The 41593-nt window shown below is 38.1% G+C and carries 42 protein-coding genes and 2 pseudogenes; 12 read left to right on the top strand and 32 right to left on the bottom strand.

From position 1 onward, the window contains the following. From FJR37_RS26830 to FJR37_RS05095, 7 genes and pseudogenes are all read right to left on the bottom strand, one after another. Window positions 1-224, bottom strand: a pseudogene (locus FJR37_RS26830) (hypothetical protein); the annotation flags it as partial. 21 nt (window positions 225-245) lie between these two features. Continuing rightward, a complete protein-coding gene (locus tag FJR37_RS26825) occupies window positions 246-437 on the bottom strand; it encodes a hypothetical protein (RefSeq protein ID WP_254434514.1) in 192 nt (63 codons plus the stop codon). 163 nt (window positions 438-600) lie between these two features. Then, window positions 601-1362 (bottom strand): Uma2 family endonuclease, encoded by a 762-nt coding sequence (locus FJR37_RS05115; RefSeq protein ID WP_168465478.1) that lies wholly within the window; start codon window positions 1360-1362, stop codon window positions 601-603. Between the two features lie 267 nt (window positions 1363-1629). Continuing rightward, a complete protein-coding gene (locus tag FJR37_RS05110; RefSeq protein ID WP_168465477.1) occupies window positions 1630-2442 on the bottom strand; it encodes a hypothetical protein in 813 nt (270 codons plus the stop codon). A gap of 155 nt (window positions 2443-2597) precedes the next feature. Next, a complete protein-coding gene (locus FJR37_RS05105; protein WP_168465476.1) occupies window positions 2598-3623 on the bottom strand; it encodes a hypothetical protein in 1026 nt (341 codons plus the stop codon). Window positions 3624-3723: 100 nt separating this feature from the next. Then, the gene (locus FJR37_RS05100) at window positions 3724-5025 is read right to left on the bottom strand and encodes a hypothetical protein (RefSeq protein WP_168465475.1); all 1302 of its coding nucleotides are present in this window, start codon (window positions 5023-5025) and stop codon (window positions 3724-3726) included. A 241-nt stretch (window positions 5026-5266) separates the two neighbouring features. Then, window positions 5267-7000 carry a hypothetical protein gene (locus FJR37_RS05095; protein ID WP_168465474.1) on the bottom strand — a complete coding sequence of 578 codons (1734 nt, stop codon included), beginning with the start codon at window positions 6998-7000 and terminating at the stop codon, window positions 5267-5269. Between the two features lie 414 nt (window positions 7001-7414). On the opposite strand from FJR37_RS05095, the pseudogene FJR37_RS05090 reads away from it, so the two are divergent. Then, window positions 7415-8623: pseudogene (locus tag FJR37_RS05090) on the top strand (IS4 family transposase). 246 nt (window positions 8624-8869) lie between these two features. Here FJR37_RS05090 and FJR37_RS05085 read toward each other — a convergent pair. From FJR37_RS05085 to FJR37_RS05070, 4 genes are read right to left on the bottom strand one after another with little or no spacing between them, the layout of a single operon-like run. Next, window positions 8870-9136 carry an NIL domain-containing protein gene (locus FJR37_RS05085; protein WP_168465473.1) on the bottom strand — a complete coding sequence of 89 codons (267 nt, stop codon included), beginning with the start codon at window positions 9134-9136 and terminating at the stop codon, window positions 8870-8872. 59 nt (window positions 9137-9195) lie between these two features. Beyond that, a complete protein-coding gene (cysW, locus tag FJR37_RS05080) occupies window positions 9196-10035 on the bottom strand; it encodes a sulfate ABC transporter permease subunit CysW (RefSeq protein WP_027402213.1) in 840 nt (279 codons plus the stop codon). Beyond that, a complete protein-coding gene (cysT, locus tag FJR37_RS05075; RefSeq protein WP_168465472.1) occupies window positions 10022-10891 on the bottom strand; it encodes a sulfate ABC transporter permease subunit CysT in 870 nt (289 codons plus the stop codon). The genes cysW and cysT overlap by 14 nt, the downstream gene beginning before the upstream one ends. 49 nt (window positions 10892-10940) lie before the next feature. After that, a complete protein-coding gene (locus FJR37_RS05070) occupies window positions 10941-12035 on the bottom strand; it encodes a sulfate ABC transporter substrate-binding protein (RefSeq protein WP_168465471.1) in 1095 nt (364 codons plus the stop codon). Between the two features lie 700 nt (window positions 12036-12735). Between FJR37_RS05070 and FJR37_RS05065 the strand changes: the two genes are divergently transcribed. Next, window positions 12736-13821: a sulfate ABC transporter substrate-binding protein gene (locus FJR37_RS05065; RefSeq protein ID WP_174763391.1), complete on the top strand. Its 1086-nt coding sequence runs from the start codon at window positions 12736-12738 to the stop codon at window positions 13819-13821. A gap of 299 nt (window positions 13822-14120) precedes the next feature. Here the strand turns inward: FJR37_RS05065 and FJR37_RS05060 are convergent, their stop codons facing one another. Continuing rightward, a complete protein-coding gene (locus tag FJR37_RS05060) occupies window positions 14121-14894 on the bottom strand; it encodes a class II glutamine amidotransferase (protein WP_053538527.1) in 774 nt (257 codons plus the stop codon). 423 nt (window positions 14895-15317) lie between these two features. Between FJR37_RS05060 and msrB the strand changes: the two genes are divergently transcribed. After that, on the top strand, window positions 15318-15812 hold the full coding sequence (gene msrB / locus FJR37_RS05055; RefSeq protein WP_053538526.1) for a peptide-methionine (R)-S-oxide reductase MsrB: 495 nt from the start codon (window positions 15318-15320) through the stop codon (window positions 15810-15812). Window positions 15813-15948: 136 nt separating this feature from the next. Beyond that, window positions 15949-16287, top strand: a complete 339-nt coding sequence (locus FJR37_RS05050) for a hypothetical protein (RefSeq protein WP_039200904.1) — start codon at window positions 15949-15951, stop codon at window positions 16285-16287. 291 nt (window positions 16288-16578) lie between these two features. Here FJR37_RS05050 and FJR37_RS05045 read toward each other — a convergent pair whose 3' ends face one another. From FJR37_RS05045 to FJR37_RS04995, 11 genes are all read right to left on the bottom strand, one after another. Continuing rightward, window positions 16579-17340 carry a phycobilisome rod-core linker polypeptide gene (locus FJR37_RS05045; RefSeq protein WP_027402206.1) on the bottom strand — a complete coding sequence of 254 codons (762 nt, stop codon included), beginning with the start codon at window positions 17338-17340 and terminating at the stop codon, window positions 16579-16581. A 173-nt stretch (window positions 17341-17513) separates the two neighbouring features. Continuing rightward, window positions 17514-18242 carry a phycobilisome rod-core linker polypeptide gene (locus tag FJR37_RS05040; RefSeq protein ID WP_027402205.1) on the bottom strand — a complete coding sequence of 243 codons (729 nt, stop codon included), beginning with the start codon at window positions 18240-18242 and terminating at the stop codon, window positions 17514-17516. A 140-nt stretch (window positions 18243-18382) separates the two neighbouring features. After that, window positions 18383-19126 (bottom strand): phycobilisome rod-core linker polypeptide, encoded by a 744-nt coding sequence (locus FJR37_RS05035; protein ID WP_039200907.1) that lies wholly within the window; start codon window positions 19124-19126, stop codon window positions 18383-18385. Window positions 19127-19381: 255 nt separating this feature from the next. After that, the gene (locus FJR37_RS05030) at window positions 19382-20218 is read right to left on the bottom strand and encodes a phycobilisome rod-core linker polypeptide (protein ID WP_039200908.1); all 837 of its coding nucleotides are present in this window, start codon (window positions 20216-20218) and stop codon (window positions 19382-19384) included. Window positions 20219-20255: 37 nt separating this feature from the next. Then, on the bottom strand, window positions 20256-20855 hold the full coding sequence (locus FJR37_RS05025) for a HEAT repeat domain-containing protein (RefSeq protein ID WP_039200909.1): 600 nt from the start codon (window positions 20853-20855) through the stop codon (window positions 20256-20258). Between the two features lie 215 nt (window positions 20856-21070). After that, window positions 21071-21901 carry a HEAT repeat domain-containing protein gene (locus FJR37_RS05020; protein ID WP_168465470.1) on the bottom strand — a complete coding sequence of 277 codons (831 nt, stop codon included), beginning with the start codon at window positions 21899-21901 and terminating at the stop codon, window positions 21071-21073. Window positions 21902-21916: 15 nt separating this feature from the next. Beyond that, window positions 21917-22156 carry a phycobilisome linker polypeptide gene (locus FJR37_RS05015; RefSeq protein ID WP_039200912.1) on the bottom strand — a complete coding sequence of 80 codons (240 nt, stop codon included), beginning with the start codon at window positions 22154-22156 and terminating at the stop codon, window positions 21917-21919. Window positions 22157-22205: 49 nt separating this feature from the next. Beyond that, entirely contained in the window at window positions 22206-23066 is an 861-nt protein-coding gene (locus FJR37_RS05010; protein ID WP_039200913.1) for a phycobilisome linker polypeptide, read from the bottom strand. 382 nt (window positions 23067-23448) lie between these two features. Continuing rightward, complete coding sequence (gene cpcA / locus FJR37_RS05005) at window positions 23449-23937, bottom strand: phycocyanin subunit alpha (RefSeq protein ID WP_027402198.1); 489 nt, start codon at window positions 23935-23937, stop codon at window positions 23449-23451. A 103-nt stretch (window positions 23938-24040) separates the two neighbouring features. After that, entirely contained in the window at window positions 24041-24562 is a 522-nt protein-coding gene (locus tag FJR37_RS05000; protein WP_027402197.1) for a phycocyanin subunit beta, read from the bottom strand. 619 nt (window positions 24563-25181) lie between these two features. Continuing rightward, window positions 25182-26117: an RluA family pseudouridine synthase gene (locus FJR37_RS04995; protein WP_039200914.1), complete on the bottom strand. Its 936-nt coding sequence runs from the start codon at window positions 26115-26117 to the stop codon at window positions 25182-25184. Between the two features lie 219 nt (window positions 26118-26336). Between FJR37_RS04995 and FJR37_RS04990 the strand changes: the two genes are divergently transcribed. The 3 genes from FJR37_RS04990 (at window position 26337) to FJR37_RS04980 (ending at window position 29200) form a co-directional block, all read left to right on the top strand. Continuing rightward, window positions 26337-27377: a response regulator gene (locus FJR37_RS04990; protein WP_039200918.1), complete on the top strand. Its 1041-nt coding sequence runs from the start codon at window positions 26337-26339 to the stop codon at window positions 27375-27377. Between the two features lie 240 nt (window positions 27378-27617). Further along, entirely contained in the window at window positions 27618-28244 is a 627-nt protein-coding gene (tmk, locus tag FJR37_RS04985) for a dTMP kinase (protein WP_039200915.1), read from the top strand. Between the two features lie 2 nt (window positions 28245-28246). Continuing rightward, entirely contained in the window at window positions 28247-29200 is a 954-nt protein-coding gene (locus FJR37_RS04980; protein ID WP_053538519.1) for a DNA polymerase III subunit delta', read from the top strand. A gap of 502 nt (window positions 29201-29702) precedes the next feature. Here FJR37_RS04980 and FJR37_RS04975 read toward each other — a convergent pair. Together FJR37_RS04975 and FJR37_RS04970 are read right to left on the bottom strand one after the other, a co-directional pair. Next, a complete protein-coding gene (locus FJR37_RS04975) occupies window positions 29703-30149 on the bottom strand; it encodes a VOC family protein (protein ID WP_053538518.1) in 447 nt (148 codons plus the stop codon). Window positions 30150-30167: 18 nt separating this feature from the next. Next, window positions 30168-30761 carry a Uma2 family endonuclease gene (locus tag FJR37_RS04970; RefSeq protein ID WP_039200917.1) on the bottom strand — a complete coding sequence of 198 codons (594 nt, stop codon included), beginning with the start codon at window positions 30759-30761 and terminating at the stop codon, window positions 30168-30170. A gap of 264 nt (window positions 30762-31025) precedes the next feature. On the opposite strand from FJR37_RS04970, the gene FJR37_RS04960 reads away from it, so the two are divergent. Next, entirely contained in the window at window positions 31026-32156 is a 1131-nt protein-coding gene (locus FJR37_RS04960; protein ID WP_039201079.1) for a DNA cytosine methyltransferase, read from the top strand. An 8-nt stretch (window positions 32157-32164) separates the two neighbouring features. Here the strand turns inward: FJR37_RS04960 and FJR37_RS04955 are convergent, their stop codons facing one another. From FJR37_RS04955 to FJR37_RS04935, 5 genes are all read right to left on the bottom strand, one after another. Beyond that, window positions 32165-32884 carry a hypothetical protein gene (locus tag FJR37_RS04955; RefSeq protein ID WP_027402190.1) on the bottom strand — a complete coding sequence of 240 codons (720 nt, stop codon included), beginning with the start codon at window positions 32882-32884 and terminating at the stop codon, window positions 32165-32167. Continuing rightward, window positions 32862-33113 carry a helix-turn-helix domain-containing protein gene (locus FJR37_RS04950; protein WP_027402189.1) on the bottom strand — a complete coding sequence of 84 codons (252 nt, stop codon included), beginning with the start codon at window positions 33111-33113 and terminating at the stop codon, window positions 32862-32864. Before FJR37_RS04950 ends, FJR37_RS04955 begins: the two co-directional genes overlap by 23 nt. Before the next feature lie 337 nt (window positions 33114-33450). Beyond that, the gene (locus FJR37_RS04945) at window positions 33451-34470 is read right to left on the bottom strand and encodes an aldo/keto reductase (protein ID WP_168465469.1); all 1020 of its coding nucleotides are present in this window, start codon (window positions 34468-34470) and stop codon (window positions 33451-33453) included. Window positions 34471-34483: 13 nt separating this feature from the next. Beyond that, the gene (gene petJ / locus FJR37_RS04940) at window positions 34484-34819 is read right to left on the bottom strand and encodes a cytochrome c6 PetJ (protein WP_168465468.1); all 336 of its coding nucleotides are present in this window, start codon (window positions 34817-34819) and stop codon (window positions 34484-34486) included. Further along, window positions 34816-35040 (bottom strand): hypothetical protein, encoded by a 225-nt coding sequence (locus FJR37_RS04935; protein WP_053538516.1) that lies wholly within the window; start codon window positions 35038-35040, stop codon window positions 34816-34818. The genes petJ and FJR37_RS04935 overlap by 4 nt, the downstream gene beginning before the upstream one ends. A gap of 305 nt (window positions 35041-35345) precedes the next feature. Here FJR37_RS04935 and FJR37_RS04930 point away from each other — a divergent pair, with 305 nt between their 5' ends. Next, complete coding sequence (locus FJR37_RS04930) at window positions 35346-36128, top strand: hypothetical protein (RefSeq protein ID WP_039201087.1); 783 nt, start codon at window positions 35346-35348, stop codon at window positions 36126-36128. A 71-nt stretch (window positions 36129-36199) separates the two neighbouring features. On the opposite strand, the gene FJR37_RS04925 is transcribed toward FJR37_RS04930, so the two are convergent. Beyond that, window positions 36200-36391, bottom strand: a complete 192-nt coding sequence (locus tag FJR37_RS04925) for a YqaE/Pmp3 family membrane protein (RefSeq protein WP_027402184.1) — start codon at window positions 36389-36391, stop codon at window positions 36200-36202. 31 nt (window positions 36392-36422) lie between these two features. Further along, complete coding sequence (locus FJR37_RS04920; RefSeq protein ID WP_039201081.1) at window positions 36423-36791, bottom strand: phage holin family protein; 369 nt, start codon at window positions 36789-36791, stop codon at window positions 36423-36425. Window positions 36792-37407: 616 nt separating this feature from the next. Between FJR37_RS04920 and FJR37_RS04915 the strand changes: the two genes are divergently transcribed. From FJR37_RS04915 to FJR37_RS04905, 3 genes are all read left to right on the top strand, one after another. Continuing rightward, window positions 37408-38418 carry a hypothetical protein gene (locus tag FJR37_RS04915; protein WP_053538514.1) on the top strand — a complete coding sequence of 337 codons (1011 nt, stop codon included), beginning with the start codon at window positions 37408-37410 and terminating at the stop codon, window positions 38416-38418. Window positions 38419-38437: 19 nt separating this feature from the next. Further along, window positions 38438-41179: a dynamin family protein gene (locus FJR37_RS04910; protein ID WP_168465467.1), complete on the top strand. Its 2742-nt coding sequence runs from the start codon at window positions 38438-38440 to the stop codon at window positions 41177-41179. 60 nt (window positions 41180-41239) lie between these two features. Then, on the top strand, window positions 41240-41593 hold a 354-nt coding region (locus FJR37_RS04905; RefSeq protein ID WP_168465466.1), incomplete at its 3' end, for an Rpn family recombination-promoting nuclease/putative transposase.

Genomic DNA, 41593 nt, shown 5'->3' with positions numbered 1-41593 from the left:
CTTAATTCAACTGCAAGTTGAGTAAATCCTCGTGTTAAATCTGCGTGTTTTGCCTCTATAACTAAAACCTGATGTTGAGATTGCAAGTAATAATCTAAATCACCTCGCAAAAATTGATTTATTTCAATGGGATATTCAATATTAATTTTAGATTCAGTAATATGTGCAACTTCTAAGAGAATTGGCGCAATTAAAACTTCTCTTCTTGCAGCTTCGCTTGTCAAACTAACTCTTTGAATTGCTTCTTATAATCGTTCTTTGAGATTAACTAATCGGGATATTTGATTATTATTTATTGGAAAATTAATTGTTCCTCTAGTTAAACTAACTCCTAGTTCTTGTAAAATATCCGCAGGTGCAAACCTTAACTCAAAATACTTACGAAATGTGTATGTTTCATCAGGTTTGAGAATTGGGGGACGATGTGATTTATTCATAAGGTTATAAATTATGCTGTCAGTTTTTTATCTTTTATATTTATTCAATACCTTGTCCATTTTTTGTAGGTCGGGTTAAGCAACAGCGCAACCCGACACATTTGTTGGGTTATGGCTATGGCTCCCACGTCGCCACGCAAGCTATCGCTACGGTGCTACGGTTTTACGGTTCTGGCTCAATTCCCAATTCCCGCAATTTAGCAGCTAGTCTTTCTGCTCTTTGATGTTCTCTATCTGCTCTTTGTCTTTCCTCCTCCGCTTTTTGGCGTTCTTGTTCTGCTTGTTCTGAACTCCATAGCAGTAAATTACCTGATTTATCCCACCAACGCAGCCAGTTCATGGTTTGTCCCAACCTTTCCCCAGACCAAATTCCCAGATATAATTCCAATTGTGGAATCCACACCCGTCCCTGGGTATCTACTGGATGTAAAATATATCTGCCATCTTGCAAATAACGGACTTCTAGACTAGGATCATAGGGGTCATAAGTCACATAAGTGGGTACTTGCAGAACTTGCTCGTAAAAATGGAGTTTACCATAGGGAGGGGTTGACCTAATGGATAGTTCTCCTCCCTCTGCTTCTGAGAGAAATTCCATCACAATTATGACTGCTGCACCATCTGTATTAGGGGTATAACTACGACGAATTACCCCCTCTGGTACGGAATGTACTTGAGGAACATAAAACCAGTCTGGAGCTTTGACGACAATTTTTTTATTAACTGTTGCTACCAGCCCCAAATTCGAGCCAATTAGCATTTCTGGCTGGATATATCCTGAAGCTCCCAAAGCATCGGTTAAAGCCGCTGCGAGGGCGGGCTGTTGAATATTTTCCACAGGATCATCTGGTAATATAAAATTAGCTGGTAGAGGTTCCCAGGTGATGGTTGTTTTAGCTTTGATGGACGGGGCTTTGAGTACCATTGTATTAACCCTCAACCAGAAATGTTTGTGCAAATTAATTAACAGTATATCAAGGGTTCAATACTATTGCCAAAACCCTGAAACCCTATTGATATCGTCACGATTTTATTGGGTTTCAGACATATTTAGGAAAATTGGCAATAGTGTTGAAGGGTTGAGACTTATTCTTTTGCCAAGTTAATTCACTTTTCCCTGTTCTGAAGATTAACCGCTCTATAAAACTTACCCAAAACTAAATGGTATAGCTAATTGAATCTTCTATATATTCTATATATCCTTAGTTAAATTTGCCACCATTTGATTGAGTTCGCTAATCTCATTTAAGATGTCAGGGTCACTAAAAGACTGAAGTACATCCGCATAATCTTTGACGTTACTGAATTTTTCTCTTGCTCCGTTGACTCGTTTTTCTAGGTTATCAGAAAACTTGGACAGTTTATTGGCTACTAATATTGCATTAGCAAGTCTATCCTTATCGCCCTCTAACTTTGTTTGATTCTCTTTTACAGTTCTCAGACTAGACTCAAGTTGATTCAATTCTTTCTGTATCAAGAATGCAGGATCAGACTCTGAAACCCCCTCTGAAACTCCAAGTACGAATGCAAGTGAACCTGGTTTATCAAGGTCAACCATGTTCCAAAACTGTTGCGGTAGTCCAAATTGTATCAATGCTTCCCGACGCTTGTCTCTAGCCTGCTTCTTGAGATATTCTTGCTTTGAATATACCTTGTTGATGTTATCAAGAAGATAGACATATTCTTTCTCGACTTCATTGCTTAATTTCTGAAAATCTGCGGTATTTTTCCCGGCATCGGTTTTAATTTTTTGTAATTTACTATCTATCTCTGCCAGTGTGGTTTTGCCGTTTTCATAAGACAGATTGGGAAGTTTTTTAATCGCTGTCAGTACGCCATCTAACTCTACCTTAGCGTTAGATACATAAGACTGCACTGTGCCATTATAGTTCAATGCCAATACTGGTGTTGGCAAAAAGAGCAGTGCAGAGAGAAGCAAAACTACTAATGTTTTCCACATAAACTTAGCTTTACTTAGTAGGCTTTTATTAGTAAATAATCTCATGTTTATACTCCAGTGTTTTTTAGTGTACATCACTAAAATGAGGAAATAGATAGTAACAAAAGACATTTATTGCTAACTATTTCCTCAGCTATATTGATCGGTAATTTTGTGAATCTTAGTCAGTATGCGCCGATTACTATTACTGAATTGTTTTTCTAACTGACATTAGAAAGTTCATCAGTTAATTTCGCCAACATTTCATCTAGTTCGCTGATCTCACCTAAGATATCGGAGTCGTTGAAAGAAGGAACTACATCCGCATAGGCTTTAACGATCCCAAGTTTTTCTTTTGCTAAGTCAATTTTCTTTTCAGATTTATTACAGAATGAAGACATTTTATTGGCTAGAACTACTGCCTCACCGATTTTCTTGTTATCATTCTCTAACTTTGTTTGATTTCTTTTTAATGTCTCGATACGGGACGGTATCGAAGCAAGATATCTTTTCTTGTTATCAAGTTCCTCTGATTTTGCACTAGCTTTATTCAACAGATCGCGATCGACGTATATTGTTCCTGTACCGTCCAAATTACCGATCAAATTTTGAAAAAACTGCTTGTCTGCTTGTGCTGCTTCTTCTTCTAACAGGGGTATTTCTGCTTCATACTCCTTCACTTGTTTTTTCAGAGTTTCTTGCTCCTGATACATATTGTTGATATCATTCAGGATTTTTTTAGATGCCTTCTCTTGTTCACTACTCCAAGTATCAAACTGTTTGGCACGGCTACTTGAATCGTTTTGAAGTTCCTGTAGTTGACTTTCTATCGCTGCCAGACTTTCTTGACCTTCTTTCTCAGGTAAACTGGAAAGTTTGCGAATTGAGTCAAGTATGCGATTGAAATCTACTTTAAGCTTAGATAGGTATGATTGTAGCTCTTTGTTATAGTCAAGAGATGGAGCTACATTTGCAGGGGGATTAACTGTGTTCCTAATATCATTAACGACATTAACAACTTGTTTTAAGTCAACTTTATTCAAGTCAATTTTATTCAAATCAACTTTCTGAAGTTCATTAACAGTTTGATTTAAGTCGCCTGACTTAATAGAATTTACAAAATTATTAAGATTAAAGGCTAAAGCAGGTGTGGGGTTAAACAACAGTACGGACAGAATCAAAACTACTATTGTTTTCCACATAGACTTAGCTTTACTTAGTAGGCTTTTATTAGTCAAAAATTTCATTGGCATCCTCCGGTATTTATAGTTATCCAGGAATTAATTTCGTTGTTTTTTAATTCACTAGGAATTTGTTCATCTATGTCCAATCGGCTTTTTGTCAACCTTAGCCCACCTGCTTGGCAGCTTCTAAAGCTTCTATTTGCATATTTACAGAACCAAACAGCTTTTTAGCTAACTCAGGTGTTAGTTTTTTGGCATTTTCGATTGAAGGTTGTGTCTGTATATTGGTTGCTACTTGATTTTCCATAGTTCTGGCTGCAACCAAACCTTCTTTAGATATTCCATAGATAGCCATCCATTGAGATAAGCTACGCAAGAACATATTAATAAATAGTTGACTGGAGTATCTTGCCATGTTTTTCTCTAAAGATAGGGTTGCTTGAGGTTGAAGATTTTTGAAATTTTTCAGGTTATTGCAGTACTTCTCCATAGAAGACCAAAAAACTGTTTCTTCCTTCAATGAAACCTCGATTGTAGAGAGTGCTTTATATACATTCTGGAAACTCTCAACAGATTTAGCAGCATCAGAAATACCACTGTCTAGACTAGAAATTCGTCCTGCATATCTGCTAATCTGTATGAGATTTTCAATTTTTTGTTGCTGAAGACGGTTCATTTGACGGGAAAATTGAGCATTTTCTTGGTCTCTAAGTTCATTTCTTGGGTCGTGTACTTGAACTCCGAAAAAGCCTAAAAAACCTGCGACAAAACCGCTAAATCCTCCTCCAGCAGACTGTTCTATTTTTGAGAGGGCATCGCAATGGTCTATCATCAGCTGATCAATATCTCGTAAAAGTTTCTCTTGATCTGTTTTCGCGTTTGTCCGAAGTGCATTAAATTCACTCAATTCTTTAGTTAGATTGGCTTTCTCAGAGTTACTAAGATTCCGTAAATTTAATGAATTTTTACTCACATCATAGGACTGAGTATAAAGGTTCTCAAAACTCTCGCCTAAATTTTTGGCATAAATACCCATTTGGTTTGCGATCTTTGCACAATAACCTAATTGAATGGCCGCTAAAGCCTCTTTACCAGCCAAGAGATATTTGTATATTTTGATTAGAGCGATCATAATTTCTTGGCACTGACTAATATAGATGTCAAATGTATTAACACATTGGCCAGAAATCTTATGGAGTGAAAATTGGATTCCAGCTACCCCGGATTGAATCTCTGTCCCAGCGGCGGCATTGAAGGCCAAAAACACTAAATCACCAGCATTTTCTAAGTTTCGCACTAAGGAGTCCATTGGTAAGACTCCAAGAATTTGCTTCCTAGAATCATGCACCAACTTACTATCAATGGTCTGAGGAATGATGATCTTTGTATTGTCCTGATTGGTTATATAAGGTTCTACCCAGATTCCCAGATTATCTTGTTTTAGTCTTGTGACAATATCGCTCATTTTAGCTACCTTATTGATGTATTGATGAAAATTTTGAGTTTGAGGTAGTAGTTGTCCTAATGCCAAGCATAGGTAACAAAAAGCAGGAAGAAAAAGCAGTAATAAATTTCCAAGAGAGAGCAGGTGTTGTGAGGCTTTAATTCACAACACCCATGAATATTTAAAATCTCAGTTGGATATCAGTTCACAAGTTCACAAGGGGCGCAGAGAGCGATAAATCCTGACACCAATATTTCAACCTTTACTGTCGAGGTACAGGTGTTGCTTGAACCTCTAAAAATTGGATTTCTGCACTAAGATTTGTCAGAATAGATTGAGCTAAGACAGGTGCAGCTTTTTGACCAGCTGCAATTGAAGGTGCTGATGCAATATTAGATCCAACTTTTTGAAACACTTCGTTGGATACCTTCAAATATTTAACAGATACGCTATTTAAGGCTACCCATCTACATAGTAGATCCAGGGCTGATCCCATGAAAGCTGGTTTAGAGTACGCGTTCCGCCGACTCTCTGGAGATTTGATTTTCATAGAACTTTGCAGGGCTTTTTGAGCCTGTGGAGACTGGAGTCTTTCACAGAAATTAGCCATTGAATCCCAAAATAATGCTGTCTCATTCAATGCAACGTGAGCCTGGGCGAGAGCGCGAACAGCACATTCCAGACTTTCAATAGCCATAGCTGTATTGTCAATGTCAATTTTGGTATTTGAGACTCGTACTGCATATTCTGCCAGTTTTGCCATAGTTTTACGGCTGTCTTCGGCAAGTTTATTCCGGGCATTGAACAAATTCATCTTATGTACTGATGCACGTTCTAGAGCAGACTGTGAGTTACTTGACATTTGTTTTAAGTCCTGTGACATCCGGTCGGCGGCCTGTTGCACAGCTTCGAGAGCTAGTTTTGCTTTTTCTAAGTCCCGTGCTAATTTCTCTCTTTCTTGAGTTTTTTGTTGCAGTTTTTGTTTTTCAGCTTCTTTTCCAGCCCCATCAGGCAGGTCTTTAATATTTTTGTTACACTCTGTAATTTCTTCCTCAACTTTAAGTTTTTGTTTCTGAACAGCAAGCTCCTCTTTCGTTGCTTTCTCTAATTCGCCGATAGATGATTCTACTTTATTTACTGTCTGGTTACTCGTTGAAGTTTGGGTATTACCTCCTGAAGTAGTTGCAGATCCTATAGCTCCAGCTAATCCCCCAGTCTTCACAGTAGCAAAAATTTGAACTGCTCCACCGACTGCTGCACCCAGACCTCCCATAATTGTAGAGGCGAGTCCGAGATCAAAAGCTCTTTGCGACTCTTTAGCCTCTATCTGTTTTGCTTCTTCGTATTCTTGATTTATTTTTTCTAGTGAATCTTTAATTTGTTCTTGAAGAGTATCAGCATTTTTTTGAAGTGCCGCTAGTTCAGCTAAACCTTGCTTTAACTTTTCCCGGTCTTCATTCTTAAGATTTCTTAGTTCTAGGGACTCATTATGCACAACCGTACAGTCCGCCATAATTTTCTTGAACCGATTTGCTAAGGCTCTCGCATCTGCGGCCATTTCTTTTGCCATCTCTCCACATTGTGAGATCATGTCTATAGCTGCTTCTTCTTCCAGTTGATACAAAAAGCTATAGGCCTGAAATATTAGATCTATGACATCATTGGACTTTGTTACAAAGCCTTGTACTGTAGTGATACAAACTGTACAAGCTTCATAGAATCCTCGCTGTAGGTCAGACATCTTGACCTGGATCTTTGGTACTCCTGACAGGGCATTGAATGCCAGGTACATCAAATCACCAGTATTTTTTAAGTTCAATACAACTTTTTCAATTGATAAAGTCTGCAAAATTTCTTTCTCGGACTGAACAACTAATACAGATGTATCGCTAGGTCTTGTCAAAAGTGAATAGGTTTCCTGTTTCCCATCCGTTTTGATTACTAATTCGAGTATGTCCTCGTTGGGGTTAACTTTAACAATTGATGTTTGGCTCATTTTACTTACCTGTGAACTAATTGATAGTACCAAATCAGGACTTACGCAACTGGCACATTAGTAGGGTGTGCCAGATATCAACAATCTGTTTATTTGCAGGATTTATACAGTCTGACGCACCCTACAATACAACAGATTTTTAGTGTGACACTTACGTAAGTGCTATTAAAAATTGAGAATATCATATTTGATAATTTAGTTAAATACTACAAACACTTATTTGATATAAAAAGTTATAAATGCAAATACTGAGTTTTCTTATACTAGTAATTTGCGTGTATTGGATAGTGCTATAGCTTAATATAAGCAATTTACCTTAACGGGTGACAAGGCGGTTGAAGATGAGATGTGGCAATAATTTGAGAAAATAAGGGAGTAAAAAAATAGGGGTAAGGAAGCCCCCAAGATAAAAAAATGTTACCAGAATCATATCAAACAATTTTCCGAAAGCATTTGAGTGAACAGCAGTATTTGACACTAGAAATATTGTTGTTATTGATACAGGCTCATCGCCAGATAAAACTGTCAAAATTGGCCAGCTTGTTTCCCCAACCAATTAAATATGAAAGCAGGAAACGTAATCTACAAAGATTTTTAGGAATAGGTAAACTCTGCGTAAAATTATTATGGTTTCCATTGATAAAATATTGGATTAGACAATCGTTAACACCAAAACAATTGAATCGAGAACAGCGGCGTTATTTTCAGAAAAAACAATATCAAAAATATGGTTATTGGATGGTGGCAATGTGGCAATGGATAGAACTCTTTTGGATTGGACGGAATATATTTATGGTGACATTGGTATAGGGTACTCATGCCCTCCCACTATATTGGGAAACATTAAATCATGTCGGAAATAGTAATTTACAAACACAGAAAAGATTGATCAAGACGGCAATAAAGTTGTTAAAAAAATGTCGAATTGTGGTGTTAGCAGACAGAGAATTTCATAGTCCAAAACTGGCTAAATGGCTTGATGAGCAAGGAGTTTACCTTGCTATAAGTCAGGAGAAAAACCTTTATTTTCAAGAAAAACCTGAACAAGAATATCAAGTGCTTAAAAACCAAGGATTTAAGCCAGGAATGTCGAAGTTTTATGAGAAAGTTAAATGTGGTAAAGGGGATGAATTAGGCTTATTTAATATTGCTGTTTATTGGAAGAGAAAATATCGTAACAAAAGACCAAAAGAACCTTGGTATATCTTGACAAATTTGCCAAATCTGAAACAAACTTTATGCCTCTATAGATGTCGATGGGGAATTGAACAATTCTTCAAAGATTGTAAAACTGGTGGTTATAACCTAGAGGATACTAAAGTAAATGAAACTCGTTTTTTAGCCTTAGTTTTATTGATTGTCATTGCTTATAGTTTAGCGACTATGCACGGTCAACGGATGAAAAAATTAGGTATAGAGACTTATGCTGGACGTATTCAACAACATCAGGACAAGTATCCACGTCAGAGTGATTTTAGCTTTTCTCTCTACGGACAACTATGGATTTATGGCATGGAATTATGGGCTGATTTAGCTCTAAACTTAATCAAGCTCAAGCCTCATAAGCACCTCTTTTTTCAACGTGGCTTTCAGGCTCTATCCCTTATGAAACAAGCTGTTTAGTCACCTTGTCACCCGTTAAGGCAATTTACAGAAAAAATCGGGTTCGCAAGGTATACAGGACTTACGCAACTAGCACATTGGTAAAGTACATCACAACGCAAAAATCTATCAAAGAAACGGATTTTTGATATCTGATGCACCCTACAATAGATTTTTTGTGTGACACTTGCGTAAGTCATAGTACAGAAACAACTCACCCACGCACTGGGGGTGTACTTCATTTAATTGAAATATGCTGTATAGTTTTCACCAATCACTAATACTATTTTCATCCCAAACTTGTAATTTCAATTCTTGCAAATAATTTAACCCATTTTGAATTTGTGTTTCTGTTCCTTGTATATCTAAGTCAAACCAACCATCACCTACAGCATTTTGTCCGAGAATTGCAGCTTTGATATTTACTGTTAAGCCAGATTCGGAAACTAGGCGAGAAATGACTGGTTCTTGATGATGATCTTGAGTGATTCTGACGCGAATTCGCTTGTTTATCAGGGTATTTTCACTGCTCATAACAACTCCTAAGATGTAATTTTATATCTGTCTAAAAATTACCCATTACCCATTACCCATTATTCAACTTCTTTAATTTGGGTTTTTCGTTCTAGGATTTCCTTGAGTATCAAGGTGATTACTGCGAGGAATGCTAACAATACAGCAGCAGAAAAAGCAGCTTCAGTTTCATATTGTTTGTAAGCATCTTCTACGAATAAGGGTAAACTCTGGGTTGTATTAGCAATGTTACCAGATACCACAGAAACTGCGCCAAATTCACCCATTGCTCTGGCATTTGTTAAGATTAAACCGTAGAGTAAACCCCAGCGAATACTCGGTAAAGTTACTCGCCAGAAAGTTTGCCAATCGTTTGCACCTAATGTTCTGGCGGCTTCTTCTTGATCTTTGCCAAATTCTTCTAAGATAGGAATTACTTCTCTGGCGACAAAAGGCATACTCACAAAGGCGGTAGCCATTACCATTCCTGGAAAAGCAAAGATAATTTGGATATTATGTGCTTGTAGCCAAGGACCAAACCAGCCCTGTCTGCCGTATAGTAGGACTATCATTAACCCGGCGACGACTGGGGAGATGGAAAAGGGTAAATCAATGATACTGAGAACTATAGCGCGTCCAGGGAATTTATGTCGAGCGATCGCCCAAGCCGCACATAAACCAAATACAGCATTCACAGGTATGGAAATCGCAGCTAGTAATAGAGTTAACCAAGCTGCATGGAGAAATTCCGGTTTTGCCAGGTTGGATAAAAATGGTCCAGATCCCTTTTTGAAAGCTTCAAAAAAAACATTAATAGCTGGAATATATTGAACCAGAAACAGGTAGGCGATCGCAATCCCAATTAAAACCGCCGGCACCCAACTTTGTTTTTTTTGTCTTTTAACTTTATCTATTGTCATATCTTCTCGCCCAAGCTTGTAAGAAATTAATTGCTAACAACATCACCAAAGAAATTCCTAATAAAACCACACCAATTACAGTTGCACCGGAATAGTCATATTGTTCCAACCGTTGGAAAATTAACACAGGTGCAATCAAATCTTTATATGGTGTATTAGAAGAAATAATTACTGTTGAACCATACTCTCCCACAGCGCGGGAAAAACCCAAAGCCACACCAGTTAAAATTGTCGGAAATAAAGGCGGTAAAATCACTTTCCAAAAAGTTTGCCATTCGGAAGCACCCAAACTCCAAGCAGCCTCTTCAATTTCCGATTCCATTTCTTGCAGTACCGGTTGGACAGTTCTCACCACAAAAGGTAAAGATATAAATATCATTGCTACCCCAACTCCCAACCGAGTAAAGGATACCTTAATCCCCATTGGTGCTAACAATGAACCCAGCCAACCATTATCACTATAAACTGTTGCCAGTGTTAAACCTGCTACTGATGTTGGCAAAGCAAATGGTAAATCTACAGTCGCATCAATAATCCGTTTCAAAGGAAAATCGTAACGCACCAATACCCAAGCAATCAAAGTTCCAAACACACCATTCAGCAAAGCTGCAAATAAAGATGTAACAAAAGTGACGTTATAAGTCGCCAACGCTAAATCATTAGTCGCAATTTCCCAAAACTTCTCTGGAGATTCCGTACTAGCCTTGAGAAACATGGCCATAATCGGAATAAATAACATTACAGTTAGATATCCTAAAGTAATCCGCCAGGTCCAAGGAAGATGAAGCAAATTATCTAGAAACACCTTCCAAATTGGAGGTTTAATGTTAGTTTGTACAAGAGAAGATACAGCCATAATTTAATCAGTTGTTAGTTGTTTTTTAGAAAATTCAGGGGCTTGTCAATTACCGCTTATTTTTAGCTTGAATTTGGTCAAAAATTGCCCCTTCAGCAAAGAACTTTTTCTGAACAGCATCCCAACCGCCTAATTCTTGAACTGTACCTAAAGTTTTGATTTGGGGATATTTGTCAGCAAACTCTTTACTCTTAGCTACTGTTTCATCAACAGGGCGAAATCCTACTTTCGCAAATTCCTGTTGCGCTTCTGGAGTGAATAAGTATTTAACAAAAGCTTCCGCCACCTCCCGATTACCATGTTTATCAACATTTTTATCAACAACAGCAATAGGATTATCAATTGAGATATTCACATCAGGAAGAATATAATTGGTTTTTTCACCCTTGTCTTTGGCCAAAACAATTTCATTTTCATAATTGATCAAAGCATCACCTTGGCCTTGTTTAAAAAATGCGTCTGTAGCTTCACGAGCATCTTTAGTTAATACAGGGACATTTTTATAAACCTTAGTCACAAACTCAATGGCTTTTGTTTCATCTCCACCAGTTTTAATGACCGAATTCCAAAGTGCGAGAAAATTCCACCGCGCTACCCCAGAAGTTTTGGGATCTGCGGTAATTAGTTTAACATTATCTTTCGCTAAATCAGCCCAATTCTTAATACCTTTAGGGTTGCCTTCACGAGTTACTAAAGCAGCGACAGATTTAGAAACAATAGCATTATTAGGAAATTTTTTCTCCCACCCAGCTTGAATTAATCCCGCCTTCTCAATTTTTTGCGTATCTAAAGCTAGTGCTAGGTGAACAACATCCGCTTCTAAACCATCAACTACAGCACGAGTTTGTGAACCAGACCCGCCATAGCTTTGTTTGAAAACTACAGTTTGGTTATGTTCCTTTTGCCATTTTTCCACAAATTTGGGAATAATGGCAGCGTGAGCAGCTTTAGTGACAGCAAAAGATACAAGGGTTAGTTCTACATTCTGGCTTTTAGCCGTATCATTACTGATGTTTGTCCCAGAACAAGCAGCAAGAGATACACTCAATACCGTTCCTACTAAAACAAGTGAGACAAAGCCTTTGAGAGAATTGGGGCTAAACCTCAGTTGTAATATTTTCCGTAATTGTTGCCACAAATTCATTATTTTTCCTCCTGTAAAACTACGGATAACTAATTTCTTAGCTTGCAATTATGCTTCAGCGCACAAGTACATAATTGTCAATGCCATTTCAATACCTTGTCCATTTTTTGTAGGTCGGGTTAAGCGACAGCGCAACCCGACGCATTTGTTGGGTTATGGCTATGGCTCCTACGTCGCCACGCAAGCTATCGCCACACTATGGCTAACGCCTCCCGTCAGGGATACGTGAACGTACCTCAATCCAACCTACAAATCAAGACTTTTTTCGATTTGGACAAGGTATTGCCATTTAAAACAGCATATTGACGATAGGGAATATGGTGATTTTACCAGTTTCAGGACAAATTACAACGCCTCTAATAAAGAAGTATCAATTTTCAATTGTATTTATAGAGGTTGCAAAATATAAATACTTACTTAAATAGTTATTTGTAATACATAAACTAAATCAAATACTTGCAGCAAAAATAGAATTTAGTTCATCAAAAAACTTACTATATAAGCTTTATAAGTAACAAATTACTAAAAAAATATTTGCAATATTAAATACATACAATACTCGATAGGAAAATAGTTGTTTTTAAGTGCAAAAACTATTGATTTTATTTATTACATCTGGTAAGCTCTTTTTCGATAGGTTAAATACTGTATCCTGACAAAGATACCGTAGATTATTTTTAAGCCAGTTTAAGGACATCCCATGACAGATAATTCTTCCAATACTAAAAAATTCGTGCCAACAACAAAGCCATTCTTTCCTACGCTGTTCTTAGCCACAAGTTTAAGTATAAGCACTATTTTACCTGTGTTTGCAGGTACAGCCCAGAAAACACAACTCATTAGTCAAAGTGGTAAAAAAGTTGAACTTACCTTAGTTACTTACGCAGTCACCAAGGCAGCTTACGCTAGAATCATTCCCGATTTTGTGGCAAAATGGAAAAGAGAAAAAGGTCAAGATGTTCTAATTCGGGAAAGCTATGGTGGTTCTGGCTCTCAAACCCGCGCTGTTATTGATGGTTTAGCCGCAGATGTGGTAGCCTTAGCATTGGCTGGAGACATTAAAAAAATTGAACAAGCTGGCTTGATTCAACCAGGTTGGGAAAAAGAATCTCCGAATAACGCAATTGTTACCCGTTCGGTAGTTGCACTGGAAACTCGGGCTGGTAATCCCAAAAATATCAAGAATTGGAGTGATTTAACGAAACCTGACGTTAAGATTGTTACCGCAAACCCCAAGACATCTGGTGGAGCTAAATGGAATTTTCTAGCTTTGTGGGGTGCTATAGTTAAAAATGGCGGAAATGATACCCAGGCGTTGAAATTCGTTACTAATGTGTTTAAGAATGTGGTTGTATTACCCAAAGATGCACGGGAGTCTAGTGATGCTTTTTACAAAAAAGGTCAGGGTGATGTATTACTAAACTATGAAAACGAAGTCATTTTAGCTGCACAACAGGGAAAAACAGATATTTCTTACATAGTTCCTCCAGTCAATATTTCTATAGAAGGACCTGTCGCAGTTGTGGATAAAAATGTTGATAAGCATGGAAATCGTGAAGTATCTGAAGCTTTTGTCAAGTTCCTTTTCACTCCAGCAGCACAACGTGAGTTTGCTAAAGTCGGTTTTCGTCCAGTTGATCCTACTGTGTCCAAAGAAGTAAAAAATAAATTCCCTTATATTGCCCGACTCTATACTGTAGCCGATATTGGAGGTTGGGGTGCTGTCCAGAAGAAATTCTTTGCTGATGGTGCGATTTTTGACAAAATCCAAGGTGGAAGACGATAAATATAGCAATTCTTGATTAAGTCTAAGGGACTTCCAATTCTGACAGCGGTTTTTCCCTCTTATGAGGTACATATTAGCCCCCTCATCGCTGGCGGGGGTGGGGTTTTTGTGCCTCATAACATCGGGAAGTGCTGTAAGTCGCGGTGAAGATAAAATTTTTTTAGGGATGCAGGATTTTATAGACCGTGACTTTAATGTATCATAAGTCAATGCCTTCGCTGAATTGAAACCAGCTTTGATTTTTTTTGGATTTAATGATGAATTTTGCTCTTTCTTATTAATAAAATAGTTGTCAAAAATCAGGCAAATTTTAGGGGTAATCCATCCTGAAATATTAATAACTCTCCCGGTGGGATTTGTGTCCAAACTTCGTTATCGGTTAGGGGTGTGGTAACAATGACAGCAACGCGATCGCTTGGTGTAGTCAATTCGCTAAAATCTACAGTCATTTCTTCATCAATTAAATGCGCCGCAGCAAAGGGTGCTTGTCTAATAATGTAGCAAAGTTTGGTTGAGCAATAGGTGAAAAAATGCTGACCATTTGATAACATATAGTTGAAAGATCCAAGAATTGCTATCTCTTTGGTGATTTTATGTAGTGTCTGGTAGAGTTCCTTTAATGATGGTTGTCCTTGGGGAAAATGCGATCGCAAAGTATTAAGAATTAGGCAAAATGCTTTTTCGCTGTCGGTAGCACCCACAGGTTGAAAAGCCCCATGATTTTCTGGGTTAAAATCTGGTAAATTACCATTATGAGCAAATACCCAATATCTACCCCAAAGTTCCCGACGGAAAGGATGACAGTTTTCTAAGGCTATTTTACCTTGAGTGGCTTTGCGGATATGAGCTATCACATGAGTAGAATGAATGGGGTACTGACGGATAAAATCGGCAATTGGTGACGCGATAGAAGCTTCAGCGTCTAAAAAAATCCGACATCCTTTACCTTCAAAAAAGGCAATTCCCCAACCATCACTATGTTCATCTGTTTTTCCTCCTCTGGCAGAAAAACCTTCAAAGGAAAAGCAAATGTCTGTGGGTACGTTGCAGTTCATTCCTAACAGTTGGCACATTAGTTTTGTCGTTGTAAAGATCAACTCCAGGGTAACTGATTAATTGTGATGGGATAGGTGCAATTTGTACATTTAATTAGCAAATATATGAGGCGTTGGTGAATTGGGGTATGAAAGTCGAAAATTCCATCTCTCAAACTCTTACTCTCTGCGCCTGGAGCATCTCTGCGTGTTCGCGCAGCGTGCCGTAGCATAATAAAATCATACTTTTACTCAGCAACACCATATATGAATACACCTCCTGCATAAACGCCGATAATCCGATAGAGATACCGTATATTTGAATTGATTATAGAATCATCACATATTCTTCTCAAGGGAGCAAGATGTTTTGAGGTGATTTTCATCAATTTCTCGTCAGAGAATTTATCAATCTTGTGGAGTTGTTTGGCTAAGGAAGAGAAAAATAGCAAATAATAGATTATGGACAAACGCAATTTTTTACAAATCAGTACCCTATTAGTCGGTACAGCCTTTTTTTCCCATTATATCAATTGGAGTTCAGAATCTATGGCACTTTCTAACACAGAGTTTGCAGTGACAAAAACAGAGGAAGAGTGGAAGAGTATCCTCACACCAGAACAGTTTCGGGTGTTGCGGAAACATGGTACAGAACCCTCCCATACCAGTCCCCTCGATAAGCAATATGAACCTGGTACTTATGTCTGCGCTGGGTGTGGACAGGCTTTGTTTACTGCTGATACTAAGTTTAATAGTGGTACTGGCTGGCCAAGCTTTTTTAAGCCCATAGAGGGGGCGATCGCTACTACTACAGATAGAACATTTTTCATGACCCGAACTGAAGTCCATTGTAGTAATTGTGGTGGACATTTAGGCCATGTTTTTAATGATGGACCCAAACCAACTGGTCTCCGTTACTGTATGAACGGTGTATCTTTACAGTTTACACCTGCGTAGATCACTAATACGGTTCACTTTTTAAACTCTCTCAAGGGGTGCAAACCCCTTGTTTTATTCTGTCAAAAGCAGGAAATTGGAATATAGCAGGTAGAGTTTAGATAAAATTGTCGAAAACAAGGATAAGGATTAGATAATGCAAGTTCTCAAAAGATCCATCAAACCAGAAAGTTATATATCGTTTCTCCACATTTACCAAACTACTTGGGGAACTGCTGGTGATATTTGTTTAGTTCGGGAATCTGTAGCTGAATCTAGTGCATCTAAGTTTGTGGGTCGCAGAATTAAATTAGCTCTCCCTAAAGGTATGGAACGTGATTACTTAGTGAATATTCCCATCATTAAAATTGCAGGTTACGTAGGTGAAGGGCATCCTAAAGATCCACAGTCTGAATGGGAAGCCTATGATGGTATAGATCCAGAAATAGCGATCGCCGTTTTGAAAATTTGGGGCTTTAAGTTAATTGAGTTATAAGAAATTTTACAAAACCATGAGCAACAGCACAAAAAATTAAGAGTGCGTCAAGAATTATCTTCCTAACGCACCCTATAAATTAAAAATTTTTCGGTAAACTTACAGCGATTTCCAATCATATAAGGTACATCCTAGCCCCTCATCGCACCCCTCTCAATCCCCCCGCTGCGGGGGGAAGAAAAGGATAAGCTTTTGATACTGGAGGGGGTTGGGGTTTACAAATCGCCCAAAAGCCTATACGGTCTTCGTTTTGACTTTTGACTTTTGACTTTTGACGAACGCCTAGCGGCGTTAGCGTTTGCCACGGTAAGGAACAGCATTCAGGTAATCAATATCAAAAGAAGATAGCTTTTGAGCATAGTTACCTTTACCAGATACAGAAGCCGCCATAGCTTCAAAGTTGCCGGGATCACCTGCTTTCAGACGCTTGGCTTTAGCTTTAGCAGTATAGAAATTCTCCAAAGTAAAGCGCCAGTCGGTTTTGACTGTACCGGCTGTTTCTTGGAAGTCCGCACCGTAACGAGGAGTTACCAAGTTAAAAGGACGATCTACAAACCGCTTGCGTTGGTAAGGTACGGTATTATCACCAAAGTTTTGGGTATACTCTTCGCTATCTAATAAAGCATCAACGAAACCGCCAAAGCCCTTGTTACAAATAACAATTGACCAAGCAATTTCTTCCTTTTTATTGTAAGCACAACGACCCAATAAGCGTTTGAGGGTGATGTCTACTAAACGGTAGTTGTTGTTAACAGAAACAACTAAACGATAGAAAGCTTCAGATTTAGCTAAACCGCGAATAAAATCACGAACTGACAAAGAACCGTTTTTGAGTTGAGATTCTAAAGTCCCTTGACGGTTAAACTTGAGAATTTCATGTTCACTGAAAACTTGGCGATAAGCAGCCCAAATGATGTTTGTCATGTCAGTGTAAGAACTAACATCTTCAATGCGATAGATATAAGGTGTATCTTCATTTTGGTCAGCAACACCAAAGCTGGCCACCCGGTGATTTTGACTACTTGGATTGTATTGAAGTAATGGCAATGCCATATTATTTTTCTCCTTTTATTATCAAATTAAACAAAGATAATGAATCAGGGAACAGGGAACAGGGAACAGGGAACAGGGAATATTTTTACCCTATTCCCGGTAAGTTTTGGGTCAGGTCTAAATCCCCTGTATTATTCCTTGTTTCCTCTCAATCTTATTTTCCCCTCAAAAGGCTAGTAGATATCACTAATTCCTAACCAATTGAGAATCAACAAGAAAGTAATGCCTGCGGTTATTACCAGTAATACAGCAGACAATGCCCCCAAATCAACATTTTGCCCAGAGCCTGGGTAGAAACCTCCACGCCATTGACGAATATACGGCCATTTTTGGACAATACCTGCCCGGTCACGATAATCAGCACCATAGCGGGGAGTAAAGCTGATTGGTCGGTCTGTGGTCATTCGTTTGCGTTGATAGGGTACGGTATACTCACCAAAGGCTTGTTCATACTCGCTACTATCAATCAGAATATCTACAAATTTTCCCCAACCTAAAGTAGCAATTTGAATTGACCAAGCAATTTTTTCTTGCTCATTATAGGGAGAGCGACCCAAAATTCTTTTCAGAACCATTTCTACCAACCGATAGTTGTTATTAGGTGTCACAACTAGCTGATAAAATCGCTCTGATTTCACTAAACCACGAATGAAGTCTTTAACCGTAATTGACCTATTTTTGAGTTGGGTTTCTAGGGTAATTTGACGGTTAAATTTGAGAATCTCCTGTTCGTTGAAGATTTGGCGATAAGCAGCCCAAATTAGTTGTTCAAGTTCGCCGGAAGAATTAGCATTTTCAATTCGGTAGATATAAGGATTGTCTTCGTTAATATCTGCCGTACCGAAGCTGTTTACTCTTTGGTTTTGAGTTGTAGGTTTGTATTTAAGTAAAGGAATTGCCATTTTAAAGAACCTGCCTTTTGGTAAAGTTGGCATCTTAAAATGTCGTAATACTTAGCGAAATAACTAAAATTAAAATCCTTAAAAAAATGCAAACTTTGTCACTTTTATCACCGAAATTTCCCAGCTAGTTAAAAAACTATTTAGCGCAGGGGAAAACTAGCACTAGGACTAATAGAAACAGGAATACCTGTTGATTTGGTGTCTCTGGTAGTGTTAGGAATTTGGATGTTGGCAGTGCTAACTGGTGTGTGAGGCACTGTTTTAATCTTAATGGAATTTGCCATATCCAAAAAGTTTTTGATGTCGCCCCATTTGTAACGAGCATCCTCGATTTGGTCGCGCCAGTAGTCGCTGTATCGTGGTGTTACTAAATTAAAAGGTCTATCTTTATAACGTCGTCTTTGGTAGGGAACGATATTTTCCCCAAAGTTGTTTTGATATTCTTCAGAATCTAGTAAAGCATCCACAAAACCGCCCCAACCTTTGGTAGCAATCACAATTGACCAAGCGATTTCTTCTTCTTTGTTATAAGGTGCGCGACCCAATAACCGTTTTAGTCCAATTTCTACTAATCTGTAGTTGGAGTTACTCTGAATTACCAAATTTTGGAAAGCTTCAGATTTTGCTAATCCCCGGATAAAATCGCGGACGGTAATGGCTTTGTTTTTGACTTGGGATTCTAAGTGAACTTGGCGGTAAAATTTGAGAATTACGTGTTCGCTAAAAAGTTGCCGATAAGCCGCCCAAATTAGTTCTTCTACTTCTCCACCAAAGCCGTAGTCTTCGATGCGGTAAATTTTGGGTGTATCTTCATTGGGAACTTCATAACCAGAAACACGCTGGTTTTGAGAACTGGGTTTGTATTCTAGTAAAGGTATTGTCATGTTTGTTAGTTGTTAGGGAACAGGGAACAGGGAACAGGGAACAGGGAACAGGGAACAGGGAACAGGGAACAGGGAACAGGGAACAGGGAATAAGTATTTTCGGCGTTGCTGAATTGAGGTATGAAATTGAAAAATCAAAAAAATGAAACTCTTACTCTCTGCGACTGGAGCGCCTCTGCGTGAAATAAAATCATACTCTTAATCAGCAACGCCGTATTTTCCAATTACCAATTACCAATTACCAATTACCAATGACTAATTTTTAGCATTAGCAGGGATGTAACGATAGGGTAAGGAAACTGCCACAGGTTTAATGCTGGGTTGTTCTTGGTTATCTCTACTAGTGTCAGGTATTGCGGTGTTACTAACGAAAGATTGGGCTGTCGCCAAACTGCGTTGGTAGTTGCATTCGTTGGTAATAATTGTTCCCGCCATAATGAAGAAGTTGGCGGGAATCGCCCGACGGATATCTGCTGTGGTCAGTTGTCCTGATGTGCGGATACTGTAGTAGGAACGACCAGCCAAGCCACGCAGGTTTTGAGTATCGCGCCAGTCAGCACCATAACGGGGGTTAGCTAGGTTAAAGGGGCGTGAGCCAAAGCGACGACGTTGGTAGGGGACAACATCATCACCAAAATTGTCTAAATACTCGTCTGATTCTAATAGAGCATCTATAAAACCGTGTAAACCTTTGGTAGCAATCACAATTGACCAAGCAATTTCTTCGTCTTTGTTGTAAGCAGCCCGACCTAAGAAACGTTTTAAAGTGATGTCAACTAAGCGATAGTTAGAATTTGTATCTGCTACTTGGGTATGGTAAACGTCTGATTTACCTAAACCTCGGATAAAATCACGGAGGGTAATCGCCCGATTTCGCAGTTGTGATTCTAAAGCGGTTTGCTTGTAGCTGGCTAAAATCAAATGTTCGCTGAAAATTTGGCGATATGCAGCCCAGATGATGCTATCAATATCTTGGTCTGAGGTAGCTCTATCTAAGCGATAAGTAGTTGGGGTGTCTTCGTTGGCAACTTCATAACCTTCTACTCGCTGGTTTTGCGACTTGGGCGCATATTCTAGTAGTGGTATTGACATCTTTACTTTTACCTTGTTATATGGTATATAAATCAGTTTACTGAGCCAAGGCTAACTGAACGCGAGCGCGAACGGCTTTTTCAGTATCGTTAGTCAGCATTAATTGAAATTTAGCCGAAATAGGTAATTGCACTATAGCTACTTTTGCTAAAGCTTGTAACCCAACAATAGCAGCATAACGAATTGACCAATCTGGATCTTCGCAAATCAACAGAAGTGTCTCTAGGGCGCGGTTAATGGCTATTTCAGCTTCAGTAGGTGCTAATTTCTGCCAATGTATGTTTCCTAATCCCTTCGCAGCAGCACGGCGGACACTAGGGGCAAAGTCAGTCAATGCAGTGGAGATGAGAATATCCAAAGCACGGGGATCTGCGATCGCAGCTATTGTACGAATCGAATAAGCCCGTGCGCCATAGTTATAATCATCAATTTGGTCTAGCAATTGTGGTACTGCTATTTCTCCCAACTCTGTCAACCCGGCTGCCGCCACTATGGCCGCTGCTGGATTGTTATAACCAAAGACGGCAATTAAGGTAGGAATTGACAATGGATCTTTGGCTGCTGCCAGATTTTTAACTGCTGTCACCATTTGCTCAGGTGTTTCTGCTACGGTGACAGCCCGAATTAGTTCATCCATTTTTCTGTTGTCAGTGGTCAGTGGTCAGTGGTCAGTGGTCAGTGGTCAGTGGTCAGTAGTTTTACAACTGACAATTGACAACTGACTACTAACTAAGTAGGTGAACACAATAAAACCAATCTGTGTAAAGAAAAGTAAAATCGCCCAAACCCTCTTCACTCTTGCCTCTTGCCTTTTGCCTCTTGCCATAAGGACGATTTTCAATGCTAACCTACTTATAAGAGTGAATCTATGAGATTCATGATTCGGATAGCTGGTGCGGATATATCAAAAGTATCAGACTGTTCTGGCAGTTGATACTCTAATAATCCTTTTAAAGCAATAAGTTTAAAGCTACTTTCCACTTGTGCAAGGGCGATCGCCTCTGCTGCGGACAAATACCCAATTGCTCCCAAATCCCCCAAGACAACGCGACGCATTTTCAAATCACCTGTTGCCAAAGTTTTCACTAATAACTCACCATAAATGGAGTCTTGTGTCAGTTGGTACATGGCTCTGGCGGCGGAGCATTGTAATCGAGGAACAGAATGGTTGAGAAAAGGCTGCACAAGGGAAATAGCCTCAGTTGCACCCATAGCTCCTAAGGCTTCTAATACTGCTGTATAGGGCTGGGCAAGGTGGGGAAAACCAGGTACTTGTACAGCTTGGTCAACTCCCCCATCGAGCAGTTTGATCAGTGCTGGTAATGCGGTTTTATCCTTAAGCATAGCTAAAGATTGGGCTGCTGCTTCGCGGACATAAAAATCACTACATTCTAAACACTTAATCAAACCTGGTACGGCTTTTAGGTTGCCCAATTTACCAAGCGCCCTCGCGGCATTACGCCGTAAGGGATAACCACCCAGTTCGGTTCTGTCAGATTCATCCTCTAACGCCTTGATCAGTGCGTCTATGGCTTCTGGCTGACTGACCCGGAACTTACCCAACCACCAAGCAGCATAATAGCGGAGACTTAAATCTGATGATTGCAGGTTAGCAATAGCTATCTCTGGTGTGAGATTTGGTGCATTCTTTACAGAATATGCTTCTCCACTGGTTTCTATCATTGCCAGGGCGTATGTTTATCCTGCTACTGTCAAAGTTTCAATTTTGACGATTCTGCCACCTAAACGGCTGATTCGTTGCATTTCCTCATTCATCCGGCTGTAGGGTACGGTAATAAACACGCTACCACTGCGGCGAATGTCAAATTTATTTTTGTCGCTTTCTTCGTTTTGCTTTAAGCCGACAACTTCGTAACGAAATACGCGGCTTGCAGATGAGGAAACGCTACTAGCGCCAAGTGTGGTTTGACCGAACATTACTTCTATATCTCCTATGATGAGTTTTGTCGGTGAACAGCGCCGGATCTTAGGTGGAAATTACGCTGACAATTTTGCCGCCAACTCGATGAATTTGCTGCATTTTGTCTAGGAGGCGCTCGTAAGGTACAATAAATACTGTGCTGCTACGGCGCACGCTGGGGTATCCTGGATTGCGGATGCCTGTAACTTCAACTCGGTAGGTACGATTTGATTCTCCTACGGCATTACCCAAGTTTTGCTTAGGAGCGTTATCCGCCGATACACGGAAACCCCAGTTTTCATTACTGCCAGATGGTCCAACAACTGATGAGGTCTGATTACTAGCTAATTCCCGCGCTAAACGAGATTTAGCACCTTCGACTTGAGCGGTATCGCTGTTGGCATAACCCCGGTATAAACGGAACATCCGAGTAAATCCGGCTGCACTTTGTCCTGTTTGAAAATCAAAACCGCGATAGTAGGGAACAACGCTTTCCCCAAAGCTATTTTGATATTCTTCAGAATCAATGTAGGAGTCAATTTCCGCGTCGTAACCTTGGTTAATATATAAGTCTAAGTGGTAAGTTACTTCGGACTCATTGTATGGTGCGCGACCCAACAAATGTTTGTAGTTGAGTTCAATTAACCGAGTTTGAAAACTGTTGTAGAAGAATTTAGCTTTGTAGAGTTCTGATTTAGCGATGCTGCGAACAAACTCACGGACGCTCAAGTTGCCATCGCGTAGCAATGATTCTGCGCTGATTAAGCGATCTGATGCCAATATATAGTCATTTCCTAAGACTTGCCGATAAACGGCACGAATTACCAATTCGACTTCTTCTCGGCTGGCGTTGGGGCGCAGTTCAACTCTGCGTGCGTCGCTAAAAGGCTCTGTCCCCAGTCTGGATGCTGCTGTTGTAATTGCCATATTTTTCCCCTTTATTGTGCCGAATTTTGGCTGAATAAAGCTTGGTCAGTTGTCAGTGGTCAGTGGTCAGTGGTCAGTGGTCAGTGGTCAGTGGTCAGTAGGATTTACCTCTTACCTCTTGCCTCTTGCCTTTTGCCTCTTGCCTCTTGCCTTTTGCCTCTTGCCTCTTGCCTCTTGACCTGTTTTATCTGTACATAAAACTATGCCCGGAGCTAGATCCAATTGCTAGGTGAACCAGAGTGATCATGTATGGTCTTAACGCCACTCAATTCCCAGTCGGAATATTTTCCAACTTACGCAGTGACTCCCCATGAACGACTGGTGAACCCCTTTAGGGGTAAATCCATCTAACAATTGTATCCCTCTCCGGGCATGACGCTATCTAGCTAAGAGCGTTGATTGCGTAGTCAATGTAGGTATTAGCTTCGTTAGCAGCTTGACCACTTAGACCATGACTAGCTTTGATGGATTTCAATGCTTCTACATACCAGCTAGGAGACAAGTCAAATGCGGCGTTAACTTCAGCTAAACCGGCAATTAAGAACTCATCCAAAGGACCTGTACCACCAGCAACTAAGCTATAGGTGATGATGCGGAGGTAGTGACCAACGTCACGGGCGCACTTAGCTTTACCACGAGGATCAGCTGCGAATTGATTGCCTTGTGTGGAGGTGGTGTAAGGGAATTTGCTGTATACGGCACTAGTAGCACCGTCAATCAATTTTTGAGCGTTAGCTGTTAAACCACGGGCAGCTTCCATGCTGGCAGCAGCACGAACTAGACGACCGTTAACTGCTTGTAATTCGGTGTTGCTTAAAAAGCGTCCTTGGGTATCAGCAGATGCGATTGCTTCGGTAATTGGTGTTTTCATTGGTGAAAATCTCCTAGATAGTTTCTTGCTTTTTTTGTATGGCTACGCCATGCAGACTATGGGAAAAGCTCAATTCAGGTTTGAGCCAATTTGTCATGAATTATTAAACAACAGCAGCCGCAGCGCGGTCGAAGTAGCTTGCCAATTCAGAAACCAAAGAACTGCAATCACCTTTGGTGATACCGTTAGGATCGTTAACGATAGCGATCGCTGCTTCTTTCATTTTACCAACACCAACTGCTACAGAGCTACCAGGAGTACCCAAAGCTTGGTATGTTTCGCGCAAGCCGTTCAAGCAACGGTCATCAAGAACACTAGCGTCACCAGCGATAGCGGCGTAAGTAACATAGCGTAAAATGATTTCCATGTCGCGTAGACAAGCAGCGTTCCGACGGTTGGTGTAAGCATTACCACCGGGAGCGATCAATTGAGGCTGTTCTTCAAATAAAGAACGAGCTGCGTTGGTAACGATAGCGGAAGCGTTGCTTGTAATACGGTTAACAGCGTCTAAACGCTTGTTACCGGAAGCTACAACTGCACTTAAAGCATCTAGTTGTTCGGTGCTGAGGAATTCGCCTCTAGCGTCGGCTTGGGAAACAACCTTGGAAAATACATCTAATGTCATGGACTCTAATCTCCTAAATTACTTAGTTGAGAGATGTCTAAATTAAAACTAATTCGGATTTGTTCGCAACGGAGTCAAATCAAAGCGTTTCTCAATTCGCTCTCTCATTTACTAGTTTACAGGTTACAAACCAAAAATTATGAGAGTCAAGGAAAATTTTATGAGAAAGTGGCAAACTTGATGAATTGCCTGCTTTTTTCAACTTTCCTCTGTTGTTTAACCCCTACAGTTTATGTTTATACAATGCTATAGAGTCTTTATTCGTTACAAATTATGAATAAATGAGATCATAGCCTAAGATAAGGCTCAAATCCTTCCTATATAAGGGGTATAGCTGAGAAAATTCTTATATTTACGTTACATAACTTTATATTTTTTGCAAAAAATCGCAATACTCGGCGGTTAAAGATTGTTTTAATTTTGCTGTAAACTCTTGATATAACTACACCAAAGCTTTTTTTAGCTTCTATATGAGTTTTATAATTTTTGTTAAGGAATGTTAAATTTACATTTCTAAATATTTGGGAAATTTTCTTTTTTTTCCCCCCTGGGGGGATATAAATTTTCCCAAAGGTAAAACTCACAAAATGAGACTAAATGGCTATTTTTTCAGGAATTCTTAATAAATACCACTACGACGGCGCAGGACTTCCAGTAAAGTTGTCAAGCTGCGGGGAAGGGGTGCTGTGACTGCGACTAACTCCCCAGAAACGGGATGTTGTAGCTGGAGTTTCCAAGCGTGTAATGCTTGTCCCGGCAAATTTACACCCAGGGAATGACCTGAACTATAAATGGGGTCGCCGACGATAGGATGACCCATTTTGGCACTGTGAACGCGAATTTGATGGGTACGTCCTGTTTCTAGTTGGAAGTGAATTAAGGTGTAGTTGCCAAACCGTTCTTTTACACGCCAATGAGTAATGGCGTTGCGTCCACCATCTTCTATAGAAACAATAGCCATTTTTTTACGGTCTTGGGGATTGCGTCCAATGGGTAAATCTATAATTCCGGTTTCTGTTTTGGGGACACCGTAAATTAGGCCTAAATATTCTCTTCTGGCGGTTTTTGCCTGTAGTTGCGCTTGTAGGTGTTGGTAAGCTAAGTCTGTTTTGGCGATCGCAATTGCTCCTGTTGTATCTTTATCTAAACGATGGACAATTCCTGGACGTTGCACGCCACCGATTCCTGGTAAGTTGGGACAGTGGGCCAAGATAGCATTAACTAAGGTTCCGTCAGGATGTCCGGGTGCGGGGTGGACTACTAAACCTGCGGGTTTATTGAGAATGATTAGTTCGTCGTCTTCGTAGAGGATGTCTAGGGGAATATCTTCTGCGATTACTTCTAAAGGTTGAATGGTGGGAAGTTCCAGGGTAATGCGATCGCCTGTTTTCAGGTTAATCTTTTTAGATGTGCAAATCTTGTCATTAATTTGAACATGACCCTGTTCTATTAACTGCTGGATGCGAGAACGGGATAAATCTGATAACTCTTGGGATAAGTAGCGATCTAGGCGATCGCTATTTTCGGTAACTTGGATATTATTAATTGCAGACACGATTAGGTATGGGGTGTTTTAAGAAACATTGAGATTCAAAATGTTCTGGGAGAACTGCTGTACTTCATTTTTTCATCTTATGTTTAAGATACTTTTTTATTTCTCTAAAAAATCTATAGTAACCTAAAAGTAATACTTGAATACTTATAATTCAAAACCATTGTAAAATTCACTAATTAAATGATCATGAGAGAAAATTTTAATGATCAATCCCAGCATATTAACACAATTCCGATTAGTAGATATAGATTTTTTCAAAATATCCAACCAATTAGCTTATTAAAAAAGATTACTAATAATTCTTTTACTGGTTGTTTGCAGGTATTTAGTGAGTCGAGTGCTTGGTCAATATATATGGATCAGGGTAAACTAATTTACGCTGGTTATTCTGAGGAAATGTTTGAACCTCTTTATCGTAATTTACAGAGATTGAGTCAGCAAATTTCGACTCTTCCTATGGGTATTAATGAACAGGTACGGATGATTTTTGAAAAGGATCTTGAAAATCAGTCAATACCAAATCCAGATTATTTAGCAATTTGTTGGTTAGTTAATCAAAAATATATTAGTCACTTTCAGACTGCTTTGTTGATTGAACAATTAGCATTGGAGGTTTTAGAATCATTACTAGATTTAGAATATGGCAGTTATGAATTTGTTCGACATACTTTTTTAGATAATCTTCCTAAATTTTGTCATTTAAATTTAAGAACTTTAGTAGAACAATGTCAATCAGGGGTTAAGGTTGATGTTCAGGAAAATTTGAATTTTGAAAATCATCATCAATCACCGTCACATATTACATATCACGAACAGTTACCTAAAAGCAATTCTGAGCAAGTTGATTCTCAACTACATATACATCAGCCGATAAACTCCCCAGTTAGGGAGAGGAAGAAATATAGTATTTTGGGTGTGGACAATGACTATAGCATATTAAATGCTGTGGAAGATTTTTTAGATGACCAAATATTTTCTGTGCTGAAATTCATGGATTCTTCCCAAGCTTTAATGGAAATTTTGCGAGTACAGCCCGATATGATTTTATTAAATGTAGAAATGCCTAATTTAGATGGCTATGAAATCTGTTCTTTATTGCGGAAACACTCGCATTATAAAAATACTCCTGTGATTTTGATGACCGAAAGAATCGGATTAAGAGATAAAGCTAAAGCCAAATTTGTGAGGGCTAATGGCTATTTAGAAAAGCCTTTTTCTCAAGGGGATTTACTGAAAATTATTTTTCATCATATTGTATGAAAATTAGACCCCTACAAAATTGATTAGTTTAGGGATTTTTATAATGTTCAATTTATTTTGCACTCATACCCAGATCCCCGACTTCTTAGAGAAGTCGGGGATCTGACTCTTGGAGTTAATGTAGCACCACGTCTTCGTGTCTACTGCGATATTTGGGGCAATCATATAAGGTTTGCTTTTGGTGTAGAGTTTATATAAATAGGGATGTCTAAAAAATCAGTATTTACAAAATTTAACAACATGAGTGGTAAGTTCATTGTATTTGAAGGTGTGGAGGGTTGTGGTAAAACTACTCAGATGCAACGGTGTTTTCAGTGGTTAGAAAGCTTAAATATATCAGTAATACTGACTCGTGAACCAGGGGGAACGGAGTTAGGAAAGGATTTACGGGCGTTATTATTGGAAAAGTCACCAAGTAAGCCGGTGGGGGAAGTCACGGAACTATTATTATATGCAGCGGACAGGTCACAACATATTGAAGAAGAGTTAAAACCTAATTTAGCCATAGGGAAATTTATTTTGTGCGATCGCTATACTGATTCTACTATCGCCTATCAAGGTTATGGTAGAGGTTTAAATATGAATCTCATTCATCAACTTAATCAGATTGCTACTGGTGGCTTAGAAAGTGATTTAACTATTTGGTTAGATGTAGATGTAGAGGTAGGACTATCCCGCAAACGGGGACAAGCTAAACTAGATAGAATTGAACAGGAAACTATTACTTTTCATCGTCGGGTACAGCAAGGATATACAGAATTAGCTGCATCCAATCCATCCCGAATTGTGCGAATAGATGGCAATGACAGTCAAGATATCGTTCAAAAAAGTATCCAGGAAATTTTACAGCAACGCCTGTTTTCATAACTATGTTCTCGTCATTAATCGGACAACAGCAAGCGGTAGAATTATTAACTCAATCCGTTAAACAACATCGAGTTGCACCAGCTTATATGTTTGTGGGTGCTGATGGTGTAGGCAGAAGTTTAGCAGCAAAATGTTTTATTGAATTACTTTTTTCTAGTTCTATAAAACCCGATCAAATTCCCATTTTACACAATCGCATTCAGCAAAGAAATCATCCAGCTTTATTGTGGGTAGAACCAACTTATCAATATCAAGGGCAAAGACTCACCCCAGCAGAAGCAGCCGAAAAGGGAGTTAAACGCAAAGCACCACCGGTTATTCGTTTAGAACAAATTCGAGAAATTACGCAATTTCTTTCTCGTCCACCATTGGAAGCAGCGCGGAATATCATAGTATTAGAACAAGCAGAAACAATGGCGGAATCTGCGGCAAATGCGTTGTTAAAAACTTTAGAAGAACCGGGAAAAGCGACATTAATTTTAATTGCCCCCTCCCCCGAATCTGTGTTACCAACTTTAGTATCCCGTTGTCAAAAAGTTCCTTTTTATCGGTTGAATACTGCGGCTATGACTGAGGTATTGACACAAACAGGAAATGCCGAAATTTTGCAACATCCAGAAGTTTTAAACATAGCCGCAGGTAGTCCAGGAAATGCTATTTCCTCCTACCAACAATTGCAAACCATTCCTAGCGAATTTATCGCCCAGGTGAAAAAAACGCCAACATCTTACCGTCATGCTTTAGAATTAGGTAAAAAAATTGATAAAGAATTAGATACAGAAGCCCAATTATGGTTAATTGACTATTTACAACAATACTATTGGCAACAAATACATGAACCAAAAATTATTCAACAATTAGAAAAAACTCGAAAACATTTACTTTGTTACGCCCAACCTCGTTTGGTTTGGGAATGTACATTTTTAGCCTTATTTCAAATATCCCAAAATCCGTAGGGTTTCCCCGCCCTCAATTACAGTAGGTTAGCATTGAAAATTGTCTTTATGGGAGGGCAAGAGGCAAGAGGCAAGAGGCAAAAGGCAAGAGTGAAGAAGCTTTGGGCGATTTTACTTTTCTTTTTTCTTTACACACCTTGGTTTTAGAGACTTCCAATTAAAAAAATATCCCAAAATTTCTTGTGGTGCGGGCATCTTGCCCGCTAATAATAAAAGGACGGGCAAGATGCCCATCCCACAAGATTGGATCATCTTTTTTGTGGAGTTCTCTTATTGTGTTCACCTACTTACAGTAGTTTCCAATGATATGAGTTACATCTTAGCCCCCTCATCGCACCCCCCTCAATCCCCCCGCAGCGGCCCCGCAGCGGGGGGAAGAAAAGGATAAGCTTTTGATACTGGAGGGGGTTGGGGGTGGGGTTCTTGTACCTCATAACACCGGGAAGTGCTGTATATTGCTTTTATATTGCCTTTAATTATCGAAATTTTCCCACTGTCTCATTTAATCAGGATCACAACGAATTTCAATCATAAATCCATCGGGATCATAAAAATACACTCCTCTACCAGTAGGACGGGAAACTGGTCCATAAGCAATGACTAAATTATTTTCTTGAATTACTGCTAATGCTTGGTCAAATAGTTCTGGATCAATATCAAAGGCTAAATGATACGCTCTAGTGAAAGACTTACTGGGATCTGGATCTGGTGGTAATAATTCTGGTTCTCCAAATAAGTCAATAATTGTACCGTCAGGAGTGGCAAAGTTGGCGACTTTTCCGGTGTTGACAAGTTCTATTAATGTTTCTGGTATTTCATCCCCTGTAAGTTCGTGTAAGCCTAAAATATGACCATAAAAATGGCGAGATGCTGCCATATTTTGGACGTTAAAAGCGATATGATGAACCTTGCGGAGGTAGCCAGTGGGAATATTTTTTTGAGAAATCATCATCCCGAAATTTAGAATCTATGGATTTAAAATTATCTGCAAATCGAGAATAAAGCCCGGTAAAATATCTTCACCAGAAAGTTTTGGTGGGTTGTCAACATCAAAGTTTAAAACTTCTACATCTTTTCCGTAACGATAAATTTCTACTAAGGGTGTTTGTGGATCAATTAACCAACCTAAAAGCGCCCCATTATTTTGATATTCTCGCATTTTAGCGCGTAATTTTTCTAAACTATCCGTTTCTGATCGCAATTCAATCACAAAATCAGGACAAAGGGGGGGGAACCGTTTTTTTTCTTCTTTACTTAAAGCCTCCCAACGTGCTAGTTTTACCCAAGCTGCATCAGGACAGCGATAAGCACCACTGGGTAATTTAAACTCTGTAGAAGAATCAAATACTTTACCTAATTTAGTTTGACGATTCCAAATACTTAAATCTGTAGTTATATCTGAGTTTCTAATTCCGCTTTCTCCACCTGTGGGAGGCATAATAATTAATTCTCCCGTTTGGGTAAGTTCTAATTGCCAAGGTTCGTTGGCAATGCAAAGTTGATAAAACTGCTCATCTGTTAAATTTACTGCGGGAGGTATGTTTAAGGTGAGGGTTTCCATAGGTTTTGCTTAAAGAGGCTAGTTTTATTATCAGATAAAATTCATGAAAATTCAGGCTAGGTGCTAAAATTGACCCCAATTGTAAAAATGGCGAGATGCTGTCATATTTTGGATATTAAAAGCGATATGATGAACCTTGCGGATGTAGCTGGTGCGAATAGTATTTTTATTCATTTTTGATAATTGGATATTTTTTAATATACTGTAACCCACAACAAGATCATCCTACTTGACATTAAATATAGAATACTATAGTATTCAAGCATGAACAACAAAACTATTGATTTATTCGCAGGTGCAGGTGGCTTAACTACAGGCTTTCACTTGGCTGGCTTTGAAGCGTCTTGTGCCATTGATGTAAATAAAAAAGCCTTAGCCACCTATCAATATAACTACCCAAACACTAAAATTATACATCAAGATATTCGTGAAGTTAATCCCTCAGAACTCCGTTCATATCTAGGTTTAAAAAAAGAAGAACTAAAAGCAATTATTGGCGGACCTCCTTGTCAAGGATTTTCCAGAAATATACCTGCCGAATATCGCTATATAGATGATCCTCGGAATCAGTTATATAAAAGTTTTATAGAATTTGTTCAAGAGTTCAGACCGCTTTACGTCATTATGGAAAACGTCCCGGAAATTTTGACATCATACAAAGGTTTATTTAAAAATGAAATTACAAATCAACTAGAATTACTGGGATATAAAGTTGTCACATCATCTTTAAATGCTGCTAACTACGGAGTGCCACAAACCAGAGCTAGAGCTTTCTTTATTGCTAGTTTAGAGCATTTAATTTGCTTACCAGAGCCTACACATAATGATGATCTTAAAAGTGGTTCTAGTAAGAAACAATCATCCTATCAAACGAATCTACTAAAATCTAATTATTCTCCAATTGTTACAGTTAAAGATGCAATTGGAGATTTACCACAACTAAATGCAGGACAAAAATATGATGAAGATAGATATCCCTCAGATCCACAAACAACTTATCAATCTTTAATCAGACATGACAGCACAAAAATTACAAACCATATTGCTCGTGCTTTAAGCTCCATTCAAATGTCAAGAGTAAGGCTGTTAAAAGAAGGACAAGATGCCAGAGATTTACCACCTGAATTAGCACCTAAAAAACACTATAGTGGTGCTTATGGCAGGCTTTATTGGGACAAACCAGCGAAGACAATTACCAGATGGGTTTTTCATCCTGGTTCTGGTAGATTCTTTCATCCCACACAAGATAGAACCATTACAATACGTGAAGCTGCGAGACTTCATTCTTATCCAGATACTTTCCATTTTCTAGGAACATATACAGAAATGGCTTCTCAGATTGGTGAATCTGTACCTCCACTACTAGCTAAAACTATCGCTGAGTGCATTATCTAAAGTTAAGATTAGGAATTTTGTGCTTGTAAAGCTGCAAGAATAGTTTTCACATAATTCTCAGGGTTAAGACGAGTTCGTTGAATATTTATTCTCACTGCTTCTGGAGAAATAATTCTAGCTTTAAAAAGTTGTTTTTGATTCTTATACCAAACTAACTCAATTTTATCTCCGATACTACCCTGTAAACCTGCACCACTTTTACCAGTTTTCTTATTTACTGTCCAAGCCCAATTAAAAGTAGTTGGATCAAGTGGATACAAAGGATATTCACAATAAACATATTCATTGCCTTTAATGGTTTTCAGTAGTATGCTTTCATAACTATTTTCAACTCCTTGTAATGACTGATTTGTGATCAATTTCTCATTCCAATGTTGAATAATAGCCGCACCCAGTTCGTCCGGTGGAGATAATTCTGTTAAACCAGAAAAACCAAGTTGATCAGCTTTACTAATAATATCTGCTCTTTGAATAACAAAGAAAAATGTGCTGCCAATTTTTAAGTTACCAAGTTGGAGCGATTTCAATGACCAACCTGTTTCAGTTAAAATATTAACTGCATCATACAGCAGTTTACTACGTCCTAAAGCTGGATCAGAAAGAGGAATATCTTTAACATAATGAAAAATAGCTTCCCAAGCATAATCTTCTATTGACCCAATAGCTGGGGATGCAACAGTAGCAATAATAGCTTGTTTTAGCCTCTCAATCTCGTTTTTTGTCAACACTTAAAGATTCCTCCACAGCTTGCAAAAATTCACTCATTGTTACAGTTAAAGCGTTGGTGATATGACTCAGAACTCTTACAGATGGGCTTTTTAATCCTCGTTCCAGTTGGCTAATATAGGTTCTATGCAGACCTGTAATTTCTGCTAGATACTCTTGAGACCAACCTTTTTCTATACGACGACGTTGTATTTCTAGCCCTAAATTTTGGTCTAGTTTACTTGATTGCATAGAAACAGGTTAAGATATTGAATACAAAAGTTCTACAGACTAAAGTATTCAACTACGCTAATAGCAGATTCCTTTGATAAGTAGCCATCATGAACTGCGTACACCAGGACATATAAAAAACTTCTTATTCCCCTCCTCGCTTGCGGGGAGGGGTTAGGGGGTAGTCTGTCAACCCGAAAATGACGGGTGAAGGCAAGCAGGGGGAGAAGAGAAGCAGGGGGGGCAGGGGAGGGAAGAACAGAAGTTTTTTCCGATCATTACCCTTCAAAATAAATTTGACGAACTACTAGGTTAGGGGTGGGGTCTTATTTTCAGATCTAACTAACCCACCCTACAATTAACGTCTATACTCATCCCCACAATCACCAATTAACTTATATAAATCTTTTGAATGCTGAGAAACTGCATCTATTTTCCCTATGTCCTCAGCATCTAAATTGAAACTAAACACCCTAGAATTATCTGACAAATGTTCTGCAATTCCTAACCTTGCACCCACAATTACACCCCCAACTGCTGGCTGATTCAAAACGTAATTTACAGCCACATTAGCAATACTTACTTGATGTTTATCAGCAATGGTTTTTAAGGTATTTAGTAACTGTTGAAATAGTCCCCAACCACCCCAATTATCAATCATTTGTTTGTATTTTCTCAAACTGGTGGTATTTATTTCTAAGCCTTTAAGTTCTGGTTTATTCAAATACTTTTCTGATAACAAACCACCGCAAATACTACCATAGGTAAACAACTTAATATCATGTTCTTGACAAAATTTAACCATGTTTACCTGTGGTCTTCTGTCAACTAAAGAAAACTGCACTTGATTAGAAACAATCTTGATTCCTGCTTCGGTAATAATTTGCAAATGTTCCGTATCAAAATTAGTTAAAGCTAAATGTTTGATTTTACCTTCAGTTTGCAATTCTACCATATATTTGAGAGCATCTAAATAATTAGCATCTCGATATTCCCACCAGTGAAACTGCATTAAATCCAATGATTTAACGTCCATTCTTCTCAAAGAAATATCAATATTTTCCTCAACCAGTTTTTTTGTCATCTTCCCCGCACGAGGAACCCACTTGGTAAAAGCTTGAATATTATTTACAGCTTCTTCTCCACGAGTCGCTATCAGTTGACGACGAAACTCACCAATAAAATCTTCTGCTGGTCCATAATGGTCTGCTAAATCCCAGGTTGTAAAACCAGCATCAACATATTGAAACATAGACTCAATGGCAGTTTTGGGGTTAATGCGTCCATGTCCACCGGAAACTTGCCACATTCCATTTAAAATTCGGCAAATTTTCAAGTCGGGAGTAAATTGTAAATAGCTTTCTTGAGGTAACATCATATTTTTTATCTTGTTATTTCCAGTCTTTTTCTGCTTGTTCCAAAACATAAGCTGCAACTTGTTGAATTTCCTCAGTTGTCAATCTTTTTTTATAAGCTGACATATTATTCTTACCATTAGTGACAATGGCTGTAATCGCTTCTAAAGAATCCATGCCATATTTTTTAAGTGCATTCTTTTTTAAGTTTTTACCGCGTTTAATGATATTTTCCCCATTAATATGACAACCAGCACAATGAAAACTAAAAATTTCTGCCCCTTTGGCTGTATCTAAAGCGTTAGCGGGTGAGGTGAAATTGATAGTCCACAAGCAAAATGTGCATAATATCAATACTATTAGTTTTTTCATAAGGCTTCAAAATCAGATATGAAGCCGATAAAGTTTGTACATTGTTCCTGAAAAGCTTCTGCTTCACTGACATCTTCAATTTTATAGGACATGATCCGTTTTCCATCTGGCATTTTTTTAGAACCAATCAATTCAGCTTGGTAATTTTCTACCATTTTCTTAAATTCAGCACCGTACACTTTCCACGCTTCACCATCGCAAGTGATATTTACCTGCCACATAATTAAAATTTAGTTATTGACCAATATTGATTATTTCATAAATTGGCAACATTTAACTAAAAAATTCCTGGCGACTAGAAGTCGCGGCTATACAGACAAAACCCACCTGCGTGGGTTAAAAACTTCTAATTGCTGAATCTACGAAGGTAGACTTTGCTTGTGTAGCGTGGTGGAAGCATCTTTCTAATCGCCAAATACTTTGAAGTACCTAAAGATAGATATGATTTTATCTCTTTAGAGGGTGTTCATAGCTAAAAGATTTCGCCATAATGAGTGTAAGTGTTGTAATGAGATTTGTATTTAGTATGACCACAAATAAGAACATTAAAGAACAAATTCAAATAGATTTATACCAAGCTAAAGAAACAGGACAATTAAAAGCTGAACGCATTCGGGAAATTGTCAAATCTGCTGTTTCTCAAGTAGGTTCTGAGTTTCAAGAAGGTTCTCATGAACTGCGTAATTTAGTTAATGATGCTGTGTCTACTGTCATTGATAATTTACAAGAAAAAGGTAGTGAAGTTAAAGAAGGAGTGGTAGCTTCAATTGAAGGAGCGATGGAAGCAATAAATCTGAAAAAACACTCAGATATTGTCAAAACTCAAGCTGAAATTAAGCAATTACAAGCTCAATTAGATAGAGAAGAAGAAGAACTACAAGCAGAAATTGAAGGAATTTTAACGAAGATAATCGAAACAAGTCAAGATAAATCAGCAGACACAAAAATTGCGATTGATTCAGCCATTGATTCTATAAAAGATAGTGAAGAAATTGGATTATTAAAGAAACGCTATGCACAATTACAAGCACAGTCAGCAATTATTCGAGCCAATTTATCGGCACGTTATAGCGGAAGTGATCAAGAAGTACAGGATTATTTAAATGAAGCCAAACAATGGTGTGATAAATCCCATCCCAAAGCCGAATCTATCACAGCACAAGTAAAAGAAAGTTACTCACTTCTAGAAAAAAAATTGACAGATGCAGGTGCAGTTATAGCGAAAAAAGAACGTCAATTAAAACAAACTTTGCGTGAGTTACTATTAGCAACGGCTGATTTATTCAAAGATAAAGATATTCGTGCTTAATGAGTAACTATCCTTTAGATCCCCGACTTCTCTAAGAAGTCGGGGATCTAAATTCTTGTTGCTTGTTATACTTAATAAGTACCTTCCTCTCTATTAATATTTTCTTCATGCTTGACAATTACCCAAACTGCATGAATGCTACCAGGAAGCCAACCAAGCAGAGTCAGCAAAATGTTAATTAACAAAGTTGGACCAAAGCCAACGGTGAGAAAAACCCCCAAGGGAGGTAGAAATAAACCGATAAGTATACGCAGTAAGTTCATGGATATTTCCTAGTTTTAAAGTTGGGTTTACCTATTGACTATCTTGTAATTCAAAACCTTTTTCTGCGAAGTATTTACTGAGAAAGGTATTAGCTAAAGAAAGAACTACAGGACCGATAATAAAAGCAATTAATCCTTGAACTTGAAAACCTGGAACTAAAACTGATGCTAACCAAAAGCAGAGTCCATTAACAATTAGGGAAAATCCACCTAATGTGAGATATGTCAAAGGTAAAGACAAGATATTAATGGTTGGTTTAACTCCACTATTAATTAAACCAATCACAACAGCAGCAATTAAAGCTGCCGGAAAATTAGCAATATCTACACCGGGAACAACTAAATCAACAATCAGCAAACTTAAAGCTGTAGCGAGTGCAATGAAAAAATATGACAACATTTTTTACCTCAGTAACAGCATTATCTGTGCTAATTACTATTTTCAAAGATAGACTAATATTTCACATCTTTTCTTAGATATAATCTTGATCTATCTTAGGTTAGATTAAATAACAAATTTTCAGTAAGATACCCGACTTCTCTAAGAGGGTGTTTGAAAAGTTATGGTTGATGTATCAAATATTTTTTACCCCTCCCTAACCCTCCCCTTGTAAAGGGGAGGGAACTGGATTTTTATTGTTTCCCCCCTTTACAAGGGGAAAGGGGGTTAGATTTCTGGAGATTATCGGTTTCATCTAATAGTTTTCAAACACCCTCTAAGAAATTATTGTATAACCAAAAAACCTAAAATTACAGTATTAAGTAATTGTACAGTATTAAGTAAGTAGGTGAACAGAAAAATTTAAAGGTATCTAACGATATGTAAAGTTGTCTCAATGCGATGACTGTGTTTCTACATGATCTCGCATTGACTAAATTGCATCGTGTATTTCTCTAGTGCAGTCATTTTATTTACACCAACTGTATATTTATTCTTATCAGTAGTCAATTATTGCTGTATTGAGTATAATTTATTTTATTAAACGCTTCTGTCAAATATAAAAAGGTAATTATCCATGTCTGACGATTCCCAGCGTAATTCTGCTGTCAATGCGGCTGCGACAACCAACATTCACCACGTCAATTTACAGGATCTATCTAAAAGCATGGTAGATAGATTAAGTAAAGGCGGTGTTCGTTCTGGCGAACCTATCCGAACGACAATAAAAGCCCAAGAAATGCTAGATAAGATTCCCCCATCTCAACGTGCGAGTATAGATAGTCAAACTGCGGCCAAGAATGTAGAACAGTACCTATCTGATAAGCACGCTAGTCACGTTAAACCCCACAGTAAGGGAGGTTCTAATGATCCGAGTAATATCAGATGGGAGAATGGTAAGGATAATATGGCTCGTGGTGATAAAACCATGACTAGTCGGGAGCAAATGAGATTAAATGCTAAATACCACTTTGATAACTTAACTGGTGCTGTAAAAGCAGGTTTGCAAGCTGCACCAATAGGGGCGGCTGTGGGTGCAGTTACAACTGTACCTTTTTCACTTCTAACTCATGGGCTGCGTGTAGTTCGAGGTGAAATTTCTGCACAGGAAGCGGCTACAGAAACATTAAAAGATACTGCTATGGGTGGTGCAGTTGGGGGTGTAACAGCATTTACAACAGCAACATTAGCAGCAGCTTGTCCACCAATAGCGATCGCATTAACTACAGTAGCACCTTTATTAGCTGTTGTTGGTACTGGAGGTATGGCTGTTGAGTTTTTCAGAATCTTAGATGATCATAAACAGGCTGTAAAAACCTATTATGAATCTTTAACTCAGCAAGAATTAAGAAGATTACAAGAAATTGAAAATGATCTGATTTATGAACATCAGAAAAATCTAGAATTTTTGGCAGAAGCAAAAGCAATTAATCAAGAAATTACAAATCGTCCAATTGCACCAGGAATAGAAGGGGCTATGCAACGGTTACGTGAATCAGTGGCTATTGCTCAATCTTTAGGACTTACATCAGCAGATAGTAAATTATTGCCTAATTCTCAACCTGTTTACCTTCCTTCTAGTCATTAAATAATAAATCAAGAATTCTATGATTTTCATACTACCTTTTGTATTTGGTGCTGTAGGTCTAGCTGTTGGTGCTGTTGCAGGTGCTTTTACTTCTCATGCTGCTGGAGAAAATGATAGACAAGCTGCAAAATATCACAGGAAAGTTGCAAATGAATTAGTTGAGAAATACACGAATCTACAAAAACAATACTATGAACTTGCTGATGAAAGTCAGAAACAAATTCACGATTTAACTCGACAGATTGCATTAGGTGAAATAGAAAAAGACTGTTTGCGTTTAGCAGTGAGATTGCAACAGAGTTTGATTTCTATAATGTGGTCTATTGATAAAGAACCGACAATAGATGTCTTAAAGCAATTTGTAAAAGCAGTGGATCTTACAAATAATGTTCTCTGCCGAATTAATGAAGAGTTAGTTAATGTTCCTAGTGATTACTATGAACGCAATTTCACCAAAGCGGTTAAAATCAATTTACCTGGTGAAGATTTAACTAGAAAAATAATTTCAGAAAAGCCAAAAAATAGCACAACTCCAGAGGAGAAAAAAGCAATGAAATCCTATTCTCAAGAATTTCAGGATACCTATAACAAAATTAACAAAACAGGTGACAGACTTTTAAATTACATAAAAGAACTTCGTGCGGGACGACTCGAAGAAGGAGATAATACCCAAGGATTAGAAAATGTTGAAAATACTATTAAACAAGCTTTACAAGCCTTAGTTAAACAAAAATATCAAGTAGCTGTAATTGCAGCCATGAATGCAGGTAAAAGTACATTCCTCAATGCTTTGATTGGTGCAGATGTTTTAGCTACTAATGTAGAGGCTTGTACAGTTTTTCGTACAGATATTCGTCCAATTAACGCAGAACAAACACCTAGACTTTTAGAACATCGAGAAAATCAAGAATTTCCTGAAATTATAGCAACTGGTGATGCAGAAGAAATTAAGCGGAAGTTTTCAGAACGGACATATCAAATAAGAGATAATAAAAATTTAGATCATACTATAAGTTTTGAATTAGAACATCCTATTGAAGCTATTAGTAAATTGCCTTCTCTAGCTGGATTTACCTTAGTTGATACTCCTGGACCAAATGAGTGGAACTCAGAGAGTTTTAATACAGTAGCTTTAAAACAGACGAGTCTACAAGCACTTCGCACTTGTGATGCTATCTTATTTATTCTGGATTACCTATCTTTTAAAGACAATATTAATTTAGAATTGCTGCAAGATTTAATTGAAAACCGCCAGGACTTTTTGGCACAAAATACAGGAAAAATGTACTTTGTACTTAACAAGGTAGACATGAAAGGAGAAAGTGATAGAAAGATTGAAGATGTGATAGAATCTTTAAGAATGAGTTTGGTTAGCTTTGGTATTCCTGAACCAAATATTTCTCCAGTCATTGCTAGACAGGCTTTATTGTCTAAGCTGATTCAAGAAGGAAAAGCAACTGATAGTCATATTAAGGATTTTGAAAAGTTTTATATCATTAAATATGCAGAAAGAGATGAAAAAGGTAGGATGCTTATTCCCTTACCAGAAGAAATTGCATCTCAATCTTTAGAAGATAGCGGTATTCTCAAAATTGAAGAGACAGTAATTAAAAATATTGTGCAAACTTCAGGATGGAATTTATTGAGTGATGTCTTGGCTGTTTTGAATAAAGCTGCTCAATCTGTAGCTGATACACTTACTACGGAAATTCGCGGTTGGGAGTTAGAATTTGAGGAACTACAACAAAAAATAGAGGAATATAAACAACGTTTTGAGTTGATTGAAAATAAGTTAGCAAGTGTAAAAAAGTCTGTACAGTCACAAAAGAAAAGATTATTCAAAACTTTTAGGCAAGAAATTTATAAGTTTGCTGAAACTGCTAAAAATCGTATAGATTTGGAAATTGATAAAGTAGTAGAAGAACAAGCTAAAAATTCGGGTTCTGTATCTAGTAAAGAAAACCAAAATCTTGTCTCGTTTATTTGGAATAAAGTTACTTCATTGTTAAAAGAGGATTCAACTTCAGAACCATATAAAATCAAGGTAAAAGACAAAAAAGATGCTAAAGAAATAGGTAAAATTATTAATGATTACTGCGCTCCTATAGTTCATAACTTTTGGCTGGATACACAAGACAGACTTGTGAGAGAAGGTGCAAAGATTCACGAGGACTTAGTTAAGCAAATTCAACAAGAAATACAAGCTATTTCTGATGAATTATCTCAGTATATTGGTGAGACTTTGCAAATAGAGATTGGTACTAATGCAATTCAGTTTCCTAAGTTTGAATTTTCTGGCATTGATACTAAAATTCAAGAACAACGAGAAGTTTTTGAAAGAACTAAGAAAATAACTATGCAAGAGGAACGTTGTTGTGCAAGTCCTCATGTCTATGAACAAGATGTTGTTATGAAAACAGAAGTATCCTACTATGAAATTGATTTACGGCTGACTGCTCAAGGAATTAAAGACAAGATAGATGAGCAAGTAAAGAGAAACATAGGTTTACTCAAGGGTATTATTGACGAACAAGTAGAAGAGAATTTTCAGAAAGGTGAACAGCAAATCAATGATTATATCAATAGATTTCTGGATATTTTCGATAATTTGCTGACACAAAGAGTAAACAGAGAATCAGAATCTCATGAGATTGTTTCTACTCTTAAAAGCCAAAAATCAGAAGTGAGTGAATATCTCAATGAATTGATATTGATTCAAGAAGTGCTTGATAATTGGAAACCATCACCTATTAACCGATAATTCTCGCTACAAACAAAACCCACACAAGTGGGTTTAAAATCCTTTGAACAACTTTTTAAAATGAAAACAGACAGCATATTTTACCGATTATTTCAAGAAATACCCAGCATATTTTTTGAACTGATTGGTAACTCTCCCCAACTAGCAGAACTTTATCAATTTTCATCAGTTGAAGTCAAACAAACAGCTTTTAGAATAGATGGAGTTTTCTTACCTAACCACAATACAGATAACCCGATCTACTTTTTAGAAGTACAATTTCAATTAGATAAGGATCTCTACCATAGAGTTTTTAGTGAAATATTTCTTTACATCCGCCAAAACAACCCTAAAAATCACTGGAATGCTGTAGTTATCTATCCAACCCGCAACATAGATACAAGAGATATTCAGCATTATCAAGAATTCTTCACC

It is taken from the genome of Aphanizomenon sp. UHCC 0183 (assembly GCF_009712065.1).
GTDB lineage: Bacteria > Cyanobacteriota > Cyanobacteriia > Cyanobacteriales > Nostocaceae > Dolichospermum > Dolichospermum heterosporum.
Note: the sequence above shows the minus strand (reverse complement) of the source record. Positions and strands in the feature narration are given on the sequence as shown.

What these genes read in the sequence shown, in the direction of transcription:
- FJR37_RS04935 (WP_053538516.1), bottom strand. Translation starts at nt 35,040, where the DNA reads ATGTGGCAGGTAAATATCACTTGCGATGGTGAAGCGTGGAAAGTGTAC.
- FJR37_RS05060 (WP_053538527.1), bottom strand. Translation starts at nt 14,894, where the DNA reads ATGTGCCAACTGTTAGGAATGAACTGCAACGTACCCACAGACATTTGC.
- FJR37_RS05015 (WP_039200912.1), bottom strand. Translation starts at nt 22,156, where the DNA reads ATGTTCGGTCAAACCACACTTGGCGCTAGTAGCGTTTCCTCATCTGCA.
- FJR37_RS26825 (WP_254434514.1), bottom strand. Translation starts at nt 437, where the DNA reads ATGAATAAATCACATCGTCCCCCAATTCTCAAACCTGATGAAACATAC.
- FJR37_RS05110 (WP_168465477.1), bottom strand. Translation starts at nt 2,442, where the DNA reads ATGAGATTATTTACTAATAAAAGCCTACTAAGTAAAGCTAAGTTTATG.
- FJR37_RS05065 (WP_174763391.1), top strand. Translation starts at nt 12,736, where the DNA reads ATGACAGATAATTCTTCCAATACTAAAAAATTCGTGCCAACAACAAAG.
- FJR37_RS05010 (WP_039200913.1), bottom strand. Translation starts at nt 23,066, where the DNA reads ATGGCAATTACAACAGCAGCATCCAGACTGGGGACAGAGCCTTTTAGC.
- FJR37_RS04945 (WP_168465469.1), bottom strand. Translation starts at nt 34,470, where the DNA reads ATGATGTTACCTCAAGAAAGCTATTTACAATTTACTCCCGACTTGAAA.
- FJR37_RS05095 (WP_168465474.1), bottom strand. Translation starts at nt 7,000, where the DNA reads ATGAGCCAAACATCAATTGTTAAAGTTAACCCCAACGAGGACATACTC.
- FJR37_RS04950 (WP_027402189.1), bottom strand. Translation starts at nt 33,113, where the DNA reads ATGCAATCAAGTAAACTAGACCAAAATTTAGGGCTAGAAATACAACGT.
- FJR37_RS04920 (WP_039201081.1), bottom strand. Translation starts at nt 36,791, where the DNA reads ATGTTGTCATATTTTTTCATTGCACTCGCTACAGCTTTAAGTTTGCTG.
- FJR37_RS04915 (WP_053538514.1), top strand. Translation starts at nt 37,408, where the DNA reads ATGTCTGACGATTCCCAGCGTAATTCTGCTGTCAATGCGGCTGCGACA.
- FJR37_RS05000 (WP_027402197.1), bottom strand. Translation starts at nt 24,562, where the DNA reads ATGACATTAGATGTATTTTCCAAGGTTGTTTCCCAAGCCGACGCTAGA.
- FJR37_RS05105 (WP_168465476.1), bottom strand. Translation starts at nt 3,623, where the DNA reads ATGAAATTTTTGACTAATAAAAGCCTACTAAGTAAAGCTAAGTCTATG.
- FJR37_RS05020 (WP_168465470.1), bottom strand. Translation starts at nt 21,901, where the DNA reads ATGATAGAAACCAGTGGAGAAGCATATTCTGTAAAGAATGCACCAAAT.
- FJR37_RS04930 (WP_039201087.1), top strand. Translation starts at nt 35,346, where the DNA reads ATGACCACAAATAAGAACATTAAAGAACAAATTCAAATAGATTTATAC.
- FJR37_RS05025 (WP_039200909.1), bottom strand. Translation starts at nt 20,855, where the DNA reads ATGGATGAACTAATTCGGGCTGTCACCGTAGCAGAAACACCTGAGCAA.
- FJR37_RS05070 (WP_168465471.1), bottom strand. Translation starts at nt 12,035, where the DNA reads ATGAATTTGTGGCAACAATTACGGAAAATATTACAACTGAGGTTTAGC.
- tmk (WP_039200915.1), top strand. Translation starts at nt 27,618, where the DNA reads ATGAGTGGTAAGTTCATTGTATTTGAAGGTGTGGAGGGTTGTGGTAAA.
- FJR37_RS05050 (WP_039200904.1), top strand. Translation starts at nt 15,949, where the DNA reads ATGCAAGTTCTCAAAAGATCCATCAAACCAGAAAGTTATATATCGTTT.
- cysT (WP_168465472.1), bottom strand. Translation starts at nt 10,891, where the DNA reads ATGGCTGTATCTTCTCTTGTACAAACTAACATTAAACCTCCAATTTGG.
- FJR37_RS04925 (WP_027402184.1), bottom strand. Translation starts at nt 36,391, where the DNA reads ATGAACTTACTGCGTATACTTATCGGTTTATTTCTACCTCCCTTGGGG.
- FJR37_RS04910 (WP_168465467.1), top strand. Translation starts at nt 38,438, where the DNA reads ATGATTTTCATACTACCTTTTGTATTTGGTGCTGTAGGTCTAGCTGTT.
- FJR37_RS04975 (WP_053538518.1), bottom strand. Translation starts at nt 30,149, where the DNA reads ATGATTTCTCAAAAAAATATTCCCACTGGCTACCTCCGCAAGGTTCAT.
- cysW (WP_027402213.1), bottom strand. Translation starts at nt 10,035, where the DNA reads ATGACAATAGATAAAGTTAAAAGACAAAAAAAACAAAGTTGGGTGCCG.
- FJR37_RS04970 (WP_039200917.1), bottom strand. Translation starts at nt 30,761, where the DNA reads ATGGAAACCCTCACCTTAAACATACCTCCCGCAGTAAATTTAACAGAT.
- FJR37_RS05035 (WP_039200907.1), bottom strand. Translation starts at nt 19,126, where the DNA reads ATGACAATACCTTTACTAGAATACAAACCCAGTTCTCAAAACCAGCGT.
- msrB (WP_053538526.1), top strand. Translation starts at nt 15,318, where the DNA reads ATGGACAAACGCAATTTTTTACAAATCAGTACCCTATTAGTCGGTACA.
- FJR37_RS05115 (WP_168465478.1), bottom strand. Translation starts at nt 1,362, where the DNA reads ATGGTACTCAAAGCCCCGTCCATCAAAGCTAAAACAACCATCACCTGG.
- FJR37_RS05040 (WP_027402205.1), bottom strand. Translation starts at nt 18,242, where the DNA reads ATGGCAATTCCTTTACTTAAATACAAACCTACAACTCAAAACCAAAGA.
- FJR37_RS05045 (WP_027402206.1), bottom strand. Translation starts at nt 17,340, where the DNA reads ATGGCATTGCCATTACTTCAATACAATCCAAGTAGTCAAAATCACCGG.
- FJR37_RS05085 (WP_168465473.1), bottom strand. Translation starts at nt 9,136, where the DNA reads ATGAGCAGTGAAAATACCCTGATAAACAAGCGAATTCGCGTCAGAATC.
- cpcA (WP_027402198.1), bottom strand. Translation starts at nt 23,937, where the DNA reads ATGAAAACACCAATTACCGAAGCAATCGCATCTGCTGATACCCAAGGA.
- FJR37_RS05100 (WP_168465475.1), bottom strand. Translation starts at nt 5,025, where the DNA reads ATGAGCGATATTGTCACAAGACTAAAACAAGATAATCTGGGAATCTGG.
- FJR37_RS04980 (WP_053538519.1), top strand. Translation starts at nt 28,247, where the DNA reads ATGTTCTCGTCATTAATCGGACAACAGCAAGCGGTAGAATTATTAACT.
- petJ (WP_168465468.1), bottom strand. Translation starts at nt 34,819, where the DNA reads ATGAAAAAACTAATAGTATTGATATTATGCACATTTTGCTTGTGGACT.
- FJR37_RS04960 (WP_039201079.1), top strand. Translation starts at nt 31,026, where the DNA reads ATGAACAACAAAACTATTGATTTATTCGCAGGTGCAGGTGGCTTAACT.
- FJR37_RS05030 (WP_039200908.1), bottom strand. Translation starts at nt 20,218, where the DNA reads ATGTCAATACCACTACTAGAATATGCGCCCAAGTCGCAAAACCAGCGA.